Source organism: Streptomyces triticagri (genome assembly GCF_003429565.1).
Classification (GTDB): Bacteria; Actinomycetota; Actinomycetes; order Streptomycetales; family Streptomycetaceae; genus Streptomyces; species Streptomyces triticagri.
In genome coordinates this window covers 1-57,204 of record NZ_QUAK01000003.1, presented here as the reverse complement: position 1 = coordinate 57,204, position 57,204 = coordinate 1, and the positions used below count along the sequence as shown (strand labels likewise).

Sequence of the window (57,204 nt, the reverse complement as noted above, 5' to 3'; positions counted from 1 at the left end):
CCTCGGACGACACCCCCACCGACGACTGCACCGGCTCCGTCCGCAACACCCCCAACATCTCCCGCAACTCCGTCAACGCCTGCCGCCCCATATCCCCCACCAACGCGGCATTCTTCACCGCCTTCTCCGGATCCTTACGCGCCACCGCCTGCAACGCCGCAGCATGCACCACCATCAAACTCACCCGATGCGCCACCACATCGTGCATCTCCCGGGCAATCCGCGTGCGCTCCTCACTCCGCGCCCACTCCGCCCGCTCCTCCGCCCGGTCCGCAAGCAACATCAACTCACGCTCCAGACTGTCTGCCCGCTCCCGGAGACTCTCCATCAACCGCCGCCGCGCCCCCACATACAGACCGAGCAGCACCGGCGGCGCAGTCAGCCCCAGCGAAGCCGCCACCGCCATGAAGAACACAAACCACTCGCCGACCTCCAAATCCCCACGCACCGCGTCCTGCTGAGTCCGCACGAACGTCACGATCAGCGTCCCCACCACCGACATCCCCGCAAGGACCGCAGTGATACGCCGCGGCACCTCGGACGCCGCCAAGCTGTACAGACCCACCACCGACAGCAGCATCCCCATGTTCGCCGGCGTGACAGCGATCGCCACCAGCACACTCGCGATCGGCCAGCGCCGCCGAACCACCAGCGCACTACCGGCCACCAGACCGAAAAGCACCCCGACCGCCGTCGGCACCCCCGCATCCCCCGCGAAGGCAACACCCTCCGCCGCACACTCGATCGCCGACGCGACCGCGAGTCCCACATCAAGGACCGCGCTCCGTCTCCGCTGCCACCACCACGGCCCCCCGGCCGCCGGTCGGTGCTCTTCCCCCGTCGTGGTCATAGCCTCCAGCCTACGGGCGGGACCGTCCCCTTTTCCGGCGAGTTTCCCGGACTGCCCCAGCACACACCGGCAGAAAACGTCAGCCGAACCCGACCAATTAACCCGAACTGCTGAATCGCTCGCACATTCGACCCGGACGTCCGCATTCCGGACGACCCTCTGCACATGCCGGACATCACACGCATCACAGCCCACTACGCCACCCTCCGCGACCAAGCCATCGCCCTACGCCGCTCCGGACTCAGCCTCCGACAGATCCGCGACCGCCTCGGCATCCACAACAACGACCTGCTCCAACGCCTCGTCAAGGGCGAACCCCCACCGGAGTGGACCAAACGCCCCAACGCCAAGGACGACCTCCGCACCAAGGCCCGCGAACTACGCCTCCAGGGCATGACGTACGACCAGATACAGCTGGAGCTGGGAGTCTCGAAGAGCTCCATCTCGCTGTGGGTACGGGATCTGCCGAAGCCGGAGCGCCGGCGCAGCCGCGAGGAGTCCGCAGCCATCGCCAGGCGAGGCTGGGAAGCGAAGCTACGCATCCGCGAGGAAGAGCGGCAACAGACAAAGCAGGACGCCGCACGAGCCATCGGCACGCTGACGCCGCGCGAACTGTTCCTGATCGGCGTCGGCCTCTACTGGTCCGAGGGCTCCAAGGACAAGCCGTACGACCGCCGCGAGAGGGTCATCTTCGTCAACAGCGACCCGGACATGATCCGGCTCTTCCTGGCCTTCCTCGACCTGCTCGACGTCGAGCGCGACCGCATCCGGTACACGGTGATGATCCACGAATCAGCAGACATAGCGGCCGCCGAGGACTACTGGGCCGACCTGGTCGGCGCGGACCGCTCCGCGTTCTACAAGACGACGATCAAGAAGCACTCCCCCAAGACCCAGCGAAAGAACGTCGGGCCCACCTACCGCGGCTGCCTTGCCGTCAGAGTTCTACAGGGCGCCGATTTGTACCGTCGCATCGAGGGCTCCTGGTGGGGCATAGTATGGGGCGTCGCCGAGGCCGATCGACAAAATCGGACATAGCGCCCATCCCGGGTCGTCTAAGGGCAAGACGTCAGATTTTGGATCTGATCATGGGGGTTCGAGTCCTCCCCCGGGAGCACAACTCCAAGGTTCGGGTCCTGACCGGCAAGGTCAGGACCCGCCCTCGTTTCCGCCCCACTACGCCCCGGTATCCTGCGGATGTCCACCACCCGAAGCATCAGACTCGAAGGACATCCCCCGTGAGCGCCAATTCCCCGGCCGCCGTTGTCGTGCTTGCAGCGGGTGAGGGCACCCGTATGAAGTCGCGGACGCCGAAGGTTCTGCATGAGATCTGTGGCCGCTCGCTGGTCGGCCATGTCGTCGCCGCCGCGCGGGAGCTGGACCCGCGGGAGCTCGTCGTGGTGGTCGGTCACGGCCGTGACCAGGTGACCGCGCATCTCGCTGAGGCCGATCCGGCGTCCCGTACCGCGGTCCAGGAGGAGCAGAACGGTACGGGTCATGCCGTGCGTATGGGTCTGGAGGAGCTGGGCGGTTCGGTCGACGGCACGGTGATCGTGGTGTGCGGTGACACCCCGCTGTTGACGGGCGCGACTCTCGCCGGCTTGGCGGCGACGCATGCGGCGGACGGGAATGCGGTGACGGTGTTGACCGCGGAGATGCCGGATGCCACGGGTTACGGCCGGATCGTGCGGGACGCCTCGGGTGCGGTGACGGCGATCGTTGAGCACAAGGACGCCACGGAGGAGCAGCGTGCGATCCGGGAGATCAATTCGGGGGTGTTCGCTTTCGACGGCCGGTTGCTGGCGGAGTCGTTGAAGAAGGTCCGTACGGACAACAGTCAGGGTGAGGAGTACCTCACCGACGTCCTCGGGATTCTGCGTGGGGCGGGGCATCGGGTGGGTGCTTCGGTGGCGGTGGATCATCGGGAGATCTCGGGGATCAACAACCGTGTGCAGTTGGCGGATGCGCGGCGGATTCTGAACGAGCGGGTGCTGGCCGAGGCGATGATGTCCGGCGTGACGGTGGTGGATCCGGCCGGCACGTGGGTGGATGTGACGGTGACGTTCGAGCCGGATTCGGTGGTGCATCCCGGTACGCAGCTGCATGGTTCCACGCACCTCGCGGCGGGAGCGGTGGTGGGTCCCAACTCGCGTCTGACGAATACGTCGGTGGGTGCGGACGCCCGGGTGGACAACACGGTGGCGCAGGACGCTGTGGTGGGTGCGGGTGCTTCGGTGGGTCCGTTTGCGTATTTGCGTCCGGGTACGCGGCTTGGTGTGGGTGCGAAGGCGGGCACGTATGTGGAGATGAAGAACGCGTCGATCGGTGAGGGTACGAAGGTGCCGCATCTGTCGTATGTGGGGGATGCGACGATCGGTGATCACACGAATATCGGTGCGGCCAGTGTGTTTGTGAACTATGACGGGCAGGCGAAGCACCATACGACGGTGGGGTCGCACTGCAGGACTGGTTCGGACAACATGTTTGTGGCTCCTGTCACGGTCGGGGACGGTGCTTATACGGCTGCGGGGTCGGTGATCACGAAGGATGTGCCGGCTGGTTCGTTGGCTGTTGCCCGTGGTCAGCAGCGGAATATTGAGGGTTGGGTGGCTCGTAAGCGGCCGGGGAGTGCGGCGGCGCGTGCGGCGGAGTCGGCGGCGGGGAAGCCGGCGGACGAATCCTGACCGGAAAGAGGTGCGTCGAACTCGGCGTACCGTGATAGGTGCACGTATTTCGGCTGGTCCGGGCGACTGGATGCGCGGCCAGAGACAGTCTGAGGAGACAGGTGCTGTGACCGGGATCAAGACGACCGGCGAGAAGAAGTTGATGCTCTTCTCCGGACGCGCCCACCCCGAACTTGCCGAGGAGGTCGCGCACCAGCTGGGTGTCGGTCTCGTCCCGACCAAGGCTTTTGATTTCGCCAATGGTGAGATCTATGTGCGGTATCAGGAGTCGGCGCGTGGCGCGGACTGTTTCCTGATTCAGAGTCATACGGCTCCGATCAACAAGTGGATCATGGAGCAGTTGATCATGATCGATGCGTTGAAGCGTGCTTCGGCCCGCAGCATCACGGTGATCGTGCCGTTCTACGGTTATGCGCGTCAGGACAAGAAGCACCGTGGTCGTGAGCCGATCTCGGCTCGCCTGGTGGCTGATCTGATGAAGACGGCGGGTGCGGACCGGGTCGTCACGGTGGATCTGCACACGGACCAGATCGTCGGCTTCTTCGACGGCCCGGTGGACCATCTGTTCGCGCTGCCGATCCTGGCGGACTACGTGGGCGCGAAGGTGGATCGGGACAAGCTGACGGTGGTCTCTCCGGACGCGGGTCGTGTCCGGGTCGCGGATCGCTGGTGTGACCGGCTCGGTGCTCCGCTGGCGATCGTGCACAAGCGTCGCGACAAGGATGTGGCCAATCAGGTCACCGTGCATGAGGTCGTGGGCAATGTGGAGGGCCGGGTCTGTGTCCTGGTCGACGACATGATCGACACCGGTGGGACGATCTGTGCCGCTGCGGATGCCCTGTTCGCGCACGGTGCCGAGGATGTCATCGTGACGGCGACGCACGGTGTGCTGTCGGGTCCGGCGGCGGATCGGCTGAAGAACTCGAAGGTGAGCGAGTTCGTGTTCACGGACACCTTGCCCACGCCCGGTGAGTTGGAGCTGGACAAGATCACGGTCCTGTCGATCGCTCCGACGATCGCCCGCGCGTTGCGTGAGGTCTTCGAGGACGGTTCGGTGACGAGCCTGTTCGAGGAGCAGTAGGACGGCGGGTCCGCGTCTCGCGGGCTGTCGAAGATCCTTTTGGGTGCGGCCTCCCGGCCGGGTAGACTCCTGGGGTTGCTCGGCGAGGGAGGCCGTACCTGTTCGGGGTCGGTGGTCCGTTATCGACGCGCTCTTCGTAGCAGGCCAGTCGTGGCCGGGTGACCGCCACAGTTGTTCACCGCTTGCGAGGAGTGCACATGTCCGAGGTAAAGATTTCCGCCGAGACCCGTACGGAGTTCGGCAAGGGTGCGGCTCGCCGTCTGCGTCGCGCCGACAAGCTGCCGGCCGTGGTCTACGGCCATGGTGAGGCCCCGATCCACGTGGCGCTTCCGCACCACGACACCCTGATGGCGCTGAAGACGTCGAACGTCCTGATCAACCTGGACATCGAGGGCAAGAGCCAGCTGGTCATCCCGAAGGCTGTGCAGCGTGACGCGCTGCGTCAGGGCATCCTCGAGCACGTGGACCTGCTCACGGTGAAGCGTGGCGAGAAGGTCACGGTCGAGGTTCCGGTGCACGCCGAGGGTGAGCTGGCCCCGGGTGCGAACCTGCTCGAGCACGTGCTGAACACGCTGTCGATCGAGGCCGAGGCGACGCACATCCCCGAGGCCGTGACGGTCTCGATCGCGGGTCTGGACGCCGGTGACTCGGTGGTGGCGAAGGACATCGCGCTGCCGTCCGGTTCGACGCTGGTCACGGACGAGGACGCGGTTGTGCTGCAGATCCTGGCTGCGCAGGCCGAGGAGCCGGCGGCCGAGGGTGACGAGGAGAGCGCCGAGGGCGCCGAGGCCTGATTCTGTTTTCCCGGCTGTGTCCGGGAGTTGTTCGTACGACCGCCGTTCCGCCCGCGAGGTGTGGGACGGCGGTCGGCGTTTGGGTGGGTGGTCGGCGTGGGTGGTCGGCGTATGAATGGAGACATGCAGATGACTGAGGGAGCGGGTCCCTGGCTGGTCGTGGGGCTCGGTAATCCGGGTCCTGGCTATGCGGGCAATCGGCACAATGTGGGCTTCATGGTGGCGGATCTGCTGGCCGGGCGTGCGGGGGGTTCGTTCAAGCGGGCGGGCCGTGCGCAGGCGCAGGTGGTGGAGGCGCGGGTCGGTCCGCCCGGTCCTGGGAGTCGTCGGGTGGTGGTGGCGAAGCCGGCTTCGTATATGAATCTGTCGGGTGGGCCGGTGTCGGCGCTGCGGGATTTCTACAAGGTGCCGGTGGAGCAGGTTGTGGCGATCCATGACGAACTGGACATTGATTACGGTGCGTTGCGGCTGAAGTTGGGTGGTGGTGACAACGGGCACAACGGGTTGAAGTCGATGACGAAGGCGATGGGTCCGGGTTATCACCGGGTGCGGTTCGGTATCGGTCGTCCGCCGGGGCGGATGCCGGTGGCTGATTTCGTGCTGAAGGATTTCTCGGGTGCGGAGCGCAAGGAGCTCGGGTATTTCGTGGATCGTGCGGCGGATGCGGTGGAGGCGCTGGTCCTGGAGGGCTTGGAGCGTGCGCAGAGTACGTACAACTCCTGAGGTATGGGGGTGAACCCGCAGCGCAGGGGCGTGCGGCGGGCGTGTGCGGTGCACATGTCCTGATGTAGCGGGACGGACCTGAACGGGCCGGTGCCGGTGAGTTGACGGGTGTGGCGGCATGGCCAAGGATCGCGGCCATGCCTGCCCTTCCCGCCAAACGTTCGACGTCGAGATCCGGCCATGCCGGGCGTGGTCGTTCACGTCGTACGGGTGGCGGCCGGCAGGGGTTGCTGACGGCCGGGCGGGTGGCTGCGACGGTGTGTGTGGCGGTGCTGCTCGTGGTGGCGGGTGTGTGGGCGTCGTGGGGTACGGCGCAGCATGTGATGCTGTCGAACGGTCGGGAGCGCGGGACGCTGACGGTGGCGGAGTGCGGTGAGGACCGGTGCAGTGGTTCGTATGCGCCGCGTTCGCCGGGTTCTCAGGCGCGGTCGCGGGTGGTGATCGACCGGTCGATCGATGTGCGCAAGGGGGCGCGGTTGCCGGTGGTGGTGAAGCCGGGGAGTTCCGAGGTGGTGCGTACGGGGGCGGCGGGTTTCTTCCATGCGTGGATGCCGCTGGGGGGTGCGCTGGTGTTTGCGGGTGTGGTGGTGGGTGGCTGGCTGCGGTTGACGCGGGTGGCGTGGGTGACGGGGCTTTCGGGGGCGCTGTTGCTCGGTGCGGCGTTCGTGGCGCTCTGAGTCCGCTTCGCGCATACGACTGCCCCCACTGCGCCGTACGTACGGGCCGGGTGGGGGCAGTCGTGTGCGGGTGAACTTGCTTGTGGTCAGCCGGTGTTGCGGAGTCCTGCGGCGACGCCGTTGACGGTGAGGAGGAGTGCGCGGGCGAGCAGCGGGTCGGGTTCCTGGCCGGCTGCGGCGGTGTCGCGCTGGCGCTTGAGCAGGGCGACCTGGAGGTAGGAGATCGGGTCGAGGTAGGCGTCCCGGATGGAGAACGTCTGCTGGAGGACGGGGTTGCCGTCGAGGAGTTGCTTGCCGCCGGTGATGCGCAGTACCTCGGCGACGGTGAGGGCGTGCTCTTCCTCGATGGCGTCGAAGACGTGCTTGAGCTCGTCGGGTACGAGGGTGTCGACGTAGTGGCGGGCGATGCGCAGGTCGGTCTTGGCGAGGGTCATCTCGACGTTGGAGATGAAGTTCTGGAAGAAGTGCCAGTGGTCGTTCATCTCGTCGAGGACGGTGTCGAGTCCGGCTTCGCGCAGGGCCTTGAGTCCGGAGCCGACGCCGAACCAGCCGGGCACGATCTGCCGCGACTGGGTCCAGCCGAAGACCCAGGGGATGGCGCGCAGGCCGTCGAGGGAGACGCCGGAGCCGGGGCGGCGGGAGGGCCGTGAGCCGAGGTGCAGGTCGGCGAGCTGGTCGACGGGGGTGGAGGCGAGGAAGTAGGTCGGCAGGTCGGGGTCTTCGACGAAGCGCCGGTAGGCGGCGTGTGCGGCGTCGGAGACGACGTCCATGGCGGCGTCCCAGCGGGCGAGTGCCTCGTCGGACTGGCGGGGCGCGGTGTGCAGGGCGGAGGCCTGCAGGGTTGCGGCGACGGTCAGTTCGAGGTTCTCGCGGGCGAGGGACGGTACGAGGTACTTGTCGGAGATGACCTCGCCCTGTTCGGTGACCTTGATCTCGCCTTCGAGGGTGCCCCAGGGCTGGGCGAGGATCGCGTCGTGGGAGGGGCCGCCGCCGCGGCCGACGGTGCCGCCGCGGCCGTGGAAGAGGCGGAGTCGTACGCCGTAGCGGTGGGCGACGTCGCGGAGGCGGCGCTGGGCGCGGTGGATCTCCCACTGGCTCGTGGTGATGCCGCCGAACTTGGAGGAGTCGGAGTAGCCGAGCATGACCTCCTGGACGTCGCCGCGCAGCGAGACGAGGCGGCGGTAGGAGGGGTCGGCGAGCATCTCGTCGAGGATGACATCGGCGGCGCGGAGCTCGTCGGTGGTCTCCAGGAGCGGCACGATGCCGATCTTCGCCCAGCCTGCGTGCAGGTCGATGAGGCCGGCCTCGCGGGCGAGGACGGCGGCGGCGAAGACGTCGTCGGCGCCCTGGCACATGGAGATGATGTACGACTCGATGACCTCGGGTCCGAAGACTTCGAGGGCCCGCTTGACGGTCGAGAAGACCCCGAGCGTCTTCTCGCCCGCGGCGTCGAGCGGCGCCGGTGAGGGGGCGAGGGGGCGCCGCGAGCGGAGCTCCTTGGCGAGGAGCTTCTGCCGGTAGTCGCGGGGCATGTCGGCGTAGCGCCAGGATTCCTCGCCGAGGCGGTCGAAGAGCTGGCCGAGTGCGTGGTGGTGGGCGTCGGCGTGTTCGCGTACGTCCATGGTGGCGAGCTGCAGGCCGAAGGCGGCGAGCGTGCGGATGGTGCGGTCCATGCGGCCGTCGGCGAAGAGTCCGCCGCGGTGTTCGCGCAGGGAGGTCTGGATGAGGGTGAGGTCCGTGAGGAGCTCGGTGGTGCCGAGGTAGTCGCGGCCGGCCTCGTGCGGGGTGCCCTTGGCGAGGCGTTCGCGGGTGTTGACGAGCTTCTGGCGTACGCAGGTGGCCTTGAGGCGGTACGGCTCCTCGGCGTTGAGGCGCTTGTAGCGGGGGCTGATCTCCGGCAGGCGCTCCAGGTCGGCGTCGAGCGAGGTGAGGAGGTCCTCGGTGGCGCCGGTGTAGCGGATGGAGTTGGAGAGCAGTCCGCGCAGGGAGTCGATCATCTCGAGGGCGTCGGTGATGCCGTGCTCGTGCTGCAGGATCAGGACGTCCCAGGTGACGTCGGGGGTGACGTTGGGGTTGCCGTCGCGGTCGCCGCCGATCCAGGTGCCGAAGGTGACGGGGCGGGTGCCGGCGGGCATCTGCACGCCGACCCGCTCCAGCTCGGCAGTCAGGTCCTCGAGGACGTCGCCGACGGCGCCGGCGTGGAGTTCGTCGAGGTAGTAGATGGCGTTGCGGGCCTCGTCGGCCGGCTCGGGGCGGACGACGCGGAGTTCGTCGGTCTGCCAGACGAGGTCGATGTTCTCGGCGAGGCGGAGGTCGAGGCGGCGGCGGTCGGCGTCGGATCCGGGTGTCTCGAGGAGCTCGGCGATGCGGCGGAGCTTGTTGAGTACGGAGCGGCGGGCGGCCTCGGTGGGGTGTGCGGTGAACACGGGCCGCACGTTGAGGTGGGCGACGGTCTGCCGCAGGTGGTCCGGGTCGGCGTCCTTGAGCCGGTCGGCGGTGCGGGCGAGGGTGCCGCCCTCGAGGTCGCGGCGGGTGCGCAGCTCGCGGCCGCGGTGCACCTGCTCGGTGACGTTGGCGAGGTGGAAGTAGGTGGAGAAGGCGCGGACCAGCTTGGCCGCGGTCTCCAGTTCGGTGTCGCCGAGGAGCCGGGCGGCGGCTTCGCCGTCGCTGCGGGTGAGGGCGCGGACCTGTTCGACGAGTTCGAGCAGTTCGGCCCCTTCCTGGCGGACGAGGGTCTCGCCGAGCAGGTCACCGAGCCGGCGGATGTCGGCCCGCAGCTCGGCGCTGGTCGTGGTGTTCTGCTGGTCGGCACTGCTCACAGGTGCGGCTCCTTGCAGTCATGAGGAGGTGCGTCGCACCGCGTGGCCCGCCGCGAGGGTGCTTCGCGGGAGCCGGACGGCGCGTCTGGAGGGGATCCGGCGGTCCGGGGTGGGTATTCGTGAATCGTGAAAGCCGGATTCCCGGAGCGGACCACGCTGTCCGACCCCACCAGGATAGGTCTCGATTCCAGCCTGCCCGCCTCGACCTCTTGCCTCCCGCTTCCGCACTGCCATACTTACGTCGCCGTAGGTTACGCGCCCGTAGGGCGTACCCGGCCGTTGCCGTGACCAGGCACTGCTGTCGTCATCCCTCAACACCCCACAGGGGACGCCCATGACCCCGAGCTCCGATGTGAGCAACCGCTCCGATGTGATCGATCCCCCGCAGACGTCTGCTGCGCCACTCCCCTCCGCGACCCGCGGCGGCGAGCAGAAGCGTTCGCTGGAGCAGATCACGCTGCTTCTGTTCATCACCGTCCCCTTCCTCGCCCTGCTCGTGGCCGTGCCGCTGGCCTGGGGCTGGGGGGTGAGCTGGCTCGATCTGGGTCTGCTCGTCGTCATGTACTTCGTCGGCTGCCACGGCATCACGGTCGGCTTCCACCGCTACTTCACGCACGGCTCGTTCAAGGCGAAGCGCCCGCTGCGGATCGCTCTGGCGATCGCCGGGTCGCTCGCGGTGGAGGGGCCGCTGGTGCGCTGGGTGGCGGACCATCGCAAGCACCACAAGTTCTCGGACGCCGAGGGCGACCCGCATTCGCCGTGGCGGTTCGGGGAGACGGTGCCGGCGCTGATGAAGGGCCTGTGGTGGGCCCACATCGGCTGGATGTTCGACGAGGAGCAGACTCCGCAGGAGAAATACGCCCCCGATCTGATCAAGGATCCGGCGATCCGCCGCATCTCGCGGGACTTCATCTACTGGACGCTGCTCTCGCTCGCGATCCCGCCGCTGGTCGGTGGTCTGGTGACAATGTCCTGGTGGGGTGCGTTCACCGCGTTCTTCTGGGGTTCCCTGGTACGGGTGGCGCTGCTGCACCATGTGACCTGGTCGATCAACTCGATCTGCCATGCGGTGGGCAAGCGGCCCTTCAAGTCCCGTGACCGCTCGGGCAATGTGTGGTGGCTCGCGGTGCTGTCCTGCGGCGAGTCCTGGCACAACCTGCACCACGCGGACCCGACCTCGGCACGGCACGGGGTGATGCGCGGCCAGGTGGATTCGAGTGCCCGTTTCATCCGCTGGTGCGAGCAGCTGGGCTGGGCGTACGACGTCAGGTGGCCGTCGCAGAAGCGGATCGAGTCCCGCCGCAAGTCCGAGGCCGCAGACCCGGCATGATGGGGGACGTGGCCACGGACCCGAGTTCCACCCCCAGTTCCAGTTCGAGTTCCAGCAAGAGCGACGAGAAGCCGCCGCGACGGGCGCGCCGGACCCGGATGACCGGGGCGGAGCGCCGTCGCCAGCTCCTCGACATCGGGCGCGGCCTCTTCGCGGAGAAGGGCTTCGAGGCCACGTCCGTCGAGGAGATCGCGTCGAAGGCGGGCGTCTCGAAGCCGGTGGTGTACGAGCACTTCGGCGGCAAGGAGGGGCTGTACGCGGTGGTGGTGGACCGCGAGATGCAGCGGCTGCTCGACATGGTGACGAGTTCGCTGACCGCGGGGCATCCGCGGGAGCTGTGCGAGCAGGCCGCGTTCGCGCTCCTCGACTACATCGAGGAGTACACGGACGGCTTCCGCATTCTGGTCCGGGACTCCCCCGTCGCCCAGTCGACCGGCACCTTCGCGTCGCTGATCTCGGACATCGCCACGCAGGTCGAGGACATCCTCGGCCTGGAGTTCAAGGCCCGCGGTTTCGATCCGAAGCTGGCGCCGCTGTACGCCCAGGCGCTGGTCGGCAGCGTCGCCCTGACCGGCCAGTGGTGGGTGAACACCCGTAAGCCCAAGAAGGCCGAGGTCGCGGCCCACCTGGTCAATCTGGCCTGGCACGGCCTGGGAAACCTCGAGGCGAAGCCCCGCCTGATAGGGCATCGCAAGAGCTGAGGCCACTGTTCCCGTCACTCTTTGTGATGACGCGACGGGAACGGCCCGGCTACCGTGGAACAGCAGGCCGAGAATCCCACGCATGGGAGGAACCATGACCGCCGAGCCGATCTCCGATCGAGGCACGCGGTGGCCTGTGCCGCCGCCGAACGGCTACACCGTGGATGACCTGTTCACGCTGCCCGATCTCCCGCCGCACACTGAGCTGATCGACGGGAGCCTTGTTTTCGTGAGTCCGCAGCGAGATTTCCACACGATCATGATGGATCTACTGGTCGACGGGCTACGCCGTGCCGCACCGGAGAAGCTGAAAGTCCGACGTGAGATGGCGGTCGTGCTCGACCGGCGCAACGTACCGGAACCCGATGTGAGTGTGGTCCGCGCCGAGGCCGTCACCGGCCGGACACTGACCCGGTATCAGGCAGCCGATGTGGTGCTCGCCGTGGAGGTCGTCTCACCGGACTCCGCGGCCCGCGACCGCGATGCGAAGCCCGGCAAATACGCGGCCGCCGGAATCCCGTACTTCTGGCTGGTCGACGTGGCGGGTGCCGACGACCATCCGGTGGTCCGGGTCTATGAACTCGACCCGGTCACCAGGTCGTACGTGATCTCGGGAATTCACCGCGACCAGCTCAAGACGAACGTCCCCTACCCCATCGACATCGACATCTCGCAGGACGCACTCGACCGCCTCTGATCGGCGCGCTCAAACCTGCCCGGCAACCGGCTCCAGGAATTCCAGCCGGTTGCCGACCGGGTCCGTCGAGTAGAAGCGGCGGTGGTTCGGCAGGGTGTCGTCCCAGGTGACCTCGGCGCCGTGGGCCGTCAGGCGGGCGGCGTAGGCGTCGATGTCGCGTACGCGCAGGCCGGGGTGGGCCTTGCGGGCCGGGCGGAAGTCCTGCTCGATGCCGAGGTGGAGGCGGACGCCGCCGGCCAGGGGTCGGCTCCCCGGTCCACGAGGAAAGCTTGCGTTGTCTGGTGCGTGCTCTCGGTGTGCCGCCCGGAAGTTCTCGTAGCGGAGCTACTTGGGCTTTCGGGCGGTGCAGCGAGAGTGCGTGCCAGGCAGCGCAAGCCCTCGTGGACCGGGGAGCCGACCCCTCACCAGCAGCCGCCGCGGGCCGACAGAGGGGCCGGTTTGGCGGTCTCTGTCATGCCGAGGGTGTCTGCGTAGTACGTACGCAGCAGGGCCTCGGAGCCCGGTGGGGCGGCGAGTTGGACGTGGTCGACGGCGGTCAGCATCGGGTGGGCCTCCCGGGTCAGGTCAGGGGCTTGCGGGCGACGGCGAAGATGCGGCGGAACGGGAAGACCGTGCCGTGCGGGCCCGGCGGATAGGCCTTGCGGAGCAGGTCGCGGTACTCGGCGACGAACTCGGCGGAGGCTTCCGGATCGTCGGCGAGCTCGGTGAGGACGGGGCGCAGTGCGGTCCCCTTGACCCAGTCGAGCACCGGGTCCTCGCCCGGCAGCAGCTGGGAGTAGGTGGTCTCCCAGGCGTCCGTGGCGCAGCCGAGGTCGGTGAGCCGGGTCAGATAGTCGGCGGGGCTGAGTATGTGGACGAATCTCCGGCCGTGGGTGCCGAGGCGGTCGCGCCACTGCGGGGTGTCGCAGAGTTCACCGAGCAGGGCGTGGCTGGGGGCGGTGAAGTTGCCGGGGACCTGGAAGGCGAGGGTGCCGCCGGGGCGCAGGCCGGCGATCCAGGCGGGGAAGGATTCGGGGTGGTTGGGCACCCACTGCAGGGCGGCGTTGGAGACGATCAGGTCGTAGGTGCCGTCGGGGACCCAGTGCGCGGCGTCGGCCTCGCGGAATTCGAGGAGTCCGCCGCCCGCGGTGGTGCCGGCGTAGGACGCGGCGCGGTCGAGCATCTCGGGAGAGTTGTCGAATCCGGTGATGTGGGCGTTCGGCCAGCGCTCGGCGAGCAGGGCGGTGACATTGCCGGGGCCGCAGCCGAGGTCGGCGATGCGGGCGGGTGCGCCGGACGGGAGGTCGGGTATGCGGGCGAGCAGATCGTGAAAGGGGCGGGTACGGTGCCCGGAGTGGCGCAGGTACTGCTGCGGGTCCCAGGTAGGTGCGGCATGCATGTACAAGCTCCCTGCTTGGTGCGAGCGGGGAAGCCTCGATCGGTTGCCGACCGGCTGCCGTCCGGTCGGTGATCGGCTTCCGTCGCGACGATGCACATCACGATGCCCACACCGAACCCCAAATATCTCTCGACGTCAAGAGACTTCACATCGAGGGACCCCTTACACTGATCGCCATGGAGGACGAGGTCGATCGGCTGGTCGCAGCATGGCGTCGGGAGCGCCCTGACCTCGACGTGGAACCGCTCGAGGTGCTGAGCCGCGTCAGCAGGCTCGCACGCCACCTCGACCGGGCTCGGCGGCTCGCGTTCGCCGAGCACCATCTCGAGCCATGGGAGTTCGATGTACTCACCTCGCTGCGGCGGGCCGGTGCTCCCTATCAGCTCTCCCCCGGACAGCTCCTCACCCAGACCCTGGTCACCTCCGGCACGATGACCAACCGCATCGACCGACTGGCCAAGAAAGGCCTGGTGGAGCGGCTTCCGGACCCCAGCGACCGGCGCGGCGTACTGGTCCGGCTCACCGCCGAGGGGCGGGACCGTGCGGACGAGGCACTGGCCGCGCTGCTCGCGCAGGAGCGCGCCATCCTCGCCGAGCTCTCCCGCGCCCAGCGGGCCGAACTGGCCGGGCTGCTACGCCAGTTGACCGCCCCGTTCGACAACGTCCCCGGCTAGGTCGGCCGGTCCCACGCCGGCCCGCCGGGCGAGCGCGACGGCCGCCAGGGTGGAGTGGACGCCGAGCTTCCCCAGCACGTTCTGCATATGCGTACGAACGGTGTGCGGGGACAGGAAGAGGCGCTCGGCGACCGCCTTGCGCCCCAGGCCCGCGACCATGCACCGCAGCACCTCCCGCTCGCGCGGGGTCAGCGACTCGACGAGGCGCTCGCTCTCCGTGCGGTGCTTGCGGGCCGCGGTCAGCTCCCGCAGTACGCCGGTGAGCAGGGCGGGCGGCAGATGCGTCTCGTCCCGCAGAACTCCCCTGATCACCGTGAGCAGCCGGGACAGCGAGCAGTCCTTTGCGACCCAGCCGGAGGCGCCTGCGCCGAGGGCGAGGGCGGCGCGGCGCGGGTCGTCCTTCTCGGCGAGGACCACGGTGCGTACGGCGGGCTGGCTCGAGCGGACCGCGGTGACCAGGGAAATGCCGTCCACCAGGTCGTCCTGGCCGCCGTCCCGTACGTCGCGTACGGGGGCGCGGGCGCCGGGCACGGATGTGGCGCCCAGATCGGCGTCGACGAGCAGCACGTCGAAGCGGCGGCCGTCGGACGCGGCGCGCTCGAGGCAGCGCAGGGCCGCGGGGCCGCTGCCCGCGGCGGCGACGTCGACATCGGGCTCGGCGGCGAGTGCAGCGGCGAGCGATTCGGCGAAGATGCGGTGGTCGTCGACGACCAGGACCCGGATCCGGACCACGTGAAACCCCCAGGCTTCGTGATTCCGGGGGACGGAACTGAGCGGGTACGACGCCCGGAGCGGGTGCGCCTTGCGGTCACGGCCGCCGCCGTGGCGCTGCGCGGTGCTGCGCTGTGCTTTGCTCCGGGCGTCGTACCCGGCGTGGGCTCGCCCCCTGAACAGCATCGGCCCCCACCGATGCTTGTTCCTCAGCGTAGGCCCGGGGGCGGGCCGGGGAAGTCGAATTGCAGAACTGTTTCACCAAACGATGATCGATCCAGTCCTGCCGGCAGATCCAGCCCCTCCGACAGATCCAGCCCCTCCGGCGCTTGAGATGGGGGTCCCCCCTGCTCGAGCGGAGCCGAGAGCTTGGGGGAGGGGTCCGGGGCAGCGCCCTGGAAGCCACGTGCTTGACCGCCGGTCAAAAGATGTCCTCAAACTCCCCCAGACTTCGTCCGGGGGGACCCCCAGACGGGCTGAGAGAGTGCCCGACGGGCTGAAACGCATCGGCCTGGCGGCCTCGTCCTCAAACGCCGGACGGGCTGGAGCGGCGCCGCGCCCCCGCGGCCGGGGTCGCTGGGAAGACGCGGGGCGCCGTGAATCCCGCCCCTGCGAAGGACTCCCGTACCGCCTTCGTCACCGCGTCAGCGGTGTCCGCGTCGACGAGGACGATCGCCGATCCCCCGAAACCCCCACCCGTCATACGCGCTCCCAGCGCACCCGCCGCGAGGGAGGACTCGACCACGAGGTCGAGCTCCGCGCAGGAGATGCGGAAGTCGTCGCGCAGCGAGGCGTGGCCCTCGACGAGCACCGGCCCGATCGCCCGTACCTCGCCCGCCGAGAGCAGCTCGATGACCCGCTCCACCCGGTGGTTCTCGGTGACGATGTGCCGGACGAGGGGCCGCACCTCCGCGTCCTCGATGCGGTCGAGCGCCGCATCCAGGCCCTCGTGCGGCACATCGCGCAGCGCCCGTACGCCGAGCGCCGCGGCGCCCGCCTCGCAGCCGGCCCGCCGCTTGCCGTACTCGCCGTCGCTGTGCGCATGCTGGACGCGGGTGTCGACGACGAGGAGCTGCATCCCGTGCGCCGCCAGGTCGAACGGCACCTGGCGGCGGGCGAGGTCGCGGGTGTCGAGGAAGAGCGCGTGTCCGGCGGTGCAGCAGGCCGAGGCGGTCTGGTCCATGATGCCGGTGGGGGCGCCGACGTAGACGTTCTCCGCGCGCTGGCACAGCCGGGCCAACTCCCAGCCTTCCAGGCCGAGTTCGTACAGATCGTGCAGGGCGAGCGCGGTGACGACCTCGAGGGCGGCCGAGGAGGACAGGCCCGCGCCGTGCGGGACGTCGGACACGAAGTGCAGGTCCGCGCCGCCGACCGTGTGGCCCGCGTCGCGCAGCGCCCAGACCACTCCGGCCGGGTAGTCGGCCCAGCCGTCGCGGCGGCCGGGAGCCACCTCGTCCACCCGCAACTCCACGATGTCGCCGGGGACTTCACCGGAGGCGGAGTGCAGCCTCAGCAGCCCGTCCCCGCGCGGCGCGACCGCGGCGAGGGTGGCGTGCGGCAGTGCGAAGGGCATCACGAAGCCGTCGTTGTAGTCGGTGTGCTCGCCGATCAGGTTGACCCGGCCCGGCGCGGCCCAGACGCCGGCCGGTTCGGTCCCGTACACCGTGCGGAAGCCCTCGGCCACGGCGGCCGGATCGTCCGCGACGAAGGTGTCGGCGATGGTGTCGCGGCGGTCGGCGGTCATGCGCTCTCCCCTTCCGTCCCGGCCTGCCCGGCGTTCGCGAAGGCCCAGGCGTCGGCGACGATGCCCGCGAGGTCCGCACGGGACGGACTCCAGCCGAGCCGCTCCCGGGCCCGGTCCGCGGAGGCGACGAGCACGGCGGGGTCGCCGGCGCGGCGCGGTGCGACGGCCTCCGGTACCGGATGGCCCGTCACTTCCCGTACGGTCTCGATGACTTGGCGCACCGAGAAACCGTTGCCGTTGCCCAGGTTGCAGATCAGGTGCTCGCCGGAGGCCGGGGCGTCCAGGGCGAGCAGGTGGGCCTCGGCGAGGTCGGCGACGTGGATGTAGTCGCGTACGCAGGTGCCGTCCGGGGTCGGGTAGTCGTCGCCGTAGACGGAGATCGCCTCGCGGCGGCCCTGGGCGACCTGGAGGACCAGCGGGATGAGGTGCGACTCGGGGTCGTGGCGCTCGCCGGTGAGCACGCCGGCGCGGGAGGCGTAGGCGCCGGCGACGTTGAAGTACCGCAGCGAGACCGCGGCGAGGCCGTGCGCCCCGCACTCGCCGGTGATCATGTGGTCGACGGCGAGCTTCGATGCGCCGTACGGGCTGGTGGGCGCCGTCGGGTCGGACTCGGTGAGGGTGCTGCCGGCCGGTTCGCCGTAGGTGGCGGCGGTGGAGGAGAAGACGAGCTTGCGCACGCCCGCGGAGCGCATGGCGGCGAGCAGGGCGAGGGTGCCGGCGACGTTGTTGTCCCAGTACTTCTCGGGCTTGGCGACGGACTCGCCGACCTGGGAGAAGGCGGCGAAGTGCAGGACGCCGTCGTAGGAAGGGTCGAGCCACTTGGCGGCGTCCTTGATGTCGCCCTCGATGAAGGCGGCGCCCGCGGGGACGGCGGCGCGGAAGCCGGTGGCGAGGTTGTCGAGCACGGTGACCTCGTGGCCGGCCTCGAGCAGATGCGTGGCGACGACGCTGCCGACGTACCCGGCACCGCCGGTCACCAGGTACTTCTTGGGGGAAGTGGTCACTTGCTCGCTACCTCTCGCAGTCGCTCGGCCGCGGTCTCCGGCGGCACGTCGTTGATGAACACGTTCATGCCGGACTCGGAACCCGCGAGGAACTTCAGCTTGCCGGAAGTGCGTCGGATGGTGAAAAGCTCGAGGTGCAGGGCGAACTCGTCGCGCTGCACACCGAAGTCACCGAGCCCGCGGAACGGCGCCTGGTGCCAGGCCGAGATGTACGGCGTCGGGGGCCGCCCCTCGCCGAAGATCCGGTCGAAGCGCCGCAGGAGTTCCAGATACATCTGTGGGAACTCCGTACGCGCGGCCGCGTCCAGGGCTAGCAGATCGGGCACGCGGCGCGTGGGGTGGAGGTGCACCTCGTACGGGTAGTGCGCGGCGTACGGCACGAAGGCCACCCAGTGCTCGCCCTCCAGGACGACCCGGCTCCCGTCTCTCTGCTCGTCGGCGAGCACCTCGTCGAAGAGGTTGCCGCCGGTGCGCTCGCGGTGGGCGGCGAGCGAGCGGAGCATCAGGGCGGTGCGCGGGGTGACCTCCGGGTAACCGTAGATCTGGCCGTGCGGGTGGCCGAGGGTGACGCCGATCTCGGCGCCGCGGTTCTCGAAGCAGAAGACCTGCGCCACCGAGTCGAGGTGGGAGAGCTCGGCGGTGCGGTCGGTCCAGGCGTCCAGGACGAGTCCGGCCTGTGCCTCGGTGAGGGAGGCGAAGGACGCGTCGTGGTCGGGGGTGAAGCAGACGACCTCGCAGCGGCCCGAGTCCCCGGCGAGGGAGGGGAAGCGGTTCTCGAAGACCGCGACGTCGTAGGAGGAGTCGGGGATCTCGCTGAGGGCCTCGCCCCGGGTGGGGCAGAGCGGGCACTCGTCGGCCGGCGGGTGGTAGGTGCGGCCCTGCCGGTGCGAGGCGATGGCGACGAAGTCGCCGAGCAGGCGGTCGGTGCGGGTCTCGGAGTTCGTGGCGATGGGATCGAGGGGCCGACGGTCGACGGCGTCGCGTACGGCGTCGTCGCGCAGGTCGTAGTAGATGAGCTCACGACCGTCGGCGAGCCGGGTCGAGGTCTTCTTCACTTGGGACTCCCCACGTCCATCACACAGAACTCAACACAACAAATCATAAGCAAACACCACCGTCAAGACGCAGAACGCATCCCGACCCACCCGAAACCCCAACACTGCACCAACTCCCCCTGGGCGGCGCCCTCCCAGTCGACCGAAAGCCCTCCAACCTCCACTCCGAATCCACCTCACTCGATCACGAACAAACAAAGAACCTCAGCGGACTGTTCATTTTTTGAACATGGGGGCGTAGGTTCGCGTCTGATCAGTTCGCGCAACGAAGCGAGTTCCCCCATGCAATACCTGGCCGAAGGGCTTCGGCTCCCCACCAACGGGCTGGACTACACGCTCCTGGCGATCTACTTCGTCGTGGTGCTCGGTATCGGATTCGCCGCCCGCCGCAGCGTGAAGACCAGCCTGGACTTCTTCCTGTCCGGCCGCTCCCTGCCTGCCTGGGTCACCGGTCTCGCCTTCGTGGCGGCCAATCTCGGTGCCACCGAGATCCTGGGCATGGCGGCCACCGGCGCCGAGTACGGCGTGGCCGTCGTGCACTGGTACTGGATCGGCGCCATCCCCGCCATGGTCTTCCTCGGCCTGGTGATGATGCCGTTCTACTACGGCTCCAAGGTCCGAAGCGTCCCCGAGTTCCTGCTGCAGCGGTTCGACAAGTCCGCACATCTGCTGAGCTCGATCCTGTTCGCCTTCGCCTCCATCCTGATCGCGGGCGTGAACCTGTACGCCATGTCGATCGTCGTGGAGGCACTGCTCGGCTGGCCGCAGTGGGTGTCGATCGTCGTCGCGGGCATCTTCGTCCTGGCGTACATCACGATCGGCGGCCTGTCCTCGGCGATCTACAACGAGGTGCTGCAGTTCTTCGTGATCCTCGCCGCGCTCATCCCGCTCACCGTGCTCGCCCTCAAGCGGGTCGGCGGCTGGGACGGCCTCACGGACTCGCTGGCCAAGAGCCACGGCGACAACTTCCTCAGCGCCTGGGGCGGTACGGGCATCGGTGACGCCAACCCGCTCGGCGCCAACTGGCTCACGATCATCCTCGGCCTCGGCTTCGTGCTCTCCTTCGGCTACTGGACCACCAACTTCGCCGAGGTGCAGCGCGCCCTGTCGGCGAAGAACATGTCGGCCGCCAAGCGCACCCCGCTGATCGCCGCCTTCCCGAAGATCTTCATCGTGTTCCTGGTGATGATCCCGGGCCTGGCCGCCGCCGTGGTGGTCCCGAAGATCGGCACCGCGGGCTCCGACCTGACGTACAACGACGCGATTCCGGTGCTGATGCAGGAACTGCTGCCGAACGGTGTGCTCGGTGTCGCCGTGACCGGCCTCATCGCGGCCTTCATGGCCGGTATGGCCGCCAACGTCTCGTCCTTCAACACGGTCTTCACGTACGACATCTGGGGCAAGTACGTGAAGCGGGACCGGGACGACCGGTACTACCTGAGCTTCGGGCGGCTGATCACGGCGATCGGTGTGGTGGCCTCGATCGGCACGGCCTTCGTGGCCGCCAGCTTCTCGAACATCATGACGTACCTGCAGACGCTGTTCACCTTCTTCAACGTCCCGATGTTCGTCGTCTTCATCATCGGCATGTTCTGGAAGCGGGCCTCCATGAAGTCGGGTGTCTGGGGTCTGCTCGCGGGCACCAGCGCGGCGATGGTCAACTACTTCGTGCTGTACAAGCAGGGCATCATCGACATCCCCAGCGACCAGGGCGCCAACTTCGTCTCTGCGATCGTGGGATTCGTGGCCGGTGCCGTCGTGATGGTGGCGGTCACCCTGTTCACCACGCCGAAGCCCGAGTCCGAGCTCGCGGGACTCGTCTACGGCATGCCGAGCCCGGAGGTGGAGGCACCGCCGGAGGAGGGCGACCTGGCCTGGTACCGCAAGCCCGCGCTGCTCGGCTGGAGCGCGCTCATCATCTCCGCCGCCTGCTACATCCCGTACTCGTTCTGACCGATCGGAGGCTGAAACAAAATGTCTGAACTGCAGCGCGAAGTCTCCGAGCTCGAGCGGAAGTCCGCGACGGCGGCCCGGCTCTTCGACATCCGGCGCATCATCGGCGGCCTGTTCGTCGTCTACGGCGTGATCGTGACGATCGCCGGATTCACCGCGTCCGACGCGGACCTGGACAAGGCCGAGGGCGTCAACATCAATCTGTGGACCGGGCTCGCCATGCTGGCGCTCGGGCTGTTCTTCCTGGTCTGGCTGAAGCTGCGGCCGACCGAGGCGCCCGCACCGCCGGAGGCGGCGAAGGACGAGAACGGCTGACCGGACCCGTCGGGACCGCTCAACACACAACGCAGGGGCCGGAGTTCACCCGAACTCCGGCCCCTGCGCCGTGGTAGTGGCGTCATGCTCGGGCAACGGCCCCGCCCGGTCGAGCAGACCCGTCCGGGCCGCGAGCGCGGCCGCCTCGAGACGCGACCCCACATTCAGTTTCATCAGCACCCGCTGCACATGCGTACGGGCCGTACTGGGCGCGATCCGCATGCCCGCCGCGATCAGCCGGGTGTCCTCGCCGTCGGCGACCCGGACCAGGACCTCCACCTCGCGCGGCGTGAGCAGCTGCAGCAGACGCTGGCCCTCGTCGTCCGGCTGTGCGGCCGGATTGAGCAGCTCACCGAAGGCACCCTGCAGAAGCTGCGGGGCGACGGCCGACTCACCGGCCCGCGCCTTCATCATGGCCCGCTCCACCCCCTCGATCCGCTCGTCGTGGCGGACGTATCCGGAGGCGCCGGCGGCGAACGCGGCGGCGATCCCGCGAGGATTCGGCACCGGGCCGAGGACCACCACGGCGACCTGCGGGCGCTCCCGCTTGATGCGTACGACCGGATCGAAGGTGCCCGGCTCCGCGGGCGTGGCCGTGCCGAGCAGGCACACCTCGGGCGCACGCTGCACGACGAGTTCGGCCGCCCCGGCCGCGGGCGCGGCCGCGGCGAGGACCCGGTGCCCGCGCAGCTTGAGTGCCGAGGCGAGCGCCTCGGCGAGCAGCCGGTGGTCGTCCACCACCATGAGTCGCACACCCATCGGGCAACCCCCCAATTCCCCCACCGACCTGCACGACCGGGAGCCCCCCGGCCCTCCGTTCCCCGGAAGCTACACGCTTGTTCGAGGTTGCGCGCCCCCTCTCGTCCAGATCTCCCCCGGAATACCGAATCCCCGACATTCCGGCCGGTTCCCGTGTATTGACGTCGCTTCGACGGCGGGGACGGAGCTGAGCAGCCGGCCGGCGGACGGCCGTGGTCAGGGCCGTAAGCTGGAGAACCGATCGTCCCCTCTTCTGGAGCTTTGATGGCCGTCAATCTGGTCAATGTCGAGTCTGTGGCCAAGGTGTACGGCACCCGTGCCCTGCTCGACGGCGTCTCCCTCGGTGTCTCGGAGGGCGACCGGATCGGCGTCGTCGGGCGCAACGGCGACGGGAAGACCACCCTGATCCGGCTGCTCGCGGCCCTCGAGGAGCCCGACACCGGCCGGGTCACGCACAGCGGCGGACTGCAGCTCGGCGTGCTCACCCAGCACGACTCCCTCGACCCCGCCGCGACCGTGCGGCACGAGGTGATCGGTGACCTCGCCGACCACGAGTGGGCGGGCAGCGCCAAGATCCGCGATGTGCTCACCGGGCTCTTCGGCGGGCTCGACCTGCCGGGTTTCGAGCACGGCCTGGACACCGTGATCGGCCCGCTCTCCGGTGGCGAGCGCCGCCGTATCGCACTCGCCAAGCTCCTCATCGGCGAGCCCGATCTGATCGTCCTCGACGAGCCCACCAACCACCTGGACGTGGAGGGCATCTCCTGGCTCGCCGCCCATCTGCGCGCCCGCCGCTCCGCGTTGGTCTGCGTCACCCACGACCGCTGGTTCCTCGACCAGGTGTGCACCCGCATGTGGGACGTGCAGCGCGGCCACGTCTACGAGTACGAGGGCGGCTACAGCGACTATGTGTTCGCGCGGGCCGAGCGCGAGCGGATCGCCGCCACCGAGGAGACCAAGCGGCAGAACCTGGTCCGCAAGGAGCTGGCCTGGCTGCGGCGCGGCGCCCCCGCCCGTACGTCGAAGCCGCGCTTCCGCGTCGAGGCGGCCAATGAACTGATCAAGGACGTGCCGCCGCCGCGGGACACCTCCGAGCTGATGAAGTTCGCCTCGTCCCGGCTCGGCAAGACGGTCTTCGACCTCGAGGACGTCACCGTCACCGCCGGGCCCAAGCTGCTCCTGAAGCATCTGACCTGGCAGCTCGGTCCGGGCGACCGGGTCGGCCTGGTCGGTGTGAACGGCGCGGGCAAGACCTCGCTGCTGCGCGCGATGGCCGATGCGGCCCGCAGCGACGGCGAGGTGCAGCCGGCGGCCGGCCGTGTGGTGGTCGGCAAGACGGTCAAACTGGCCTATCTCTCCCAGGAAGTGGGCGAACTGGACCCGAATCTGCGGGTCCTCGAGGCCGTGCAGCAGGTACGTGACCGGGTCGACCTCGGCAAGGGCCGGGAGATGACCGCGGGCCAGCTCTGCGAGCAGTTCGGATTCAACAAGGACAAGCAGTGGACGCCCGTCGGCGACCTGTCCGGCGGCGAGCGGCGCCGGCTGCAGATCCTGCGTCTGCTGATGGACGAGCCCAATGTCCTGTTCCTCGACGAGCCGACCAACGACCTGGACATCGAGACGCTCACCCAGCTCGAGGACCTGCTCGACGGCTGGCCGGGCTCGATGATCGTGATCTCGCACGACCGGTACTTCGTGGAGCGCACCACGGACCGGGTGTTCGCGCTGCTCGGGGACGCGACGCTGCGGATGCTGCCGCGCGGCATCGACGAATACCTGGAGCGCCGGCACAAGCTGGCCGAGACGGCCTCCGCGGCGGCGGCTCCCGCAGCGCCGGCGCCGGCCGCCGGCGGCCGGTCGTCGGCGGACGCCAGGGCGGCGAAGAAGGAGCTGCAGAAGATCGAAAGGCAGCTGGACAAGATCTCCGGCAGGGAATCCAAGCTGCACGCGGAGATCGCGGACAACGCCACGGATTTCGCCCTGGTCGCAAAGCTGGATGCGGAATTGCGTGAACTCACCGGAGAGCGCGAAGAGTTGGAGATGCGCTGGCTCGAGCTCGCCGAGGACGCCTGATTCGGCGGTGGCCGAAGCACTCGCCGCGGACGTAACGGAGGCATCACGGCCGGGTCCGCCCTTGGGAACAGGGGATCGACCGAACCGGTGTTCATGCACAGGTCAGTGATAGAAAGAACTCCCGCTCGACTGACTTTGAGTTGCGGGGACCACGCCCGAAACGCTCCATTCCGGGGGGATTTGACCAACGGAATCGCGGGGGAGGCCGTCCGGGTGTGGGAACCGCGTGATGAGGTAACGCGCTGATGAACCAGCCGCCCGACCAGCCGCCACAGCCCCAGGGCGGTTTTGGTGCTCCGCAGGACCCTCAGCAGGGCACGCCCGCCGCGCCGGGCACCCCGCCCCCGCCGCCCGGCCAGCCGCCGGCCCAGCCCCCGGCCCCTCCGCAGCCCGGGTACGGCTATCCGCAGACCCCGCCGCAGGGTGGCGGCGGCTACGGCCAGCCCGGTCCGTACAACCAGCCGGGGCCGTACGGCCAGCAGCCCGGCCCGTACAACCAGCCCGGCCCGTACGGTCAGCAGCAGCCCGGATACGGGCAGACTCCGCCGCCGCAGTTCCCCGGTGCGCCGGCGCCCGGTGGTCCGGGTGACGGCGGCGGGTCCGGTCCCGGCAAGTTCTTCAAGGGCAAGCCCGGCATGATCATCGCGGCCGCAGTGGCCGGTCTCCTGGTGATCGGCGGCGGTGTGTACCTGGCCGTCAGCGGTGGCGACGACGACAAGCCGAAGAAGCCGGTCGCCGAGAAGTCCAACGACCCGAAGCCCGGCAAGTCGGATCCGGTCGACGAGGGCGACGGCAGCGGCGGCGGCCGCGAGGGCGGCGACAGCCTCGACAGCAAGCCCGGCGAGGCCAAGGCGTGGATGGCCACGAACAAGATGGACCTGCCCGGCAACGGCGCGGAGCTTAAGGACATCTGGGTCGTCGGGGACAACGTCGTACAGGCCGCCTACAAAGAGGTCACGGCCTGGGACGTCAAGACCGGCAAGGAGAAGTGGAAGGTCGAGCTGCCGTACGAGGTGTGTGCGACTCCGCGGAATGCGACGGATGACGGGAAGGTCGTCATCGCACACAAGGACAAGGCAAGCTCCAAAGCCGAGTGCTCCGAACTGCAGATGATCGACCTCAAGACGGGAAAGAAGGGGTGGAAGAAGGGGGTCGGGGAGGGTGGACTCTTCGACAGCACCATCACCCTGGAGCTCTCGATCACCGGTGACACCGTCGCAGCGGCCCGTTCCCAGTCCGGTAGCGCCTTCCGCATGAGCGATGGCAAGAAGCTCTTCGAGGCTGAGAAGGACGGCAAGTGCTTCCCCGCCGCCTTCGCCGGCGGTGAGCGGATGATGCAGGTCGACTCCTGCTCCACGTCGACGGAGAACGACAACCTCAAGCTGATCGACCCCAAGACCGGCAAGGCCAAGTGGAAGTTCGCCACCAAGAAGGGCTGGGAGGTCAGCAAGGTCTACTCGACGAACCCGATCGTCATCTCGGTGACGAACAGGGACGAGAAGACCTGGAGCATCATGGCGCTGACCGACAGCGGCAAGGTGCGCTCCCAGCTCGACGGCGGCAAGGACAGCTTCCGCCAGCAGTGCGGCGGTCTGGCGGTCTTCGAGCGCCAGCTCAACGGCTGCGACGGCATGGTCGCCGACGGCGACAGTTTCTACATGGCGACCGAGCCCGAGGGCAGCGCCAGCTCCGGCCGGTCGAACGAGATCGTCGCCTTCGACCTCGACACCGGTAAGCCCAAGTGGCGTGCCAAGGCCGGCGAGGGCCGGTCCGCGCTGCCGCTCGAGCGGGAGGGCACCGGCCTGCTCGCCTACGTCGACCCGACGTACGACAAGCCCGGCGCGATCGTGAAGTTCGGTCCTGGCGGCAGCAAGCCGACGACCGTGCTCAAGCACCCGGAGTCGGCCGCGAGCATCGAGAACTCGATGACCAGCGGAAAGCTGAAGTATGCCGACGGGCGCTTCTTCCTGACCACTTCACGGCTGATGAAGGGCGACACCAAGGACGCGGCCCGCATGCTGGCGTTCGGCAAGTGACGGACGCCGCTCCATCGCCATTGACCGTCAAGTGACCGAAGATCGCCCGTAGTTGACCCAGATCTCCCGGAAGTCGACCGTGGCTCACTGCCAGGGCCCCCGTTCCGTATCGCAGAGGTAGAGAAATGACGCAGCCGCCCCAGCCGCCCAACGAGCCCCCGAAGGGAGGCTTCGGAGCGCCTCAGGACCCGCCGCCCGGCGGACCGGGAGCGCCCCAGGAGCCTCAGTCCGGCGGGTTCGGAGCACCGCAGGACCCGCCTCCGGGCGGCTTCGGCGCCCCGCAGGACCCGGGTTACGGCTACCCGCAGACGCCGCCGCCCGCGGGCGCGCCGCAGAGCCCGCCCCCGCCGCAGACGCCGCCGCCGTCGGGTCCGCCGTCGACTCCTCCGCCGGGTGCGCCCGGTGCGGGTCAGCCGCCGGCCACTCCGGCTCCGGGCTACGGCTATCCGCAGGGTCCCGGTCAGCCGACGCCGGCGCCGGGGCAGTACGGCTACCCGGGTCAGCAGCCGCAGTACGGCTCGTACCAGCAGCCGCAGATGCAGCCGCCGCCCGGCGGTCCCGGCGGCACGGGTGGTGGCAAGAAGCTCAACACCCAGATGACGATCATCATCGCGGCCGTGGTCGCGGTGGCGCTGATCATCGGCGGTGGCGTCTGGTTCGCCAACTCCAAGGGCGACGACGACAAGAAGGACGAGTCGAAGAGCTCGGCCGGCACCGAGGGCAAGGGCGACAACACCAAGGGCGGCGGTGGTGGCGGCGGCAAGGAGAAGGCACCGGCCAACATCAAGTCGAAGGTGGCCTACCAGATCCCGATGCCCGAGGTGAAGGAGAAGAACGGCAGCGTCGTCGTCTCCGGCTCCTGGGCCACCGACAAGGTGTACGCCAAGAGCGGCATCAGTGAGGTCGTCGGCTACGACGTCAAGACCGGCAAGAAGTCCTGGGACGTCCCGCTCAAGGGCCCGGTCTGCTGGGCCTCGGACCAGGTCACCGAGGACGGCATCACCGCGCTCGTCTTCCAGGGCGGCAAGCCGACCAAGGCGGACCCGCACATGGGCTGCACCGAGGTGGCTGCTCTCGACCTCAACGAGGGCAAGCTCCTGTGGACCAAGCAGGCGAAGACCGGTGACGAGAAGGTCCGCATGGACGAGGTCACCATCAGTGGCGGCACGGTCGCGGCGGGCGGCACCAGCGGCGGCGCCGCCTGGGACGCCAAGACCGGCAAGTCCCTGTGGCAGCCCGAGGTTTCCGCGGACCAGTGCAAGGACGTCGGCTACCAGGGTGGCGAGGCACTCGCCGTGGTGCGTCAGTGCGGCGACTACCAGAACCCCACCAACCAGGTCCAGGTGATCGACCCCAAGAGCGGCAAGGTCAAGTCCTCGTACAAGATGTCGCCCGGCATCCAGTACCCGCACATCGTGTCCAGCAAGCCGCTGGTCGTGGCGGCGGACGTGAACGAGACCGCGGGTGACGGCAGCAGCATCTCGGACTTCTTCTCGATCGACGACAAGACCGGCAAGCTGATCACCAAGATCTCCGCGGACGCCGAGAAGTACGGCGCCGAATGCGAGGCCACCGAGGTCAGCGGCTGCAAGATGCTCGCCGTGGGCAACGGCAAGATCTACCTGCCGACCGAGGAGCACGACGCGGGCACCGGTGAGTACGGCCAGACCAACGAGATCGTGTCCTTCGACCTCAAGACCGGCAAGCTCACCACCGACCGCGCGGACGCGGGCGACAAGTACACGATCACCCCGCTCCGGATGGACGGGCAGAACATCATCGCGTACAAGACCGGCCCGTACGACAAGGGCGGACAGGTCGTCAGCGTCGACGGGAGCACCTTCAAGCAGACGACCCTGATGGAGAACCCGGCGGACCGCAGCCTCAACCGGATCGAGAAGAGCTTCCAGCCGAGCTACGCGGAGATCCTCTACACCGAGGGCCGGCTCTTCATGTCCGGGAACTACGCGCGCAAGCCCACCGGTTCCGACGTGACGCCGCTGGCGATCGTGTTCAGCACGCAGTAGGCGGGGCGCTCGGCTCACCGCGGGAGTTCGTCACGCGGCAGGGGCGGTCCGGGAAGGCGCGGCTTCGACAGCCGTAGGGCCTTCTCCGGGCCGCCCCTTCTGGTTCGGCGGGTACGTCCCCTAGCGGGCCGTGAGCAGCTGGGCGCCCGGGGCCGGGGCCGTTGTGGTGCGGATTGTGCGGCAGGTGGCGGATGTGCGCAGGGTCTGGGCGATGTCCTCGGCCGCTGCGGCGGACGGGGCGAGGTAGGCCGTGGTCGGGCCGGAGCCGGAGACCAGGGAGGCGAGGGCGCCGGCCGCGGAACCGGTGCGGAGGGTGTCCGCGAGGGACGGGAAGAGGGAGAGGGCTGCCGGCTGCAGGTCGTTGCTCATCGTGTCGGCGAGTGCCTTCGGATCGCCGGTGCGCAGGGCGTCGAGCAGCGCGGGCGACGCCTCCGGGGCGGGTACGGTGCGGCCCTCGGCTGCGCAGAGGCGGTCGAACTCGCAGTACACGGCCGGTGTGGAGAGTCCACCGTCCGCGGCCGCGAACACCCAGTGGAAGGTGCCGCCGACCTCGATCGGGGTGAGTCGCTCGCCGCGTCCGGTGCCGAGGGCGGCTCCGCCGACCAGGCTGAATGGCACATCGCTGCCCAACTCGGCGCAGATCTCGAGGAGTTCCTCGCGCGAGGCGCGCGTGTCCCAGAGCGCGTCACAGGCGACGAGGGCGCCGGCGGCGTCCGCGCTGCCGCCGGCCATGCCGCCGGCGACCGGGATGTCCTTGTCGATGTGGAGGTGCACGGCGGCGCTGCGGCCGTGCCGTTCGGCCAGCGCGAGGGCGGCGCGGGCGGCCAGGTTGGAGCGGTCCAGGGGCACTTGGGCCGCGTCGGGGCCCGAGCAGGTGATGCGCAGTTCGTCCGCTTCGGTGGCCGTCACCTCGTCGTACAGGCCCACGGCGAGGAAGACGTTGGCCAGGTCGTGGAATCCGTCGGGGCGGGGGCCGCCGACGGCGAGCTGGACGTTGACCTTGGCGGGGACGCGTGCGGTGACGCCGGGGGTGGCGGGCCCGGTCATGCGGAGGCCTCCTGGCGGCCGGTGGCGTGCTGTTCCGCGATCCTGGCGAACTCCTCGACGGTGAGCGACTCGCCGCGCGCCTGCGGCGAGACGCCCGCGCCGACGAGCGCCTTCTCCGCGGCGGCCGCGGATCCGGCCCAACCGGCGAGCGCGGCGCGCAGCGTCTTGCGGCGCTGGGCGAAGGCGGCGTCGACGACGGCGAAGACCTGTGCGCGGGTCGCGGTCGTCGCCGGTTGTTCGGTGCGGCGGACCAGGGAGACGAGGCCGCTGTCCACGTTCGGCGCGGGCCAGAAGACGTTCCGGCCGATCGAGCCGGCGCGCTTCACCTCGGCGTACCAGTTGGCCTTGACGGAGGGCACTCCGTAGACCTTCGAGCCGGGAGCGGCGGCGAGGCGGTCGGCGACCTCCGCCTGCACCATGACGAGGGTGCGCCGGATGCTCGGGAAGGTGGCGAGCATGTGCAGCAGTACGGGGACCGCGACGTTGTACGGGAGGTTCGCGACGAGCGCGGTGGGTGCGGGCCCCGGGAGTTCGTCGACGAGCATGGCGTCGCGGTGGACCAGGGCGAAGCGGTCGGCGCGGGCGGGCAGCCGGGCCTCGACGGTGGCGGGGAGCGCGGCGGCGAGGACGTCGTCGATCTCCACGGCGGTGACGCGGTCGGCGGCCTCCAGGAGGGCCAGGGTCAGCGAACCGAGGCCCGGGCCGATCTCGACGACCACGTCGTCGGGGCGGACGTCCGCGGTGCGGACGATGCGGCGGACGGTGTTGGGGTCGATGACGAAGTTCTGGCCGCGCTGCTTTGTTGGGCGTACGCCCAACTTGGTGGAGAGATCGCGGATCTCGGCGGGGCCGAGGAGGGGGTCAGGGGTGGGGCTGCTCACGGGGCCAGGGTACGGGGCCGCGGCGGCTGACCCCGTCCAAGCCCCTCCGGCGACGCAGCCGCTGAGGCGGAGCCGAAGCCATGCGGTCGACCGCCGGTCGAAAGATGTCCTCAAACTCCCCCAGACTTCCTCCGGGGGCCCCAGACGGGCTGAAAAGCATCGGCCTGGCGGCCTCGTCCTCAAACGCCGGACGGGCTGAATTCGGTGCCCGACGGGCTGACATGGCGAGTCCGTTCAGAGGCGGGATCCGCAATGGGGCCACGGGCTCGAGCCGCGTTGGATGTAGAGCTTCTTGGCGCGGTAGGTCTGTTCGGCGGCGGGGGCGTCCTGGGGGCGGCCGGTGCCTCCGAGGCTCTGCCAGGTCTGGGTGTCGAACTGGTAGAGGCCGCCGTACGTCCCGGACGGATCCGTCGCGTCCGGGCGGCCGCCCGACTCGCAGGCCGCCAGCGCACCCCAGTTCAGACCGTCCGCCCCCTGCACCGAAGCGGGCAGCGTCCTCGTGCCGACCCGGATCTGCTCGGTGCGCGGCTCGCGGACCGTCTCGGACCGGAGGAGGCGGGGCCGTTCCCGTACACCGTTGACCGTGCGCACCGCGTACGTGAGGCGGCGCGCGCCCGACCGGCCCGGCCGTACGACCTCCACCGTGCCCCGGTCGAGCGTGGCGTCCTCGATCCGGCGGACTTCGTAGGCGACGGGCTCCTCGCGCACCTCCTGGCCGGCGGTGATGCGCAGCACCGTGAGGGTCTGCCCGTCGCGCGGGAAGCTGTCCGGCGGTACGGAGGTGGTGTCGTGGCCGCGCAGGGTGATGCCCGCGGCGCGGACCGCCTCGCGCACCGTGGCGGCGTTGGTGCGCACCGTCCGTTCGCGGCCGTCGGCCATCACCGTGACGGTCCGCTCGGTGCGTACGTCGAGGGTGAGCCCGCTGCGGGCGATCCGCTGCGACCGCGGCACCGACAGATACGCGCCGTCCACCCGTACGCCGAGCTCCCGCAGCGCCCCTTCGACGGTGTCCGCGGTCGTCCACACCTGGTGCCAGATGCCGTCGAGGGTGATCCGCAGCGGGCGGCCGTACCGGACGACGACCTCGTCGCCGGAGTCGAGCTCGGCGCCGCGGCCGGGCGCGACCACGTCGTGCGCGCCGAGGTCGAGGCCTTCGTCCTCGAGGAGTTCGTCGACGTCGCCGGCGAAGGTGTGCAGGGTGCGTGACCGGCCGTCCACGGACAGGGTGACCGCCTTGTCGGCGGAGACGAACGCGGAGGTGCCGCCCGCGAGGAAGGCCACGACCAGCGCCTTCGGCACGAGTCGGCGCAACGGCTCGGCCCCGCCCTGCACCGGCCGTCGCCTCGGTGCGCGCCGGGACGGTGCCGGTTCCAGCGGTCCCGCGTCAAGGGTGGTCGCCGCGGCCCGGTCGTACGCGGCCTGCGTGTGCTCCCCGGAGGCGGGGCCGAAGCCGGGAGCGGCGGCCGCAGGCGGGTCGGCCCAGGTGTCGCCGGGGCCGGTGCGGCAGGCGTCGGACCACCGCCCGTACGGGAAGGCCTGCACCCCGATGCCCGATGCGTACGCCTGGCCGCTGCGGGGCGGCGCGGTCATGGTGTCGGTATCGGTGTCCTGGCCGCCGCGTACCGCCTGCTGACCACCCTGCGCACTGCTCACGACGACGCTCCGGGCTCGCTGGGTCCTGCATCGGGCGGACAGAACCTAGCGGAGCGACCGTCACTCTCCAAAGTCACTCGAACACGCTGTGTCGCGGTCGGTCGCGGCGGGTGTCCGCCGCCCGCGGGGGCTCAATAGCCGAATGCCCGCGCGGTGTTGACGCGGAGCGCCTCGGTGAGCGCCTCCTCCGGCATGCCCTTCACCTCGGCCATCGCCCGTACCGTGACCGGCACCAGATACGGCGCGTTGGGCCGCCCCCGGTACGGCGCCGGGGTGAGGAACGGCGCGTCCGTCTCGACCAGGACGAGCTCCGCGGGCGCGACCGCGAGCGCCTCGCGCAGCGGCGCGGCGTTCTTGAAGGTGACGTTCCCTGCGAAGGACATGAAGTAGCCCTGTTCGGCGCAGACTTGGGCCATCTCGGCGTCACCCGAGTAGCAGTGGAAGACGGTGCGCTCGGGGGCGCCCTCCTCCTTGAGGATCCGCAGGACGTCCGCGTGCGCCTCGCGGTCGTGGATGACGAGGGCCTTGCCGTGCCGCTTGGCGATCTCGATGTGCGCGCGGAACGACCGCTCCTGCGCGTCCATGCCCTCCGGCCCGGTACGGAAGTGGTCGAGCCCGGTCTCGCCGACGCCCTTGACGTGGTCGAGCGCCGCGAGCCGGTCGATCTCGCCGAGCGCCTCGTCGAGCGCGGGCTCGCCGCCGGCTTCCCGCGACCCCTGCCGGGACCAGCCGTCCGGGTCCCCCAGGACGATCCTCGGTGCCTCGTTGGGATGCAGTGCCACGGTCGCGTGCACGGACGCGTACGTTGCCGCGGTGTCCGCGGCCCATTGGGATCCGGTGACGTCGCAGCCGACCTGTACGACTGTCGTCACGCCGACGGAGGCTGCCTTGTCCAGGGCGGCCTGGACGGTGCCTTCCTGCATGTCGAGGTGTGTGTGCGAATCCGCCACCTCGCCGAGCAGGGGCTCGGGGAGTGGTGGTGCGGCTTCCTTCGAACTCATGCCCCCGATCCTAAGTTCGCCGGGGCGTTGCTTCCGTTTCCAGGCATCGGCCTGGCGGCCTCGTCCTCAAACGCCGGACAGGCTGAACGATGTCCTCAAACGCCGGACGGGCTGGAAGATGTCCCCAAGCGCCGGACAGGCTGGAAGACGTCCCCAAACGCCGGACAGGCTGGAAGATGCGCCCAAGCGCCGGACAGGCTGAAAGACGTCCCCAAGCGCCGGACGGGCTGGAAGATGTCCTCAATCGCCGGACGGGCTGGAGTTGCCCCGGCCCCGGAACGGGTGCAGGAGGTCCGACAGGTGCCAGTGATGTGCCTCCCCCTCGCTCGCGCCCGAACCCTCCGAAGGGGGCTCCGGGGACGTGACCCCGACCCCAGGAGCCGGCTCCGCCGGCCCCTCGTACAGTCGCCGCGCGACGTCCCGTACCGACGAGACCCGCCCCGCGCGCATGATCCGGACCACGTGGCCGCCGCAGTTGAGGCACGTGGGGCGCGACAGCGGCGACGGCACCCGGTGTCCCTCGGCCAGGTACGTCACGAACTCGTTGCCCTTGCCGTCCACGTGGTGCTCGATCGTGTAGTCCTGCTCCCACCCGTGCCCGCACCGCATGCAGGCGAACGCGTACGACTCATGCGCCGTGGCCACCGGCGTGGGGCGAGGTGAAGCGGATGACGGCGTGGAAGGGGACGATGCCGCCGCGGGCCCCGGAAGGCCCGCCTCACGGCCGGTGATCTCGCTCATGCCGGCTCCTCTGGTCCGTCGGACGAGGACGCCCCGGAGGGCGGGGCCCACCGGGTGGAGGGCGAAGCCGCCCTCCACTCCAGTGGACGCCTCGATGGCGGTGAGCGCACCAGGCCTGTCGACTATTGGCGCGGTTTTGGTGCCGTCATGGGGAAAGTGCCTGATGCGCGGCCTTTGCTTTGCTTTTTACGATAGTCCCTATGGCTTGCTCGGGGACTGCCGAGCCGCATTCTTTGCCGCGACGACGGCATCGAAGACCTCCCGCTTGGGCAGCCCCGCAGCGGCCGCGACCGCGGCGATCGCCTCCTTGCGGCGCTCGCCCGCCTCCTCCCGCACCCGCACCCTGCGGACCAGTTCCTCGGCGTCGAGCTCCTCGGTGACCTCGGGCGCCCCCTCGACGACGACCGTGATCTCACCGCGTACGCCCTCGGCGGCCCAGGCGGCGAGCTCGGTGAGCGGCCCGCGCCGCACCTCCTCGTACGTCTTGGTCAGCTCGCGGCAGACGGCTGCGCGGCGCTCCCCGCCGAAGGCCTCGGCCATCGCGGCGAGGGTGTCGTCGAGGCGGTGCGGGGCCTCGAAGTAGACGAGCGTGCGGCGTTCGGCGGCGGCCTCGCGGAGGCGGCCGAGGCGTTCGCCGGCCTTGCGGGGCAGGAAGCCCTCGAAGCAGAAGCGGTCGACGGGCAGGCCGGAGAGGGCGAGGGCGGTGAGGACGGCGGAGGGGCCGGGCACCGCGGTGACCCGGATGTCCTGCTCCACCGCGGCCGCGACCAGTCGGTAGCCGGGGTCGGACACCGACGGCATGCCCGCGTCGGTGACCAGGAGGACCCGCGCACCGCCCGCGAGCGCCTCGACGAGCTCGGGCGTACGGGCGCTCTCGTTCCCCTCGAAGTACGAGACGATCCGGCCGCGCGGCTGCACCTCGAGCGCCTGGGTGAGGCGCCGGAGCCGGCGGGTGTCCTCGGCGGCGACGATGTCGGCGGCGGCCAGCTCGGCGGCCAGCCGCGGCGGTGCGTCGGCGGTGTCCCCGATGGGCGTCCCTGCGAGTACGAGCGTTCCAGTCACGCCCCCATCCTCGCAGCCCGCCACCGGGCACCCGGTCGGCCGCAGCCGAGGCCGTACCGCCCGCCCCTGCACAACCGGTGGAGGGGCATCCGGTTCCACGCCGGGACGGCGCGGGACTCGCACAGGACGGTTCCCTACGATGGCGCGGTGACCAGTACCGCGTCCTCCACCGACGCCGCCGCCCGGCAACAGGGCCCGGCCGGACAGCAGCAGCCGTCGTGGCAGCGTCGGCTGCGCCGTTTCGGGTACGTCCCGGCGCCCAGAACCCCGGTGCGCGAGCGGCTGGTCCCCCCGTACCGCGAACCGGGCCCGCGCCTGTGGGCGGCGCTCGGCATCCCCGCCGACCGGGCCGCCCGCCTGGTGAAGGTGCTCGCCTGGGCGGGGCCGCTGCTGGTGGCCCTGGTGGCGGGGGCGCTCCGCTTCTGGCGGCTCGGCAAGCCGCACGACGTCATATTCGACGAGACGTACTACGCCAAGGACGCCTGGGCGCTGATCCAGCGCGGCTACGAGGTCGAGTGGCCGAAGAACTTCGACGACACCGTCCTGAGCCAGGGCTCGGGGGTGACCGTCCCGACCGATCCCTCGTACGTGGTCCATCCGCCGGTCGGCAAGTGGATCATCGGGCTCGGCGAGTGGATGTTCGGCTTCGATCCGTTCGGCTGGCGGTTCATGGTCGCCGTGCTCGGCACCCTGTCCGTCCTGATGCTGTGCCGGATCGGGCGCAGGCTGTTCCGCTCCACGTTCCTCGGCTGTCTGGCGGGCGGGCTGCTCGCGGTGGACGGGCTGCACTTCGTGATGAGCCGCACCGCACTGCTCGATCTGATCGTGATGTTCTTCGTGCTCGCCGCGTTCGGCTGCCTGGTGATCGACCGGGACAGGGTGCGGGCCCGGCTCGCCGCGGCGCTGCCGACGGATCCCGACGGTGTGGTGCGCCCGGACGTCTTCGTCGGTGACGAGCTGCGCCTTGGATGGCGTCCCTGGCGGCTGGCCGCGGGCGTCTGCCTGGGCCTCGCCTTCGCCACCAAGTGGAACGGCCTGTACGTCCTGGCCGCCTTCGCCCTGATGTCGGTCCTGTGGGACGTCGGCGCCCGTCGCACCGCCGGCGCCGCCGCACCGTACCGCGCGGTGCTGCGCCGGGACGTGCTGCCGGCCTTCGTCTCCACCGTGCCGGTCGCGATCGTCACCTACGTCGCGTCCTGGACCGGCTGGATCCTCAGCGACAAGGGCTATCTGCGGGACTGGGCCACCGAGGCGGGCCAGGGCGGCAGTTGGACCTGGCTGCCGGACTGGGTGCGCAGTCTGTGGCACTACGAGTACACCGTCTACCAGTTCCATGTCTCGCTGACCGACAACCACACCTACCAGTCGAATCCGTGGAGTTGGCTGGTCGCAGGCCGCCCGGTGTCCTACTACTACGAGTCGCCGGGTCCCGGCCGTGACGGCTGTCCGTCGGGCACCGCGGACAAGTGCGCCAGTGAGGTCCTCGCGCTCGGCACCCCGCTGCTGTGGTGGGCGGGCTGCTTCGCGCTCGCCTACGTCGTGTGGCGCTGGCTGCTGCGGCGCGACTGGCGGGCCGGGGCGATCCTCTGCGGGGTCGCGGCCGGGTATCTGCCGTGGTTCGCCTATCAGGAGCGGACCATCTTCGTGTTCTACGCGGTGGTCTTCGTACCGTTCCTGTGTCTGGCGGTGGCGATGATGATCGGCGCACTGCTCGGGCCGCCGGGTGCCACGGAACGGCGGCGCACGATCGGCGCGGTCGCCTCCGGCGTCCTGGTCCTGCTCATCGTCTGGAACTTCATCTACTTCTGGCCGATCTACACGGGTCAGCCGATCCCCATCGACCAGTGGCGCTCCCGTATGTGGTTCGACACCTGGGTCTGACCGGAGCAGCACCTGAAGCGCACGGTGACCCCTTGAGTGCCGGGCGTGATACGGGCCGGATAGGGTGCGCAGTCCGGCAGAGGCGTGGGGCGACAACCGGAGGAGCGGGCAGGGCTGTGGGTAGAAGAGGGCGCGTCCAGGGGCGCGAGGAGATGTCCAAGGAGATGAAGGTCGCGCTGTCCGCGTGCGCGATCGGCGTCGCGGTGGCGGCCGTCGGGGTGACCGCGTACCTGCTCGTCGACAACGGCGACGACGGTGGTCAGCAGGCCACCGAGCAGCGCTCGGCGCGCACCGGGCCGCCCAGCGCGGCCGAGGTGAGGACCACCGCGAACGAATTCCTCACCGCCTGGTCGAAGGGCGACACCGCGGAAGCGGCCGCGCACACCGACGACTCGGCCGCCGCCCGCACCGCCCTGACCGGATACCGCAAGGACGCCCGCCTGGACAAGGTTCAGCTCACTCCGGGAAAGCGGACCGGCACCAAGGTCCCGTTCAAGGTGTCGGCCCAGGTCTTCTACAAGGGCAAGAGCAAGCCGCTCGCGTACGCCTCCGAACTGACCGTCGTCCGCAGTGAGAAGACCGGACAGCCGGTGGTCGACTGGAAGCCGACCGTGCTGCACCCCGATCTGCGCGAGGGCGACCGGTTGCGCACCGGCGAGGCGGGCACCCCGCCCATCAAGGCCGTGGACCGCGACGGCGCCGAGCTCACCGAGGACAAGTACCCCTCGCTCGGCGGTGTCCTGGACAGCCTGCGCGAGAAGTACGGCAAGAAGGCGGGCGGCGACGCCGGCGTCGAGCTGCAGATCGTGCGCGGCAGGCCGGCCGAGGACGGCACCGACGGCGAGGGCGGGAAGTCCGACGACGGCAAGGCGCTGCCCGACAAGACCCTGGTCACCCTCTCCAAGGGGACGCCCGGCACGCTGAAGACCACCATCTCGGCGAGCGCGCAGGCCGCGGCGGAGAAGGAGGCGGGCTCCCGGCAGCAGGCCTCCGTCGTGGTGCTCAAGCCGAGCACCGGCGAGATCCTCGCGGCCGCCAACTCCCGTCCGGGCGGCTTCAATGTGGCCTTCCAGGGCTCCCTCGCGCCCGGTTCCACGATGAAGATCGTCACCTCCTCGATGCTGCTCGAGAAGAACCTGGCCGGCGTCGGCAAGAAGCACCCGTGCCCCAAGTACGCCACGTACGGGGGCTGGAAGTTCCAGAACGTCGAGAAGTTCAAGATCGACGGCGGTACGTTCCGGGACAGCTTCGCCGCATCGTGCAACACCGCCTTCATCACCCAGGCCAAGAAGCTCGGCGACGGCGATCTGACCAAGCAGGCGCAGGAGGTCTTCGGGCTCGGCAAGGGCAACTGGACGAGCGGTGTGCCCACCTTCGACGGTGCGGTGCCGGTGCAGAAGGACGCACAGAAGGCGGCCTCGCTGATCGGGCAGGGCGGGGTCCGGATGAGCCCGCTGAATGTGGCCTCGTTCATCTCGACCGCCAAGACCGGCACCTTCAAGCAGCCGTACGTGGTCTCCCCGGAGGTCGACAACCGCACCCTGGCCACCGCGCCGCGCAAGCTGGACCCGAAGGCGCACAGCCAGCTGCGGACCCTGCTCAACTACACGGCGACGTCCGGGTCCGCGGCCGAGGCGATGGCCGGCATGAGCGGTGACATCGGCGGCAAGACCGGTTCGGCGGAGGTCGACGGGCAGAAGAAGCCCAACGGCTGGTTCGCTGCCTGGAGCGGCGACATGGCCGCGGCGGCGGTCGTCCAACAGGGCGGGCGCGGCGGCGAGTCGGCGGGTCCGCTGGTGGCCTCGGTGCTCAAGTCCGCAGGCTGACGGACGGGGCCGAGCCCGGGGGGATGTCACGTATCGGAACTGGTTCGCATGCCCCATACACCGACAGCTAGCGTGGCCGTCCATGAGCACTGAAGACACCGCCACGCCCGCCGGCCCCGCCGCCCACCCCCGCTTCGCCGAGGCCCTGCGCGAGCTCGGGCTCGAGCGGCTGCTCGACGACGTCCGCGCCTTCCCGGAGGCGACCCGTACGGCCGCGGAGGCCGCCGCGGCGATCGGCTGCGAGCTCAGCGAGATCGTCAAGTCCCTGATCTTCGCGGCCGACGGGGTGCCCGTCCTGGTCCTGATGGACGGCTCCTCGCGGGTCGACCTGGAGCGGGTACGGCACGAGCTCGGGGCCGAGAAGGTGACGCGGGCGAAGGCCGACCTGGTGCGGGAGACCACCGGCTATGCGATCGGCGGCGTGCCGCCCTTCGGCCACCGGACCCGCACCAGGGTGCTCGCCGACCGCGGGCTGCTCGACCACGCGGTGGTGTGGGCGGCGGCCGGCACCCCGCACACGGTGTTCCCGATGGCGCCCAAGGATCTGGTCGCGCACGCGGGCGGCGCGCTCGTGGACGTACGTGAGCAGTCGGCCGGGGACGACGCCGAGCGCTCCGCGTGAGCCCGACAGTCGCCGCGGCCGTCGTCCTGGCGGCCGTCACCCACGCGTCCTGGAACGCGATGGCGCACCACATCAAGGACCAGCTGCTCGCCTTCACGCTGGTGTCCGGCGGCGGTGCGCTGATCGGCGCGGTCCTCGCCTGCTTCGCGCCGCTCCCGGCGGCGGGTGCCTGGCCGGCGCTCCTCGCCTCCGCGGTGCTGCACGTGGCCTATATGACGCTGCTCATGCGGTCGTTCAGCCTCGGGGACTTCGGGCAGATGTATCCGATCGCCCGGGGTACGGCGCCGCTGGTGGTGACGGTGGCGGCCGCGGTGTTCGTGGGCGAGAGCATCGACGCCTGGCAGTCGGCGGGTGTCGTGGTCGCCAGCACGGGCCTGGTCGGGCTCGCCCTGTGGGGCATCCGCGGCTCGGGGCGGCGGCCGCACTGGGCCGCGCTGGTGGCGGCGGTCGCCACGGGGCTCGCGATCGCGGCGTACACGGTCGTGGACGGGGTCGGGGTGCGGGCCTCGGGCACGCCGCTCGGCTACGTCGCCTGGCTGATGATCCTCGAGGGCCTGGCCATCCCCCTGTTCGCCCTGCGCCGCCACGGGGCCGAACTGCCTTCCCTGCTACGGCCGTACGCGCTACGGGGGCTGCTGGGCGCGGCGCTGTCGGTGGTGGCCTACGGGCTTGTGCTCTGGGCCCAGACGCGGGCGGCGCTGGCGCCGATCGCGGCGCTTCGGGAGTCGTCGATCATCGTGGGAGCGGGGATCGGAACGCTCTTCTTCAAGGAACGCTTCGGCCTCCCCCGTGTCCTGGCCGCGGGAGTCATGGCCCTCGGCATCTCCCTGATGCTGCTGCCCGGCTAGCGGGCTCAGTCCAGTCCATCCGGCACCACGTTCAGCCCTTCCGGCACCATATTCAGCCCCTCCGGCACCACACTCAGCCCCTCCGGCGCTTGAGGAGCGGGGTCCGGGGCGGAGCCCCAATCAGCCCCTCCGGCGCTTGAGGAGCGGGGTCCGGGGCGGAGCCCTGGAAGCCACGTGCTTGACCGCCGGTCAAAAGACGTCCTCAAACGCCGGACGGGCTGAGAGAGTGCCCTACGGGCTGAAACGCATCGGCCTGGCGGCCACGTCCTCAAACGCCGGACGGGCTGGATTTGGTGCCCGACGGGCTGAAGGTGGTGCCGGACGGGCTGGACGTGGGGGACGGGCTGGAGGCCCGACACCCTGGAGACCCCGACCGGAGGTCAGGTCGTCGACTTCACCGCCCGGACGAGCGCTTGCGCTCGGGGGTCTGCGGTGACCCCCCGCTGGAGGCCGTTCGTGACGTAGCCGAGGGCCACCCCGGACGAGGGATCCGCGAAGCCGAGCGGACCACCCCGGCCGGGGTGACCGAAGGACCCCGGCCCCAGCAGCGGCGAAGCCGCACCGTGCAGCATGTACCCGAGCCCGAACCGCGTGTTGACGACAAGGACCCGGTCCGGCCCCGCCGACTCCTCCGTACGCGCCGCCGTCACCGTCGCCGGCACGAACAGCGAGCGCGCCCACGTCCCGTCGCCCCGCTCCACCTCACCGAGCAGCGAGGCGTAGAAACCGGACAGCGCCCGGGCCGTCGCGATGCCGTTGGAGGCGGGCAGCTCCGCGGCGCGGTACGCGGGCGCGTTCTCGTCGTACGAGGCGAGCGCGCCGAACGCCCGCCGGGTCAGCGACTCGGGATCCGCGTACGCCTCCGCGACGCTCCGCTTGGCCCGCAGCCGCAGCGCGGACGACTGCGCGGGCGGCTCGAGGCGGCCCACCCGGCCGACCTGGCCGGCCCGTGCGTCCGGCAGGCCGAGCCACAGTTCGAGCCCGAGCGGCCCGGCGATCTCCTCGTCGATCCAGCGGCCGAGGCTGCGCCCGGTGACCCGCCGGACGAGTTCGCCGACCAGCCAGCCGAAGGTCTGTGCGTGGTAGCCGTGCGCCGTGCCCGGCTCCCATGCGGGGGCCTGTGCGGCGACCGCGGCGGGCGCCCGGTCGAGCTCGTCCAAGGTCAGCGGGTGGTCGAGAGCGGGGACGCCGGCGCGGTGGGTGAGCAGGTGGCGTACCAGGGTGCGTTCCTTGCCGTGGGCCTTGAACTCGGGCCAGTACGCCCCGACCGGAGCGTCCAGGTCGAGCAGTCCGCGCTGGTGCAGGATCAGCGGCACCGCGGCGGCGACGCCCTTCGTCGCCGAGCGGACTATCTGCGCGGTGTCGGGCTGCCACGGCGTCTCGCCGTCCACGTCGCGCACCCCGCCCCACAGGTCGACGACCTTGCGGCCGTGCCGGTGCACGGCCACCGCGGCGCCGCGCTCGCCGAGCGTCTCGAAGTTCCGTACGAAGGCGTCCCTGACGGGCTCGTAACCCGGCGCGACCGTGCCNTCGAAGTTCCGTACGAAGGCGTCCCTGACGGGCTCGTAACCCGGCGCGACCGTGCCCTGGACGTCCACCACTGCACTCCCTGCTCCCGCTGCGCCACGGTGACGCTCGCTCCATGGTGCAACGTCCGCCCTCCCCGGCCGATTCCGGGTACGGAGGCGGGTGCTGAGCGCCCTCTTGCTGGGTACGCGATCTCCACGGAGCGCTCTCCGGGGTAGCTCAAGTCCTTGCTTATATGCGACATTGGTGGACAAATGGCTCGGCCTGAAAGGGTGAGGGACAGTGATGTCGGTCGTCGAGGGTCACGCACGGTGCCGAGTCGTCACGGACTCACCCGAGGGCAGCCGGGCGATCCGGGCGGCCCTGCGATACGACATCGGCGCGGACGCGCCGGCGGTTCGGATCGCGTTCCCCGGGGGGCACGAATGGACCTGTCCGCGCGAGCTGCTCGAGCGGGGCGCGAGGGCGCCGGCGCAGCTCGGCGAGGTACAGGTGTGGCCCTGCGGCCGGGCCCAACTCATCCTCGAGTTCCACGAACCGGACGGCGTCACGGTCCTCCAGTTCGACGTGGTCCCCCTGATCCGCTTCCTCCAACGAACGTACGGGGCGGCCGCCCCCAGCCCATCGAGTGTTTGAGACCGCCCCAGGGCGCTGCCCCGGACCCCTCCCCCAAGCTCTCGGCTCCGCTCGAGCAGGGGGGACCCCCATCTCAAACGCCGGAGGGGCTGAATTCGGGCCGCGACACACGCCGACAGCGTCAGCTGTCGACTTGCTCCCGGTATACCCCAGGCGAAGCATGGACCCGTGAGTGACGCCGCATACCTCCGCTTCCCGCACCTGCACGGTGACACCCTCTGCTTCGTCGCCGAGGACGACCTGTGGATCGCCCCGATCACCCCCGTCACCCCCGCCGGCAAGGCGAGACGTGCCTGGCGCCTCACCGTGGACCGCACCCGCGTCGGCCACCCCCGCTTCTCCCCCGACGGTTCCACCATCGCGTACACGACCTGGCGCAGCCTCGACCCGGAGATCCACATCGCGCCCGTCGACGGCGGACCGGCCAGGCGGCTCAGCTACTGGGGCAGCACCGACACCCGTGTCTGCGGCTGGACGCCCCCGGACACCTCGGGCCAGACGGAGATCCTGGCGGTGTCCTCGTACGGCCAGCCGTTCTCGTACTTCAGCTGGGCGTACTCCGTGTCCACCGACGGCTCCCCCGGTGGCCGCCTCCCCTGGGGCCCGGTGAACGACATCGCGGTCGCGGACGTCGACGGCGAGCGCCGCACCCTGCTGCTCACCGGGAAGCCGCCGCACGAGCCGGCCGCCTGGAAGCGCTACCGGGGCGGTGCGACGGGACGGCTCTGGCTGCACGGCGAGCGGCTGCTGCCCGATCTGGACGGGCATCTGGACTGCCCGATGTTCGTGGCGGGACGGATCGCCTTCCTCTCCGACCACGAGGGCACCGGCAATCTGTACTCCTGCGCCCCCGACGGCACCGATCTGCGCCGGCACACGGACCACGACGCGTTCTACGCCCGGCACGCCTCCGGCGACGGCGAGCGCGTGGTCTACCAGTGCGCCGGCGAGCTCTGGCTGGTCGACGACCTCTCCCCCGGCTCCGTACCGCGCCGCCTCGAGGTCGATCTCGGCGGCCCGCGCCCCGGCCGCCGCAGCTACCAGGTCCCGGCCGCCAAGAACCTCGACGGCCTCTCGGTCGACGAGACGGGCCGGGCCAGCGCCGTCGCCGTACGCGGCAGCTTGTACTGGCTCACCCACCGCGACGGCCCGGCCCGCACCATCACCGACACCCCGGGTGTACGGATCCGGCTGCCGGAGATGCTGGGCGTCGGCGGGCAGGTCGCCTACGTCACCAGCGCCGAGGGCCCTGACACGATCGAGATCGCGTATCTGCCGAGGGCCAGCGGCGAGCGGGAGCCGCGGCGGCTCGCCTCCGGCAAGCTCGGCCGGGTCCTGGAGCTGGTGTCGGATCCGGCGGGCGAGCGGCTCGCCATCGCCTCGCACGACGGCCGGGTCCTCCTGGTCGACGCCGCCGAGGAGGGCGACGGCGAGGTCACCGAGCTGATCCGGTCGGTCAACGGCCCGGTGAGCGACCTCGCGTTCTCCCCCGACGGCGCCTGGCTGACCTGGTCGCATCCCGGGATCGGCCGCTCGCTGCGGCAGATCAAGATGGCCCGGATCACGGACCGTACGATCGTCGACGTCACCAACGGCCGCTTCGAGGACGAGAATCCGGTCTTCACCCGGGACGGCCGCTATCTCGCCTTCCTGTCCTGGCGCGGCTTCGACCCGGTCTACGACGTGCACACCGGCGACCTGTCGTTCCCCCTTGGCTGCCGCCCGTACCTCGTCCCCCTGTCGTCCGCGACCCCGTCCCCGTTCGCGCTGTCACCGGACGGCCGGCCCGCGGCGGGCGGTCTCGATCCGGCCGACGAGAGTACGGGCGACGGCTCGGTGATCGTGGAGATCGAGGGCCTGGCGAACCGGGTGACGCCCTTCCCGGTCGCCGCCTCCAAGTACTCCGGTCTGCAGCCGGTGAGCGGCGGCGGGCTGCTCTGGCTGCGCTGGCCGATCTCCGGCGCGCTCGGCGAGACGTTCGCCAATCCGGCGGACACCTCGGGCCGGCCCACCCTGGAGTACTTCAACATCGCCAAGGCCACCCGTACCGAACTCGTCGACGACCTGGACTGGTTCGCGCTCAGCGGCGACGGCAGCCGCATCGTGGTGATGGACGACGACGAGCTGCGGGCGGCACCGGCGACCGAGGCCGGTGACAGCGATTCGACGGTCTGGATCGACCTGCGCCGCATCCTGCACGAGGTGGACCCGCCCGCCGAGTGGCGGCAGGCGTACGACGAGGCGGGCCGGCTGATCCGGGACCTGTTCTGGGAGCCGCACATGTGCGGCATCGACTGGCCCGCGGTCCTCGACCAGTACCGCCCGCTGGTCGAACGGGTCGCATCACCCGACGAGTTCGCCGATCTGCTGCGCGAGGTGCTCGGCGAGCTCGGCACCTCGCACGCCTATGTCGCCCCGGCCCGGCGCAACGAGGGCCCGCCGCACTACCAGCGCCTGATGGGCCTGCTCGGCGCGAACCTGGTCTGCAAGGACGGCGCCTGGATGATCCGGCGGATCCTGCCGGGCGACTCCTCCGACTCCAAGGCCCGTTCGCCGCTCGCGGGCGCGGGGCTGCGCGAGGGCGCCGTCCTCACACATGTGGACGGCCGGCCCGTCGACCCGGTGACGGGTCCCTTCCCGCTGCTCTCGGGGGCCGGCGGCACCACGGTCGAGCTGACCTTCACGCCCGCGGAGGGCGAGGGCCGGTCACGCCGGGTCGCGGTGGTCCCGCTGATCGACGAGCGCCCGCTGCGCTACCAGGACTGGGTGGCCAAACGCCGTGACGTGGTACGGGAGTTGAGCCACGGCAAGTGCGGCTATCTGCACATCCCCGACATGGGCGGCTCCGGCTGGGCGCAGTTCAACCGCGATCTGCGGATGGAGGTCTCCCGCCCCGCCCTGATCGTGGACGTACGGGGCAACGCGGGCGGCCACATCAGCGAACTCGTCGTCGAGAAGCTGACCCGCACCATCCTCGGCTGGGACCTCACCCGCAATGCACAGCCGGTGAGTTACGCCTCCAACGCCCCGCGCGGCCCGATCGTCGCCCTCGCCGACGAGGCGACCTCGTCGGACGGCGACATGATCACCGCGGCGTTCAAGCTGCTCGGCCTCGGGCCGGTGGTGGGCTCGCGCACCTGGGGCGGTGTGGTCGGTATGACGGGCCGGCACCGGCTCGGGGACGGGACGGTGATCACGGTGCCGATGAACGCGGCATGGTTCGAGGAGTACGGCTGGTCCATCGAGAACCAGGGCGTGGCGCCCGACCTGGAGATCCTTCGTACGCCGCTGGACTGGGCGGAGGGGCGGCACGCCCAGCTGGACGACGCGGTGCAGCTGGCGCTGGATCTCCTGTCGAGCAGCCCTCCCGCCTCGCCGCCGGACTACTCGGACGTCCCCGACCGCCGCCGGCCGCCCCTGCCGCCGCGGTAGGTCCCCAGGCCCGCCCCCCTTCCCGAAACTCCTCAATCGCCGGAGGGGCTCTATATAGAGCCCCTGGGGACACTGCCATCGGCAACAGAGAGCGACCGCCCGACATGCGACGAATGTCGCCCCGTGCCACGCTGGTCGAGGCCCGAACCACCTCACCCCTAGGAGTGAATCTCATGGGCATGCAGGACCAGTTCAAGGACAAGGCCAACGAGCTCAAGGAAAAGGCGTCCGACGCCCTCGGCCAGAAGAAGGACGAGGCATCCGAGCGCTCCTCGGACATGGGCGACAAGGCGCAGGAGCAGGGCGACCAGCTCCGCGAGCGCGGCGAGCGCGAGGCGGAACGCCGTCGGCCGGACGAGGGCCGGTAACCCTCCCCGCACAGCTTTTTGTCCTCAATCGCCGGACGAGCTTCCACAAGCCCGTCCGGCGATTGAGGACGAGGCCGCCAGGCCGACGGCCTGGAACCCCCGGTTCTACGAGCCGGCCCGCGCCCGCTCGTCCGCCGCGCCGCCCTCGCCGACCAGACCCGTGGGCGCATCCCCGAGCCGCGGCTCGAACCGCTTCATCTCGCGCTGACCGACGGACCCGATGACCGACGGCAGATAGCCCCGGATCGACTGCATCCCGCGCAGCCACCACTGCGCGTACACATGCGCGGACCGCCGCTCGATCCCGGCGACGATCCGGTCCACTGCCGGCCCGAGCGGATACGTCTTGTTGGACGGCCACGGCAGCCGTTGCCGCAGCTCACGCATCACGTCGTTCTGGTCCGCACCGCGCACCATGTCCGTGTCGGTCCACGACAGATAGCCGACTCCGACCCGTACGCCCTTGTAGCCGACCTCCGCCCGCAGGCTGTGTGCGAAGGCCTCGACGCCCGACTTGGACGCGCAGTAGGCGGACATCATCGGCGCCGGGGTGATCGCGGCGAGCGAGGCGATCTGCAGGAAGTAGCCGCGGCTCTCCATCAGGACCGGCAGGAACGCCCGCGCGGTCACCGCACTCCCGATGAGGTTGACCTCGATGACCCGCCGCCAGGCCTCCGGATCGGAGTCGACGAACGGACCGCCGCCGGCCACACCGGCGTTGGCCACCACGATGTCGATCTTGCCGAAGCGTTCCTTGACCTCCTGGGCGATCCCCGCCATCGCCGCGTGGTCGGTGACATCGGCGTACCAGTGGTCGCTCTCGGTGTGCAGGCGCGCGGAGACCTCCTTGAGCACGTCCGGCTCGAGCCCGACGAGCGCGACCTTCGCGCCGCGCGCCGACAGCTTGCGCGCGAGCAGTTCGCCGACGCCGCGCGCGGCGCCCGTGACGACTGCGACCTGTCCTTCGAGACTGACCCTGCTCATGCGGCCCTGCCTTCCTCGATACGTGCCGGATCCTCGGTGCGTGCCTGCTCGTGCGTGCGCCCCTGCTCGTGCGTGCGTACGAGATACGCTCCGGCCAACTCCCGTATCGCCAGGTTCACCGCGTCCGGCGCCTCGACCGGCGACATGTGCCCGACCCCGGTCAGCTCGGTCAGGCCGAGCCGGTCCGGCAGCGCGGCGGCGATCCGGTGCGCATGCACCGGCGGGGTGAGCCGGTCCGCGAGACCCGTGACGACACGGGTGGGCAGCGTCAACTCCCCTACGTGCGCGGTGATCCGGAGCGTCCCGAGCACATGCGACCAGCCCCGGCGCACCCCGCGCGGGCAGGCGTGCACGATCCGCGCACAGGCGTCGACCTGCTCCCGGGACGAAGCGCGGCCCATCGTCGCGTACTTGAGCACCCTCCGGCTCACCGCCGTGACCGGCCCGAGCGGGGCCGGCGAGGCCAGGACGGAGCGGGTGAGCCGGGTGCGCAGCCGGCCGGGCCGCAGCGGCAGCACCGTGGACTCGGCGACCAGGTCGGACGCGCCCGTGTTGCAGAGCAGTGCGGCCGCGCCGTGTTCCCTGAGTCCGGGCCGTCCGGCGGCCGCGATCAGCGTCATGGCGCCCATCGAGTGGCCGACGAGCACGGCCTTCTCGCCCGGCGCGAGCGTCGCCGCGAGCACCGCCTCCAGATCGTCGGCGAGCGCCCGGGTGCTGTAGCCGTCGGGGTCGTCGGGGGCCGGGCTGCGCCCGTGGCCCCGCTGGTCGTAGGCGATCACGCGATGGTCGGTGGCGAGGTCGCGCACCTGCGCCGCCCAGAAGGCGGTCGAGCAGGTCCAGCCGTGCGCGAGGACGACGGCGGGCGCGCCCTCGGGCCCGTGCGCCTCGACGTACAGGCGGGCGCCGTCGGCCGAGACCGCGGTGAGTTCGCGGGCGGCGGGCGGCGGGGCGTAGCGCCCGGAGGTGACGTGGGTGAGCCGGCTCATGCGTCCGCCTCCACCTTCTCGGCGGGCCTGCCCGCGCGGTTCGCCTGGGCCGCCGGTCGCAGTACGTCGTACTCGGCGAGGTCGACCCGGCGGGTGGCGGCGCGGAACTCGGTGGTGGTGCCGGGCCAGATGGTGGTGTTCCTGCCGTTCTCGTCGAGGTACCAGCTGTTGCAGCCGCCGGTGTTCCAGACGGTGCGCTTCATGCGCTCCTGGACCCGGTCGTTCCAGCCCTGTACGGCGGTGGGGCGGGCGTCGAGCGCCGCGCGGCCGCCGAGCACGTCGACCTGGCGGAGGTAGTCGGCCATGTAGTTCAGCTGGGACTCGATCATCAGGATCATCGAGGAGTTCCCGAGGCCGGTGTTGGGGCCGATGATCGTCATCCAGTTGGGGAAGCCCGCGGCCGTCGCGCCGCGCAGCGAGTTCATCCCGCCGGTCCAGGTCTCGGCGAGGGTGCGGCCGTCGGCGCCGATCACACGCTCGGCGATCGGCATGTCCGTGACGTGGAATCCGGTGCCGAAGATGATCGCGTCGACCTCGGTCTCGGTGCCGTCGGATGCGACGAGAGTGTTGCCGCGCACCTCCTTGAGCCCGGAGGCGACGACGTCCACGTTCGGCTGCGCGAGCGCCGGATAGTACGTGTTGGACAGCAGGATCCGCTTGCAGCCGATGCGGTACGAGGGCGTCAGCTTGTCCCGGAGCGCCGGGTCCTTGATCGCCCGCTTCATGTTCCGCTTGGCGATGCTCTCGACCAGGCCGAGCTCGTTCGGCCGCTTGGTGAACGCCTGGACCTGCAACTCCCTGATGCCCCAGAGCAGTCCGCGCCGGGCGGAGGTGGTGAACGGCAGCTGCCGGTGCAGCCAGCGCTCCGCGCCGCTGATCGGCCGGTCGGCGCGCGGCATGACCCACGGCGGGGTGCGCTGGAACAGCGTCATCCGCTCCACCTCGGCCTGGATCGCGGGCACGATCTGGATCGCGGACGCCCCGGTGCCGATCATCGCGACCCGCTTGCCGCGCAGGTCGTAGTCGTGGTCCCAGCGGGCCGAGTGGAAGACCTTGCCCTCGAAGCCGTCGAGGCCCTCGATGTCCGGGACCTTGGGGTCGGAGAGCGGTCCGGTGGCGGACACCACGACCTCGGCGGTGATGCTGCCGGCGCTGGTGTCGATCTCCCAGTGCAGCGCGTCGTTGTCCCAACGCATCTGCTTCACCTCGGAGTTGAAGCGGATGTGCGGGCGGAGGCCGAAGGTGTCGGCGACATGCTCGAGGTACTTCCAGATGTGCTCCTGACCGGAGAAGGTGCGGGGCCACTCCGGGTTGGGCGCGAAGGAGAAGGAGTACAGGTGCGAGGGCACGTCGCAGGCGCAGCCCGGATAGCTGTTGTCGCGCCAGGTGCCGCCGACGGCGCCGGCCCGCTCCAGTACGACGAAGTCGGTGATGCCTTCGCGGCGGAGGCGGACGGCGGCCCCGAGGCCACCGAAACCGGTCCCGATCACCGCCACCTTCACGTGTTCCCGCTCGCGCTCGTGCTCGGCCATGCAGCCCGCCTCCCGAATGTTCCGCGACTCCGCCAGTAACCACTGGCATGATTGGGAGAGTAGAGCAGCTCCGTACTCATGGGTAGGGGTTGAGGCCAGGAAAGTTACCGGCGGTACAACATAGGGTGCAGACGTGGCAGACGAACGCGGAGACGATTCCGGCACCGGCGGCGGCGCCGAGTACCGCATGACCGAGCTCGCCGAGAAGGCCGGCATCACCGTCCGCACACTGCGCTTCTACCGGGAGCGCAAGCTGATCCCGCCACCGCGCCGCGAGGGCCGCATCGCCTGGTACGACGAGCACCACCTGGCCCGCCTGCGTACGATCACGGCCCTGCTGGAGCGCGGCCACACCCTCAACGCCATCGCGGACCTCACCGACGCCTTCGACAACGGCCGCGAGATCGGCGAACTCCTCGGCCTCGGCGAACCCACCGAGGAGACCCCGGTCCGCCTCACCCCGCAGGAACTGGCCGACCGCTTCGAGGGCGAGGTCACCCCGGAGAATCTCGCGACCGCCCTGGAACTCGGCTATGTGGCCACCGACGGCGACGAGATCGTGCACATCAGCCGCCGCCTGATGGACGTCTCGGTGGCCCTGATCCAGGAGGGCGTCCCGCTCGCCGCGATCCTCGAGGCGGGCCGCCGCGTCCGCGTGCACGCCGAGGAGCTCTCCGACCTCTTCATCACCACGGTCCACTCCCACACACCCGACGTCGACCTCGAACGCCTCCGACCGCTCGCCAAGGCGGTCGTCGAGGCGGAACTGTCCATGGCGATGGACCGGCGCCTGCACGAGTCCCGCGCCAAGTCGGCCTCGGCCGACGCCACTTCGAGCGCATCGGACAGCTGAGGGCCCGGCCCGCGGGGTACTACCGGGGAAGCCACCACCGGGCCTTGTAGATTCCGCCGTCGACGAGGAAGTACGAGGACGACGGCTCGTGGACGTCCACCCGCCGCGTCCACCACGTCTCCTCCAGGCCGTCCTCCGGCACCGTGGTGATCACCCGCCCGGACCGCGGATCGTCCCCGACGGCCTTCACGCTCGCGCGGGAGACTCCGTGCCGTACGAACTCCCCCTGGCTCACCACATATTGGAAGACCGCCGCGCTGGTCGCCACCCAGAGCCGGTCCGCACTCGCGGCCACGGGGAAGAGATCGTGCCCTCCGGCCTTCCCACCGGGCGACGGCACCGGAAGCGCGACCCCGAACGTCCGCACCAGGCGCGGCCGCCCCGCACTCCCGCCGACCCGGTAGGCCACCAACTCGTCGTCCCCGACGGCCCAGAGCACCCGCCGCCGCGCATCCCAGTGCAGCCCGTGCGCCCCCTTGAGCTCCGCCTCGGCGTACGTCGTGCTGTCCGGGCCCTGCGAGGCGGCGTAGACCCGCACCAGCGCCCCCGTGCTCCCGGCCACCGCGACGTTCCCGTCGGGCAGCAGCTCCACGCTGTGCGGATTGAGCAGATCGTCACCGGGGCCGAGTTCCCCGGCCCAGTACCGCCGCCCGGTGGGATGCTCGACGACGGCGGCGAAACCGAAGGATGCACAGGTCAGGACGTACGTACGCCCCCGAAGCCGGCGCACCTTGGCCTCGCTCGGATAGACCCAGCTGGCCGCCGGGTCCAGATCCGCGTACTGCGGGTCGCCGAGCGGTGAGCAGGACCACAGGACGGCCTCCGGATCGGCCGCCAGGTCCCACACCGGCCGCCGCGGGTCGAGGACCAGGATCCGCTTGGACGCCTGCTCGGTCAGCAGCACGGGCGGCACCCGAGGACGAGCCGCCGCGCGAGCACTCGCGGCCGAAAGCGCGACTGCCGCCCCGGCACCCGCCGCACCGAACAGCGCACCGCGCCGCGACACCTCGTACGCCATGAAGTCCCCTTGCAGAAAGTGGAGTTGGCCCGGGATCCGCCCTGTCGTCCGCAGCCAATCTGCCACGCCGCACCTCACCCGTGAACCCTCGACACGGCGACCTTGACGCGCACCCGTCACGTCACAAGAATCTCGTCCGAGCGGGCGGACAACGATGTCCACAACGTTGTAGGACCGGGCGCCCGCGCCCCCACGGAAGGACAGCCCCCATGTCCCGACTCCGCACCCTGGCCCTCCTCTTCGCCGCCCTGCTCCTCCTCGCCCCCGCCGCGACCGCCGTCGAGGGCGGCCCCGGCGCGGAGAGAGCGACCGCAGACGCCCCCGACCACCGCACCGCCGAGGCCGGCAACCCCTTCGTCGACGGCTGGTACGCCGACCCCGACGTCGCCGTCTACGAGGGCCGCTACTGGGTCTTCCCGACGACCTCACGTCCCTACGAGGAGCAGACCCGTCTGGACGCCTTCTCCTCCACGGACCTGGTCCACTGGACGAAGCACGAACGCGTCCTGGAGATCGACGACATCCCGTGGGCGGAGCGGGCGCTGTGGGCGCCGGCGCCGGTCGAGCGGAACGGCAAGTACTACCTGTACTTCGCGGCCAACGACATCCAGAGCGACGACGAGGTCGGCGGCATCGGCGTCGCCGTCTCCGACCGCCCGGAGGGCCCGTACCGCGACGCACTCGGCGAGCCGCTGATCCCGAAGTTCCACAACGGCGCGCAACCCATCGACCAGGACGTCTTCATCGACGACGACGGTCAGGCGTACATGTACTACGGCGGCTGGGAACACGCCAACGTGGTGCGTCTGAACCCGGACATGACCAGCCTCGGCACCCACCCCGACGGCAGCGTCTTCAAGGAGATCACGCCGGAGAACTACGTCGAGGGCTCGCTGATGTTCAAACGCGGCGGCAAGTACTACCTGATGTGGTCCGAGGGCGGCTGGACCGGCCCCGACTACTCCGTCTCGTACGCGATCTCGGACTCGCCGACCGGCCCCTTCGAGCGGCTCGACAAGGTCCTTCAGCAGGACCCGGCCGTCGCCCGCGGCTCCGGCCACAACTCGGTGCTCAACATCCCCGGCACCGACATCTGGTACATCTTCTACCACCGCCGCCCGCTCAGTGAGACCGACGGAAACCACCGGGTCGTCGCCTACGACCGGATGCACTTCCGCGACGACGGGACCATCGAGCCGGTCACCATGCGCGTCCACGACAACTTCGACGACGGCGACGCGGTCGGCTGGCGCAACCACGGCGACGGCACCTGGTCCGCCGCGGACGACACATACACCGGCAGTACCGCCGCAACCGCCCTCTCCCTCCAGGACACCGACTTCTCCGACCTCGACTACGAGGCCGATGTGAGCCTGCGGAACCGCCGCGGCGGCGCGGGCCTCGCCTTCCGTGTCACGGAACCGGGCAGCGGCCCCGGCGGCTTCCACGGCTACTACGCCGGCCTCACCCGCGACGGCGTCGTGCTCCGCAAGGAGGGCGAGACCTCGACCACCCTCGCCACCGCCCGGCTGCGCCCGAAGGACACGCACCGGATGAAGGTCGAGGCGGTCGGCTCCACCCTGAAGGTCTATGTGGACGACCTGGACGAGCCGAAGCTCACCGTCATGGACACGACGTACGCCTCGGGCACGAACGGCGTCCGCGTGAACGGACCGGAGGGCGCCGGCGCCACCCCGACCGGCCGCTTCGACAACCTCGCGATCCGGCCGGCGGAGTAGCCGCTGCCGTCCGCTCCGGGTCACGTACGGGACGACGCCTTCCCGTACGTGACCCGCCGGACCAGGACCTCGAACGGGCCGCGTTGTCCGCGCAGTTGCATCCGGTGGGCCAGTAGCACGGTGCCCAGCCAGGTGGCGGCGGCGAGCAGCGCGGTGGTCGTGACGGTCAGGGTCCCGGAGAGGTCGAGCAGGAACGGCGTGAAGGCGACGGTCCAGACGACCGACTGCAGCAGGTAGCAGGTCATGGACCGCTGCCCGACGGCGGCGATCGCGCGCACCGCGGGACCCTTCCGCGCCTCGAGCCGTCCCGCGAGGAGCGCGACGAGCGCCGCGTATCCGAAGCCGCCGAGGACGCCCGTGCCGTCGTGCAGCGGTCCGACGACCTCCAGTACGTCGGGACCGGCGACGTCGAGGGCACCGGAGGACATCAGGGCGGCCGGGTGCGCGCCGAGCACGGCGAGGCCGATCCCGGCCACGGCCGTGACCCACAGCAGGATCCGGTACCGCTCGGGCCGCTCCAGGACGCGGCGGCGCCCCGCCCAGAGCCCGATCGCGAACGGGCACAGGAAGCCGAGCGGACCCGCGAGCGCCACCAACGGCGTCACCTGCAGACGCTCGACGATCATCGTGCCCACATCCGGCGGCAGCATCGAGGCGTCCGGCGGATCACTGCTGACCGACAGCGAACCCTCGGTCGGCAGCGAGACGAAGACGAGGAACATCGCCGCGATCACAAGGAGCCAGCGGTCCTTCCAGCGCACCATCCAGGCCCCCGCGAACAACAGCGCGCCGTACGCGCCCAGGATGTCGCCGACGTAGAGCAGCAGCCCGTGCAGGATGCCGACGACGATCAGGACCAGACCGCGCCGCCACAGCAGTCGCCGCACGGTCCGCGGCGGCGCCCCGCCCTGCCGCCGCACGATGTGCGCCACTCCGTAGCCGAAGAGCAGCCCGAACATCGGGAACGCCCGGCCGTCGACGAAGGTCGCCATCAGCCACGTACCGGCCGAGTCGAGGGCGGATCCGTGCTGCGGATAGCCCCCGAGGACCTCCGAACCCCGAAGAAAATAGTGGGAGTTGGCGAGCGCGATGAACAGCAGCAGGAAGCCCCGCGCCAGATCGGGCGCGAGCGCCCGCCGCGCCAGGTCCGTCGGCCCGGTCCGTTCTGTGCCCCCGCCGGTACTCCCGGCCAACTCGGTCGCCATGCCGCCAGTCAACGGCTCGACCCCCTGAGCGGCCATCGTCCGAAGGTCGACCGACGACCGACCTTGGTCTACGGCCTGTCCGGCCGGCCCCGACCTCGGTCACTCACCCCGCGGAGCGCGACGGAAACGATCAGACGGCGCTGCGCGCGGACTCCAGGTACGCCCACGCCCGGGCCCCCGACACGAGCGTCACCTCGACCCGCGCGTAGTCGTCGACCTCGTAGTCGTCGGCGGCGGCCAGCTCCTCGTCGGTCAGCTCGAGGACGGCCCCCTCGACCGAGTCGGCCGGGTCGTCGGAGGGTACGACCAGCAGGTGCCGGTCGGTCCCACTGACCGCGATGACCTCGGGGTCGGTGATCCGGAGCTCCGTGGTCCGGTATCCCGGCAGCGCATCCCGGCGCCCGTCCAGAAGCCGGCCGAAGCGCGCGAGCTGAACCTCGCGCATCTGCAACGTCCCGTAGGTGAAAAGGGCATGCGGGGCAGCGGACGTCATGTCGTGGAACACCTGAACTTCTCCGAATCGAACGGACCTACGAGGCTAACAGGCCGAATCCGACCCACCCTGGTGGTCATAAACGCAGGTCACGGGTGCATGGTCCGACCAGCGCTCCTCGTGCGATGCCGCGCGCTCGACGTACGCCTTCACGGCCTTCCGCGCGAGGCCGCGCGTGGCGACGTGCAGGTCGATCCGCCAGCCCGTGTCGTTGTCGAAGGCGCGGCCGCGGTAGGACCACCACGAGTAGGGGCCCTCGACGTCGGGGTGGAGGGCACGCACGACATCGGTGTACTCGTCGAGGACCTGGCCGAGCCAGGCCCGCTCTTCGGGCAGGAAGCCGGAGTTCTTGCGGTTGCCCCGCCAGTTCTTGAGGTCGGGCTCCTGATGGGCGATGTTCCAGTCGCCGCAGACCAGGACCTCGCGCCCGTCGGCCGCGGCGCGCTCCTTGAGGCCGGTCAGATACGTGCGGAACTCGGCCATGAAGCGTTCCTTCTCCTCCTGGCGCGGGGTGCCGACCTCGCCCGAGGGGAGGTAGAGGCTGGCCACCGTGACGCCTGGCAGATCGACCTCGACGTACCGGCCACTGGTGTCGAACTCCTCGGACCCGAATCCGATCGCGACCCGGTCCGGCGCACGCCGGGTGTACAGGGAGACCCCCGCGCGTCCCTTGGCGGCCGCCGGCGCGTGCACCACGTGCCAGCCCTCGGGGTCGCCCACGCCCGCCGGCAGCTGATGCGGCTCGGCGCGCACCTCCTGCAGGCAGACGACATCGGCGTCCGTCCCGGCCAGCCACTCGACGAAGCCCTTCTTGGCGGCGGCGCGGAGCCCGTTCACATTCACGGAAGTCACAGTCAGCACCCCGGCACGATACCGGCACACTGGTAAAGAATTTCCACCCGATTCTGCATAGAAGTACGATACTCAGCATGCTTATACGTCCCACCGCCTTCGACCACCCCGACGCGGCCAAGCTCAACGACCAGGTACAGCTCGAGTACGACGAGCGCTACGGCGACGGCGGCGACATCACCCCGCTCGACGCCGCCATGTTCGTACCGCCGCACGGCCTGTACCTGCTCGCGTACGACGCCGACGAGCACCCCCTGGCCACCGGCGGCTGGCGCCGCCAGGACGCCAACGACGAGGGGTACGCCGACGGGGACGCCGAGCTGAAGCGGATGTACGTCACCCCCGAGGCGCGCGGCCTCGGCCTCGCCCGGCGCATCCTCGCCGCCCTGGAGGACGACGCCCGGTCGGCCGGCCGCGTCCGGATGGTCCTCGAGACCGGCACCATGCAGCCGGAGGCGATCCGGCTCTACGAGACGAGCGGCTACACGCCCTGCGACAAATTCGGCCTGTACCGCTTCCACGAGGAGAGCCGCTGCTTCGCCAAGACCCTGTGATGTTCACGGATACTCCCCGGCGTTCACCGGCGAACCACGAACGGAAAGCGAATACCCGCGCCCGGCACCTCCCGTTCACCGGCAATTGCCGCCCGCACATGTGAGGCGTCAAGAGGCTTTGACACCAGGCAAGTTGGGCAAAGTCCTTGCAGTTCGAGGAGATTGACAGCGAGTGGAAGGTCAGGAAAAGCTCTGATCACCCGGGGGCCCGCAGAAGTCCCTGCCTGAATTCTCTCCTCCCGCGTTCGGGAGAGATCCCGGCCGTCCCCCTGGTACCAAGGAATCCGGACACACATGGCTCGGGGCGGCGACCGGCACCGAGGAGGGGACGGGGGACGGGGTGGCACATCCGACGACGTACGACCCGGTGCTCGACCACCGGACCCTGCCGTACACCCACCCGCACGGCCCCTCGGAGCCGGAGCACACCCTGCGTCCGCCGGCTCCGGGACGGGCCCTGGTCCTGGTCCCCGAATCCGGCCCGCCGCTGACCGTCCGCCCGGGCGAGCAGGTGCCGGATGCCCGGTACGGCAGCCGGCAGGAGGTGTTCACGGTGGACACCACCGAACACCGGTTACAGCTCGCCCTGTTGCTCGCCGGCCGTGACGCGCCCGCCGCGTTCCGCTGCGAGATCGGCCTGACCTGCCGGATCGTCAACCCGGCGGCGGTGGTGGCGCACGGCGTCCGCGACATGAGCGAGGCCTGGTCGGGCCCGGTGCGCGAGCACCTCGAGCGCATATCCCGTACGTACCCCACGGGCCGGCCGCGCGAGGCGGAGCAGGCGCTGAACGCGGCGCTTCGGGACTTCGCCGGCGACTCCGCCGTGCGGCTTCGCGGGGCGCGGATCGAACTCCTCACGGTGGCCGCTCCGTTCGCGGGGCCGTCGGGGGGTGGGGGGTCCGGTGCGGGTTCTGGTGCGGGTTCCGGTACTGGTGGACCTTCACATCGGGAGGCCGCCGGCGCGGCGGCCTCGAGCGGTCCGGCCTCCGGTGGTCCGCGGCGAAGCCGGGTGCGGGGGACGCGGCCGGGTGCGGGCGAGGCGACTCGTACAGCGCCCTCCGGTTCCGCTTCCGCCTCCGCTTCCCCTCAGCCTCCCCCTCGTCCCGTTCCTCCCCCTCGTCCCGCTCCTTCTGCGCCTCCCGTGTCCGACCCCGCCTCTCCGCCCGACGGCCCTTCACACGTCGTCCCCGGCGAGGTCGTGGGCCGCACCGAAGACGCCCTGCCGCCACGGCACTTCACGCCCCCGCGACCCCCCGGTACGCCCCCGCGCCCCGCCGAGCCCCCGGCCGCCGCCGAGCCACCCGGACCGCCCGCCCCCGGGACACCGCACGGATCCCCCGTGCCACCCCGCCCCACCCACCCGCCGTACGCACCGCCG

General features: G+C 70.4%; 46 protein-coding genes, 1 tRNA gene and 4 pseudogenes (1 of these 51 only partly in view). 27 read left to right on the top strand and 24 right to left on the bottom strand.

Annotated elements, in window-relative coordinates; genetic code table 11:
• Positions 1-850, bottom strand: the 5' portion of a protein-coding gene (locus DY218_RS00430) for a sensor histidine kinase (protein ID WP_128553885.1). The gene continues 557 nt to the left of window position 1, outside the view; only the first 850 of its 1,407 coding nucleotides appear in the window; it begins with the start codon at positions 848-850; the stop codon falls past the left edge of the window.
• A gap of 165 nt (positions 851-1,015) precedes the next feature.
• On the opposite strand from DY218_RS00430, the gene DY218_RS00425 reads away from it, so the two are divergent.
• From DY218_RS00425 to DY218_RS00395, 7 genes are all read left to right on the top strand, one after another.
• Positions 1,016-1,888, top strand: coding sequence for a hypothetical protein (locus DY218_RS00425; RefSeq protein WP_128553884.1), 873 nt, complete (start codon positions 1,016-1,018; stop codon positions 1,886-1,888).
• Positions 1,889-1,894: 6 nt separating this feature from the next.
• Positions 1,895-1,965: transfer RNA gene (locus tag DY218_RS00420), tRNA-Gln, on the top strand.
• A gap of 123 nt (positions 1,966-2,088) precedes the next feature.
• The gene (glmU, locus tag DY218_RS00415) at positions 2,089-3,534 is read left to right on the top strand and encodes a bifunctional UDP-N-acetylglucosamine diphosphorylase/glucosamine-1-phosphate N-acetyltransferase GlmU (protein ID WP_128553883.1); all 1,446 of its coding nucleotides are present in this window, start codon (positions 2,089-2,091) and stop codon (positions 3,532-3,534) included.
• Positions 3,535-3,640: 106 nt separating this feature from the next.
• The gene (locus DY218_RS00410) at positions 3,641-4,615 is read left to right on the top strand and encodes a ribose-phosphate diphosphokinase (protein ID WP_128553882.1); all 975 of its coding nucleotides are present in this window, start codon (positions 3,641-3,643) and stop codon (positions 4,613-4,615) included.
• A gap of 197 nt (positions 4,616-4,812) precedes the next feature.
• Positions 4,813-5,409: a 50S ribosomal protein L25/general stress protein Ctc gene (locus DY218_RS00405; RefSeq protein WP_128553881.1), complete on the top strand. Its 597-nt coding sequence runs from the start codon at positions 4,813-4,815 to the stop codon at positions 5,407-5,409.
• A 123-nt stretch (positions 5,410-5,532) separates the two neighbouring features.
• A complete protein-coding gene (pth, locus tag DY218_RS00400; RefSeq protein ID WP_128553880.1) occupies positions 5,533-6,132 on the top strand; it encodes an aminoacyl-tRNA hydrolase in 600 nt (199 codons plus the stop codon).
• A gap of 263 nt (positions 6,133-6,395) precedes the next feature.
• Positions 6,396-6,809: a hypothetical protein gene (locus DY218_RS00395; RefSeq protein WP_407703528.1), complete on the top strand. Its 414-nt coding sequence runs from the start codon at positions 6,396-6,398 to the stop codon at positions 6,807-6,809.
• Between the two features lie 86 nt (positions 6,810-6,895).
• On the opposite strand, the gene ppc is transcribed toward DY218_RS00395, so the two are convergent.
• Positions 6,896-9,628, bottom strand: a complete 2,733-nt coding sequence (ppc, locus tag DY218_RS00390; RefSeq protein WP_128553879.1) for a phosphoenolpyruvate carboxylase — start codon at positions 9,626-9,628, stop codon at positions 6,896-6,898.
• Positions 9,629-9,962: 334 nt separating this feature from the next.
• Between ppc and DY218_RS00385 the strand changes: the two genes are divergently transcribed.
• From DY218_RS00385 to DY218_RS00375, 3 genes are all read left to right on the top strand, one after another.
• Positions 9,963-10,958, top strand: coding sequence for an acyl-CoA desaturase (locus DY218_RS00385; protein ID WP_128553878.1), 996 nt, complete (start codon positions 9,963-9,965; stop codon positions 10,956-10,958).
• Positions 10,955-11,659 carry a TetR/AcrR family transcriptional regulator gene (locus DY218_RS00380; RefSeq protein ID WP_128553877.1) on the top strand — a complete coding sequence of 235 codons (705 nt, stop codon included), beginning with the start codon at positions 10,955-10,957 and terminating at the stop codon, positions 11,657-11,659. Before DY218_RS00385 ends, DY218_RS00380 begins: the two co-directional genes overlap by 4 nt.
• A gap of 94 nt (positions 11,660-11,753) precedes the next feature.
• Positions 11,754-12,356, top strand: a complete 603-nt coding sequence (locus DY218_RS00375) for a Uma2 family endonuclease (RefSeq protein ID WP_128553893.1) — start codon at positions 11,754-11,756, stop codon at positions 12,354-12,356.
• A 9-nt stretch (positions 12,357-12,365) separates the two neighbouring features.
• On the opposite strand, the pseudogene DY218_RS00370 reads toward DY218_RS00375, so the two are convergent.
• From DY218_RS00370 to DY218_RS00355, 3 genes and pseudogenes are all read right to left on the bottom strand, one after another.
• Positions 12,366-12,623: pseudogene (locus DY218_RS00370) on the bottom strand (VOC family protein); the annotation flags it as partial.
• Positions 12,624-12,760: 137 nt separating this feature from the next.
• Positions 12,761-12,898 (bottom strand): annotated as a pseudogene (locus DY218_RS00360) (glyoxalase); the annotation flags it as partial.
• 17 nt (positions 12,899-12,915) lie between these two features.
• Entirely contained in the window at positions 12,916-13,734 is an 819-nt protein-coding gene (locus tag DY218_RS00355; protein WP_128553876.1) for a trans-aconitate 2-methyltransferase, read from the bottom strand.
• 176 nt (positions 13,735-13,910) lie between these two features.
• Here DY218_RS00355 and DY218_RS00350 point away from each other — a divergent pair, with 176 nt between their 5' ends.
• Entirely contained in the window at positions 13,911-14,408 is a 498-nt protein-coding gene (locus tag DY218_RS00350; protein WP_128553875.1) for a MarR family winged helix-turn-helix transcriptional regulator, read from the top strand.
• Here the strand turns inward: DY218_RS00350 and DY218_RS00345 are convergent.
• From DY218_RS00345 to galT, 4 genes are all read right to left on the bottom strand, one after another.
• Entirely contained in the window at positions 14,367-15,140 is a 774-nt protein-coding gene (locus DY218_RS00345; protein WP_128553874.1) for a response regulator transcription factor, read from the bottom strand. The two genes, DY218_RS00350 and DY218_RS00345, sit on opposite strands and share 42 nt — an antisense overlap.
• A 505-nt stretch (positions 15,141-15,645) precedes the next feature.
• Entirely contained in the window at positions 15,646-16,863 is a 1,218-nt protein-coding gene (galK, locus tag DY218_RS00340) for a galactokinase (protein ID WP_128553873.1), read from the bottom strand.
• On the bottom strand, positions 16,860-17,867 hold the full coding sequence (gene galE, locus DY218_RS00335) for a UDP-glucose 4-epimerase GalE (RefSeq protein WP_128553872.1): 1,008 nt from the start codon (positions 17,865-17,867) through the stop codon (positions 16,860-16,862). The genes galK and galE overlap by 4 nt, the downstream gene beginning before the upstream one ends.
• Entirely contained in the window at positions 17,864-18,922 is a 1,059-nt protein-coding gene (gene galT, locus DY218_RS00330; protein WP_128553871.1) for a galactose-1-phosphate uridylyltransferase, read from the bottom strand. Before galT ends, galE begins: the two co-directional genes overlap by 4 nt.
• Positions 18,923-19,204: 282 nt before the next feature.
• Here galT and DY218_RS00325 point away from each other — a divergent pair, with 282 nt between their 5' ends.
• Positions 19,205-20,875: a sodium:solute symporter family protein gene (locus DY218_RS00325; RefSeq protein WP_128553870.1), complete on the top strand. Its 1,671-nt coding sequence runs from the start codon at positions 19,205-19,207 to the stop codon at positions 20,873-20,875.
• Between the two features lie 21 nt (positions 20,876-20,896).
• Entirely contained in the window at positions 20,897-21,190 is a 294-nt protein-coding gene (locus DY218_RS00320; protein WP_128553869.1) for a hypothetical protein, read from the top strand.
• 45 nt (positions 21,191-21,235) lie between these two features.
• On the opposite strand, the gene DY218_RS00315 is transcribed toward DY218_RS00320, so the two are convergent.
• Positions 21,236-21,949, bottom strand: a complete 714-nt coding sequence (locus DY218_RS00315; RefSeq protein ID WP_128553868.1) for a helix-turn-helix transcriptional regulator — start codon at positions 21,947-21,949, stop codon at positions 21,236-21,238.
• A gap of 264 nt (positions 21,950-22,213) precedes the next feature.
• On the opposite strand from DY218_RS00315, the gene DY218_RS00310 reads away from it, so the two are divergent.
• From DY218_RS00310 to DY218_RS00300, 3 genes are all read left to right on the top strand, one after another.
• Positions 22,214-24,022 (top strand): ABC-F family ATP-binding cassette domain-containing protein, encoded by a 1,809-nt coding sequence (locus DY218_RS00310; protein WP_128553867.1) that lies wholly within the window; start codon positions 22,214-22,216, stop codon positions 24,020-24,022.
• Between the two features lie 245 nt (positions 24,023-24,267).
• The gene (locus DY218_RS00305) at positions 24,268-26,058 is read left to right on the top strand and encodes an outer membrane protein assembly factor BamB family protein (RefSeq protein ID WP_128553866.1); all 1,791 of its coding nucleotides are present in this window, start codon (positions 24,268-24,270) and stop codon (positions 26,056-26,058) included.
• A gap of 125 nt (positions 26,059-26,183) precedes the next feature.
• Positions 26,184-28,085: an outer membrane protein assembly factor BamB family protein gene (locus DY218_RS00300; RefSeq protein ID WP_128553865.1), complete on the top strand. Its 1,902-nt coding sequence runs from the start codon at positions 26,184-26,186 to the stop codon at positions 28,083-28,085.
• 120 nt (positions 28,086-28,205) lie between these two features.
• Here DY218_RS00300 and DY218_RS00295 read toward each other — a convergent pair whose 3' ends face one another.
• The 6 genes from DY218_RS00295 to rsmI form a co-directional block, all read right to left on the bottom strand.
• Positions 28,206-29,132, bottom strand: a complete 927-nt coding sequence (locus DY218_RS00295; protein ID WP_128553864.1) for a 4-(cytidine 5'-diphospho)-2-C-methyl-D-erythritol kinase — start codon at positions 29,130-29,132, stop codon at positions 28,206-28,208.
• The gene (rsmA, locus tag DY218_RS00290; RefSeq protein WP_128553863.1) at positions 29,129-30,013 is read right to left on the bottom strand and encodes a 16S rRNA (adenine(1518)-N(6)/adenine(1519)-N(6))-dimethyltransferase RsmA; all 885 of its coding nucleotides are present in this window, start codon (positions 30,011-30,013) and stop codon (positions 29,129-29,131) included. The genes DY218_RS00295 and rsmA overlap by 4 nt, the downstream gene beginning before the upstream one ends.
• Positions 30,014-30,247: 234 nt before the next feature.
• Positions 30,248-31,603 (bottom strand): resuscitation-promoting factor, encoded by a 1,356-nt coding sequence (locus DY218_RS00285; protein ID WP_128553892.1) that lies wholly within the window; start codon positions 31,601-31,603, stop codon positions 30,248-30,250.
• A 194-nt stretch (positions 31,604-31,797) separates the two neighbouring features.
• Positions 31,798-32,667 carry a TatD family hydrolase gene (locus tag DY218_RS00280; protein WP_128553862.1) on the bottom strand — a complete coding sequence of 290 codons (870 nt, stop codon included), beginning with the start codon at positions 32,665-32,667 and terminating at the stop codon, positions 31,798-31,800.
• Positions 32,668-32,907: 240 nt separating this feature from the next.
• Positions 32,908-33,408, bottom strand: coding sequence for a hypothetical protein (locus DY218_RS00275; protein ID WP_128553861.1), 501 nt, complete (start codon positions 33,406-33,408; stop codon positions 32,908-32,910).
• Between the two features lie 198 nt (positions 33,409-33,606).
• Complete coding sequence (gene rsmI / locus DY218_RS00270; protein WP_128553860.1) at positions 33,607-34,470, bottom strand: 16S rRNA (cytidine(1402)-2'-O)-methyltransferase; 864 nt, start codon at positions 34,468-34,470, stop codon at positions 33,607-33,609.
• 147 nt (positions 34,471-34,617) lie between these two features.
• Between rsmI and DY218_RS00265 the strand changes: the two genes are divergently transcribed.
• From DY218_RS00265 to DY218_RS00250, 4 genes are all read left to right on the top strand, one after another.
• A complete protein-coding gene (locus DY218_RS00265) occupies positions 34,618-36,351 on the top strand; it encodes a dolichyl-phosphate-mannose--protein mannosyltransferase (RefSeq protein ID WP_128553859.1) in 1,734 nt (577 codons plus the stop codon).
• A gap of 116 nt (positions 36,352-36,467) precedes the next feature.
• A complete protein-coding gene (locus DY218_RS00260) occupies positions 36,468-38,177 on the top strand; it encodes a penicillin-binding transpeptidase domain-containing protein (RefSeq protein WP_407703527.1) in 1,710 nt (569 codons plus the stop codon).
• A gap of 82 nt (positions 38,178-38,259) precedes the next feature.
• On the top strand, positions 38,260-38,799 hold the full coding sequence (locus DY218_RS00255) for a YbaK/EbsC family protein (protein ID WP_128553858.1): 540 nt from the start codon (positions 38,260-38,262) through the stop codon (positions 38,797-38,799).
• Positions 38,796-39,647 carry a DMT family transporter gene (locus tag DY218_RS00250; RefSeq protein WP_128553857.1) on the top strand — a complete coding sequence of 284 codons (852 nt, stop codon included), beginning with the start codon at positions 38,796-38,798 and terminating at the stop codon, positions 39,645-39,647. The genes DY218_RS00255 and DY218_RS00250 overlap by 4 nt, the downstream gene beginning before the upstream one ends.
• A 380-nt stretch (positions 39,648-40,027) precedes the next feature.
• On the opposite strand, the pseudogene DY218_RS00245 reads toward DY218_RS00250, so the two are convergent.
• A pseudogene (locus tag DY218_RS00245) lies at positions 40,028-41,176 on the bottom strand (serine hydrolase domain-containing protein); the annotation flags it as partial.
• A 283-nt stretch (positions 41,177-41,459) separates the two neighbouring features.
• On the opposite strand from DY218_RS00245, the gene DY218_RS00240 reads away from it, so the two are divergent.
• From DY218_RS00240 to DY218_RS00230, 3 genes are all read left to right on the top strand, one after another.
• A complete protein-coding gene (locus DY218_RS00240) occupies positions 41,460-41,810 on the top strand; it encodes an SsgA family sporulation/cell division regulator (protein ID WP_128553856.1) in 351 nt (116 codons plus the stop codon).
• A 168-nt stretch (positions 41,811-41,978) separates the two neighbouring features.
• A complete protein-coding gene (locus DY218_RS00235) occupies positions 41,979-45,242 on the top strand; it encodes a S41 family peptidase (RefSeq protein WP_233521277.1) in 3,264 nt (1,087 codons plus the stop codon).
• 173 nt (positions 45,243-45,415) lie between these two features.
• Positions 45,416-45,610 (top strand): hypothetical protein, encoded by a 195-nt coding sequence (locus DY218_RS00230; RefSeq protein ID WP_128553854.1) that lies wholly within the window; start codon positions 45,416-45,418, stop codon positions 45,608-45,610.
• Between the two features lie 105 nt (positions 45,611-45,715).
• Here DY218_RS00230 and DY218_RS00225 read toward each other — a convergent pair whose 3' ends face one another.
• The 3 genes from DY218_RS00225 to DY218_RS00215 are packed head-to-tail and all read right to left on the bottom strand — an operon-like array spanning position 45,716 to position 49,112.
• Entirely contained in the window at positions 45,716-46,594 is an 879-nt protein-coding gene (locus DY218_RS00225; protein ID WP_128553853.1) for an SDR family oxidoreductase, read from the bottom strand.
• Complete coding sequence (locus DY218_RS00220) at positions 46,591-47,580, bottom strand: alpha/beta fold hydrolase (RefSeq protein ID WP_128553852.1); 990 nt, start codon at positions 47,578-47,580, stop codon at positions 46,591-46,593. Before DY218_RS00220 ends, DY218_RS00225 begins: the two co-directional genes overlap by 4 nt.
• The gene (locus DY218_RS00215) at positions 47,577-49,112 is read right to left on the bottom strand and encodes a flavin-containing monooxygenase (protein WP_128553851.1); all 1,536 of its coding nucleotides are present in this window, start codon (positions 49,110-49,112) and stop codon (positions 47,577-47,579) included. Before DY218_RS00215 ends, DY218_RS00220 begins: the two co-directional genes overlap by 4 nt.
• Before the next feature lie 187 nt (positions 49,113-49,299).
• Between DY218_RS00215 and DY218_RS00210 the strand changes: the two genes are divergently transcribed.
• The gene (locus DY218_RS00210) at positions 49,300-49,965 is read left to right on the top strand and encodes a MerR family transcriptional regulator (RefSeq protein ID WP_128553890.1); all 666 of its coding nucleotides are present in this window, start codon (positions 49,300-49,302) and stop codon (positions 49,963-49,965) included.
• 19 nt (positions 49,966-49,984) lie between these two features.
• Here DY218_RS00210 and DY218_RS00205 read toward each other — a convergent pair whose 3' ends face one another.
• Entirely contained in the window at positions 49,985-50,983 is a 999-nt protein-coding gene (locus DY218_RS00205; protein WP_128553850.1) for a DUF6528 family protein, read from the bottom strand.
• 209 nt (positions 50,984-51,192) lie between these two features.
• Between DY218_RS00205 and DY218_RS00200 the strand changes: the two genes are divergently transcribed.
• Positions 51,193-52,722: a glycoside hydrolase family 43 protein gene (locus DY218_RS00200; RefSeq protein ID WP_128553849.1), complete on the top strand. Its 1,530-nt coding sequence runs from the start codon at positions 51,193-51,195 to the stop codon at positions 52,720-52,722.
• A gap of 20 nt (positions 52,723-52,742) precedes the next feature.
• On the opposite strand, the gene DY218_RS00195 is transcribed toward DY218_RS00200, so the two are convergent.
• The 3 genes from DY218_RS00195 to DY218_RS00185 all read right to left on the bottom strand — a co-directional run bounded on the left by DY218_RS00195 (position 52,743) and on the right by DY218_RS00185 (position 55,281).
• Positions 52,743-53,963, bottom strand: a complete 1,221-nt coding sequence (locus DY218_RS00195) for a DUF418 domain-containing protein (protein WP_233521276.1) — start codon at positions 53,961-53,963, stop codon at positions 52,743-52,745.
• 94 nt (positions 53,964-54,057) lie between these two features.
• The gene (locus DY218_RS00190; RefSeq protein WP_128553848.1) at positions 54,058-54,420 is read right to left on the bottom strand and encodes a gamma-glutamylcyclotransferase family protein; all 363 of its coding nucleotides are present in this window, start codon (positions 54,418-54,420) and stop codon (positions 54,058-54,060) included.
• 45 nt (positions 54,421-54,465) lie between these two features.
• A complete protein-coding gene (locus tag DY218_RS00185; protein WP_233521275.1) occupies positions 54,466-55,281 on the bottom strand; it encodes an exodeoxyribonuclease III in 816 nt (271 codons plus the stop codon).
• A gap of 68 nt (positions 55,282-55,349) precedes the next feature.
• Between DY218_RS00185 and DY218_RS00180 the strand changes: the two genes are divergently transcribed.
• Positions 55,350-55,826: a GNAT family N-acetyltransferase gene (locus DY218_RS00180; protein ID WP_128553846.1), complete on the top strand. Its 477-nt coding sequence runs from the start codon at positions 55,350-55,352 to the stop codon at positions 55,824-55,826.
• Positions 55,827-56,166: 340 nt separating this feature from the next.
• Positions 56,167-57,204 (top strand): annotated as a pseudogene (locus DY218_RS34705) (hypothetical protein); the annotation flags it as partial.

Excerpts from the sequence above, each read along its gene's own strand:
- DY218_RS00325 (WP_128553870.1), top strand. The coding sequence starts at position 19,205 with ATGCAATACCTGGCCGAAGGGCTTCGGCTCCCCACCAACGGGCTGGAC.
- DY218_RS00315 (WP_128553868.1), bottom strand. The coding sequence starts at position 21,949 with ATGGGTGTGCGACTCATGGTGGTGGACGACCACCGGCTGCTCGCCGAG.
- DY218_RS00210 (WP_128553890.1), top strand. The coding sequence starts at position 49,300 with ATGACCGAGCTCGCCGAGAAGGCCGGCATCACCGTCCGCACACTGCGC.
- galK (WP_128553873.1), bottom strand. The coding sequence starts at position 16,863 with ATGACCGCCGACCGCCGCGACACCATCGCCGACACCTTCGTCGCGGAC.
- DY218_RS00385 (WP_128553878.1), top strand. The coding sequence starts at position 9,963 with ATGACCCCGAGCTCCGATGTGAGCAACCGCTCCGATGTGATCGATCCC.
- DY218_RS00425 (WP_128553884.1), top strand. The coding sequence starts at position 1,016 with ATGCCGGACATCACACGCATCACAGCCCACTACGCCACCCTCCGCGAC.
- pth (WP_128553880.1), top strand. The coding sequence starts at position 5,533 with ATGCAGATGACTGAGGGAGCGGGTCCCTGGCTGGTCGTGGGGCTCGGT.
- DY218_RS00180 (WP_128553846.1), top strand. The coding sequence starts at position 55,350 with ATGCTTATACGTCCCACCGCCTTCGACCACCCCGACGCGGCCAAGCTC.
- DY218_RS00230 (WP_128553854.1), top strand. The coding sequence starts at position 45,416 with ATGGGCATGCAGGACCAGTTCAAGGACAAGGCCAACGAGCTCAAGGAA.
- DY218_RS00355 (WP_128553876.1), bottom strand. The coding sequence starts at position 13,734 with ATGCATGCCGCACCTACCTGGGACCCGCAGCAGTACCTGCGCCACTCC.
- DY218_RS00280 (WP_128553862.1), bottom strand. The coding sequence starts at position 32,667 with ATGAGTTCGAAGGAAGCCGCACCACCACTCCCCGAGCCCCTGCTCGGC.
- DY218_RS00205 (WP_128553850.1), bottom strand. The coding sequence starts at position 50,983 with ATGGCGTACGAGGTGTCGCGGCGCGGTGCGCTGTTCGGTGCGGCGGGT.
- DY218_RS00220 (WP_128553852.1), bottom strand. The coding sequence starts at position 47,580 with ATGAGCCGGCTCACCCACGTCACCTCCGGGCGCTACGCCCCGCCGCCC.
- DY218_RS00350 (WP_128553875.1), top strand. The coding sequence starts at position 13,911 with ATGGAGGACGAGGTCGATCGGCTGGTCGCAGCATGGCGTCGGGAGCGC.
- DY218_RS00405 (WP_128553881.1), top strand. The coding sequence starts at position 4,813 with ATGTCCGAGGTAAAGATTTCCGCCGAGACCCGTACGGAGTTCGGCAAG.
- DY218_RS00320 (WP_128553869.1), top strand. The coding sequence starts at position 20,897 with ATGTCTGAACTGCAGCGCGAAGTCTCCGAGCTCGAGCGGAAGTCCGCG.
- DY218_RS00240 (WP_128553856.1), top strand. The coding sequence starts at position 41,460 with ATGTCGGTCGTCGAGGGTCACGCACGGTGCCGAGTCGTCACGGACTCA.
- DY218_RS00275 (WP_128553861.1), bottom strand. The coding sequence starts at position 33,408 with ATGAGCGAGATCACCGGCCGTGAGGCGGGCCTTCCGGGGCCCGCGGCG.
- DY218_RS00285 (WP_128553892.1), bottom strand. The coding sequence starts at position 31,603 with ATGACCGCGCCGCCCCGCAGCGGCCAGGCGTACGCATCGGGCATCGGG.
- DY218_RS00310 (WP_128553867.1), top strand. The coding sequence starts at position 22,214 with ATGGCCGTCAATCTGGTCAATGTCGAGTCTGTGGCCAAGGTGTACGGC.
- DY218_RS00195 (WP_233521276.1), bottom strand. The coding sequence starts at position 53,963 with ATGGCCGCTCAGGGGGTCGAGCCGTTGACTGGCGGCATGGCGACCGAG.
- DY218_RS00305 (WP_128553866.1), top strand. The coding sequence starts at position 24,268 with ATGAACCAGCCGCCCGACCAGCCGCCACAGCCCCAGGGCGGTTTTGGT.
- DY218_RS00200 (WP_128553849.1), top strand. The coding sequence starts at position 51,193 with ATGTCCCGACTCCGCACCCTGGCCCTCCTCTTCGCCGCCCTGCTCCTC.
- DY218_RS00225 (WP_128553853.1), bottom strand. The coding sequence starts at position 46,594 with ATGAGCAGGGTCAGTCTCGAAGGACAGGTCGCAGTCGTCACGGGCGCC.
- DY218_RS00300 (WP_128553865.1), top strand. The coding sequence starts at position 26,184 with ATGACGCAGCCGCCCCAGCCGCCCAACGAGCCCCCGAAGGGAGGCTTC.
- DY218_RS00295 (WP_128553864.1), bottom strand. The coding sequence starts at position 29,132 with ATGACCGGGCCCGCCACCCCCGGCGTCACCGCACGCGTCCCCGCCAAG.
- DY218_RS00375 (WP_128553893.1), top strand. The coding sequence starts at position 11,754 with ATGACCGCCGAGCCGATCTCCGATCGAGGCACGCGGTGGCCTGTGCCG.
- DY218_RS00380 (WP_128553877.1), top strand. The coding sequence starts at position 10,955 with ATGATGGGGGACGTGGCCACGGACCCGAGTTCCACCCCCAGTTCCAGT.
- DY218_RS00190 (WP_128553848.1), bottom strand. The coding sequence starts at position 54,420 with ATGACGTCCGCTGCCCCGCATGCCCTTTTCACCTACGGGACGTTGCAG.
- DY218_RS00215 (WP_128553851.1), bottom strand. The coding sequence starts at position 49,112 with ATGGCCGAGCACGAGCGCGAGCGGGAACACGTGAAGGTGGCGGTGATC.
- DY218_RS00255 (WP_128553858.1), top strand. The coding sequence starts at position 38,260 with ATGAGCACTGAAGACACCGCCACGCCCGCCGGCCCCGCCGCCCACCCC.